Source organism: Enterovibrio nigricans DSM 22720 (assembly GCF_900167155.1).
Classification (GTDB): domain Bacteria; phylum Pseudomonadota; class Gammaproteobacteria; order Enterobacterales; family Vibrionaceae; genus Enterovibrio; species Enterovibrio nigricans.
In genome coordinates, this window is the sequence record NZ_FUXU01000026.1 from 1 (window position 1) to 53,085 (window position 53,085).

Sequence of the window (53,085 nt, forward strand, 5' to 3'; positions counted from 1 at the left end):
AGAAGGGGCTGCATTCTGGGAACAAGGACACCCTCGCAATTTAGCAGTAGGTTGTCAAAAGCTCTACGGCTCCAACAAGAAGTGGAAAAAGCGGTATGGCTATCACAAGCGCTCACTATCAGAGACAGCAATGTACCGAGTAAAACAGCTGCTAGGTGGGAAATTAAGCCTAAGAAATTACAATGCTCAGGTTGGCGAGACTTACGCTATGATCAAAGCGCTGAACAAGCTTACAGGACTGGGTATGCCTGAAACTCAGTATATTGCTTAAGAACCGAACAACTTTAGGCTGCCATGTCTTCCAACCGAATTAAGCAACAAAGCCTCAAAACACCTACAAGTTCTAAAAGACCATAGCTCACCAGTAACGCCAAAAATACCGCGCCAATTGGAACAATCAAACCGACTGACACAGCCAGCTTATTGTATAAAAAAGGGAGCATGTCTTTGCTATGGAGAAGTTCTGGCCCCCAACCAAATACTACCAGAACCCCAAAAACCAGCCCAAGCACTTTGAAAAAACTGAATATTTTACTCGTTAAATTTGCCTTCCAAGAGCCATCGTAGAATGGGAAAACGGCACCAGCAGCAATTATTGCAAGTGCGTACCACTGCGCGCCGGGCCCCAGCATCGATTTAACAAGAAACACCGTGTGATCTAGTGGAATGGTGGTTTTCCCACTGATGGTTATAGGAATAAAAAAGAAAAATATCCCTATCGAACTGAGTAGTACTAAACGAAAGACCGCGACTAAATCTGACATGTCCCGCGCTGAATTGCTTCTGAAAAAAGCCATGATAACTCCTATACAATTTATCAATTTTGCATATACAAATATAACAAGGAGTGCCGCGCTCGCCATTCGGGTTAACATATCAATAACATGACATATTAATACTGGAGCGTAAATCTTATATTAGACAACCAAAATATAAGCCCTAAACGTTTATCTTTTTGAATTTTAGAAACATAAAAAAATTTACGCTCAATATTCGCTCAAAAACAAAAACTATCACCACCAATGGGATTACTTTATTCGATTGTTTTTAAAGAATTACTTCCAAATGATCACGTCATAACCCACACATTGCATTCGAAACAAATGATTCAAAAGTGAGCTTCTACTGGTTTATCTAGGTAAATCCAGTTGCCAGATTTTCTCTTCTTCACTTAGATGTATTTGTATATACATAAAGAGAAAGGAAGTGAAACTATGGAAAATAATCGCTTGGATACGTCACGTTCTATCACAGCCGCTACAGGAACCAAGCTAATCGGAAAGTCATGGCTAACTGAGGCCGCAATGAGGATGCTGATGAACAACCTTCATCCTGATGTTGCTGAACACCCTCAATCTCTAATTGTTTATGGGGGAATTGGCAGGGCTGCAAGGAATTGGCACTGCTACGACAAAATTATTGAGGTGCTTGAAAGGCTTGAAGATGACCAAACTCTATTGATCCAATCAGGGAAACCTGTCGCGATTATGCCCACTCATAAAGACGCTCCAAGAATGCTCATCGCTAATTCCAACCTAGTTCCAAGCTGGGCAAATTGGGAACACTTCAATGAGTTAGACCGGAAAGGATTAATGATGTATGGACAGATGACCGCGGGAAGTGCCATGTATATTGGGTCTCAAGGTATTGTACAAGGAACTTATGAAACCTTTGCAGCCATAGCCAAGCGTCATTTTAACGGTGATGCAACGGGAAAATGGATTCTTACTGGCGGCCTCGGGGGGATGGGAGATGCACAACCGTTGGCTGCGACAATGAACGCATTCTCTATGCTCGCCGTAGAGTGTGATGAAACGCGAATTGATTATCGAATTAGAACCGGTTACCTCGATAGAAAGGCGACCACTTTAAAACAAGCCATGGAAATGCTCATGCTTGCCAAACTAACAGGCAAACCTATTTCAATTGGCTTACTCGGCAATGCTGCGGAAATATTCCCTGAGTTAGCACGCAAATATATCGTGCCAGACGTAGTAACAGACCAAACTTCAGCGCACGATCCGCTAAATGGCTATCTGCCCGCAAACTGGACGATGGAATATGCCGCAGAGCAACGCTTGAAAGATCAATCTTCGGTGATAGGCGCAGCCAAGGCGTCCATGGGTGAGCAAGTCAAAGCAATGTTAGCTCTTCAGAAACTAGGCGCGATCACTGTCGACTACGGTAACAACATCCGCCAGATGGCTCTAGAAGTCGGCGTCAAAGATGCTTTTAATTTTCCAGGCTTTGTCCCTGCATATATTCGCCCGCTATTTTGTGAAGGTATCGGACCATTCCGCTGGATAGCCCTTTCAGGAGATCCAGAAGACATTTACAAAACTGACCAAAAAGTGAAGGAATTAATCCCAGATAATGTTCATCTACATAATTGGATAGACATGGCTCAAAAGCAAATTCAGTTTCAGGGCCTTCCTGCTAGGATTTGTTGGGTCGGTTTGAAAAATCGAGCCATACTTGGGCTTGCCTTCAATGAAATGGTTAGGAATGGTGAACTAAGTGCGCCGATTGTCATTGGTCGCGACCATCTAGACTCTGGCTCTGTTTCTAGCCCGAATCGTGAAACAGAAGCAATGCTGGATGGTTCCGATGCTGTTTCTGATTGGCCACTACTGAATGCACTTCTGAATACTGCATCAGGTGCTACTTGGGTTTCAATTCACCATGGTGGAGGCGTAGGAATGGGATTTTCTCAACACGCAGGAGTTGCAATCGTTTGTGACGGAACTGTTGATGCAGATGCCCGATTACGGCGAGTACTCCACAATGACCCAGCGTGTGGTGTAATGCGTCATGCCGATGCTGGTTATGACATTGCGAAAAGCTGTGCCAAAGAACAAAACTTAGATCTGCCACTACTCGATCTACCAAATGTACCGAACGAGTAGCCCTCCAATTTAAGAGAAACACAAAGCTGAAAAACAAAAAAAGTCCGCAATTACGCGGACTTAGTATTGGGCTTATACGGACTAATGCAGAACATTTCCAGCTGGAAAATTATTCCCACTCGATAGTCGCTGGCGGCTTACCAGAGATATCGTAAACCACACGGCTGATGCCGTTAACTTCGTTAATGATACGGTTTGATACCTTACCCAAGAAATCATATGGCAGGTGCGCCCAATGCGCTGTCATGAAGTCGATGGTTTCTACCGCACGCAGAGAAACAACCCAATCGTACTTACGACCATCGCCCATTACGCCAACAGAACGTACTGGCAGGAACACGGTGAACGCTTGAGACACTTTGTTGTACAGGTCAGCTTTATGCAGTTCTTCGATGAAGATAGCATCTGCACGACGCAGCAAATCACAGTACTCTTTCTTAACTTCGCCAAGAACACGTACGCCCAGACCAGGACCTGGGAATGGGTGACGGTACAGCATGTTGTACGGCAGACCCAATTCCAGACCAATCTTACGCACTTCGTCTTTGAACAGCTCTTTCAGCGGCTCAACCAAGCCCATCGCCATTTTTTCTGGCAGGCCACCTACGTTGTGGTGAGATTTGATGACATGCGCTTTGCCCGTCTTAGACGCCGCTGATTCGATAACGTCAGGATAGATAGTACCTTGCGCCAACCATTTCGCGTTCGTCAGCTTCTTCGATTCTTCATCAAAGATATCAACAAACACGTGACCAATGATCTTACGCTTGGTTTCAGGATCTGCTTCGCCTTCAAGTGCTTTAAGGAAACGGTCTTCCGCATCAACCTTAATGATGTTTAGGCCAAATTGGTCACCAAACATGTCCATCACTTGTTGACCTTCATTCAAACGAAGTAGGCCGTTATCAACAAATACACACGTTAGCTTGTCACCGATTGCACGGTGCGCGAGCATCGCCACTACAGAAGAATCAACACCACCAGACAGGCCAAGAATCACTTCGTCGTCGCCCACTTGCTCTTTAATACGAGCAACCGCGTCTTCGATGATTGACTCTGCGGTCCATAGACGCTCACAACCACATACGTTCAGTACGAAGTTTTCGAGCATCTTAAGGCCATTTTTAGTGTGCGTTACTTCTGGGTGGAACTGCACGCCGTAGTATTTTTTCTCTTCGTTTGCCATCGCAGCGTAAGGACAGGTGTCTGTTTGCGCGATTTTCACGAAGTCAGATGGGATTTCGACAACTTTGTCACCGTGGCTCATCCAAACATCTTGAGTGGCTTCAAGTCCAGCAAACAATGCTGATTCACCAGTCACTTGTACTGCTGCATAACCAAATTCGCGTTCGTCAGAACCCGCTACTTTACCACCAAGTTGCTCTGCCATGGTTTGCATGCCGTAACATACACCAAATACTGGCACGCCAGAGTCAAATACATATTGAGGAGCACGTGGAGAGTTGGCTTCAGTCACACTCTCAGGGCCACCAGACAGGATAATGCCATCTGGATTGAATTCACGAATATCCGCTTCATCTACATCCCAGCTCCATAGCTCACAGTACACACCGATTTCACGTACGCGGCGTGCGACTAGTTGAGTGTATTGAGAACCGAAGTCCAAAATTAGAATGCGTTGGTCATGGATGTTTTTAGTCATTTTGAGCAGTCTTATCGTTAACGCCAGCTAAGCTATATCGCTTGAGAATACCCAAACTGTATGGGTGTTCTGTCCTACGCTGTGGTTATGGGTTATGAAAACGAGGCGAGTTTACTCGCCTCTTATCAGTGCTTCAAGAAAAAAAGCAAACGTTTACGTCAGGGGGGTTCTCTGCGAGAAATTAGCCGCGACGGTAGTTTGGTGCTTCTTTGGTGATCTGCACATCATGCACATGAGATTCCGCCATTCCCGCACCTGAAATAACAACAAATTCAGCTTTGGTGCGCATCTCTTCGATCGTCGCAGAGCCAGTCAGACCCATGCTTGAACGCAGACCACCCATTTGCTGGTGAACGATCTCTTTCAAGTGACCTTTGTATGCAATACGACCTTCGATACCTTCAGGTACCAGCTTGTCTGCTGCATTATCAGATTGGAAGTAGCGATCAGAAGAACCTTGAGACATTGCGCCCAGTGAGCCCATACCACGGTAAGACTTATATGAACGACCGTTATATAGGATCACTTCACCTGGTGCTTCTTCTGTACCCGCAAACATAGAGCCAACCATGACGCATGATGCGCCAGCAGCGATTGCTTTACAGATATCACCCGAGAAGCGGATGCCGCCATCGGCAATAACAGGAATGCCGTACGCATTTGCCACTTCAACAGCATCAGCAATCGCGGTGATTTGAGGAACGCCCACACCAGTAACGATACGAGTCGTACAGATAGAGCCAGGACCAATACCCACTTTAACGGCACTCACACCCGCTTCAATCAGGGCTTTCGCACCTGCGCCAGTTGCTACGTTGCCACCAATAATGTCGAGATCAGGGTACGCTTCACGTGTTTCGCGAATACGGTTTAGTACGCCTTCAGAGTGACCATGAGAAGAGTCGATAAGCAGAACGTCTACACCAGCTTCAACCAGTGCTTTTACGCGCTCTTCATTACCCGCACCTGCACCAACCGCCGCGCCTACACGCAGACGACCTTGCTCATCTTTACATGCGTTTGGTTTGGTTTCGGCTTTGTGGAAATCTTTTGCAGTAATCATGCCCGTCAGTTGGAAATCATCATTCACAACCAGAACTTTCTCAACGCGAGCTTGGTGCATTTTCTCTTGCACTTCTTCGCGGCAGGCGCCTTCTTTCACACACGCCAGACGCTCTTTAGGCGTCATCACCGCAGAGACTTTCTTAGACAGGTCAATCACAAAACGAACGTCACGGCCGGTAATGATACCCACTAGCTCGTTGCTTTCGGTTACAACAGGGAAGCCTGCAAAACCGTGCTTTTTGGTCAGTTCAACAACATCTGCGATTGTCGCATCTGGGTGAACAGTTACAGGGTGTGTAACAACGCCAGCTTCAAAGATCTTCACCTGGTGAACCATCTCTGCTTGCTGTTCAATAGACATGTTTTTGTGGATGAAGCCGATGCCGCCTTCTTGCGCCAGTGCGATAGCCAAACGCGCTTCAGTCACTGTGTCCATCGACGCAGAAATCATGGGGATGTTCAGGGAAATTGATTTTGTTAGTTGAGTACGTAAGTCAGCAGTGTTCGGGAGAACTGTAGAGTGTGCTGGAACCAGCAATACATCATCAAAAGTCAGGGCTTCTTTAGCTATTCTTAACATTGCAATATCTCACGCAAAAATAAAATACGGGGGTTCAAAATATTGCAGCCGGATTATACTGACCGCGCAAACGTTTGGCTACAGATTTTTACGAAAACGTTTGGTATAAAATTTTACGCGCTTTACCATTAATTCATTGTCTTGAAATCCAAGGTTTATTTCACATGACTGTCTCCAACGAAAACATCTACACCGTCTCCAGACTGAATGCAGAGGTACGCCTTCTGCTAGAAAACGAAATGGGGATTGTTTGGCTGGTTGGCGAGATTTCAAACCTCACCGTCCCCGTGTCAGGTCACTGGTATTTCACTCTCAAAGATCGTCAGGCTCAGGTTAAATGCGCTATGTTTCGCGGAAATAACCGTCGTGTGACATTTAAGCCTGCAAACGGGAATCAAGTGCTCGTCAGAGCAAGATTGTCGCTGTATGAACCACGTGGTGATTACCAAATCATCGTCGAAAGTATGCAACCTGAAGGTGATGGATTGCTTCAACAGCAGTTCGAAAAACTGAAAATGCAGCTTTCTGCCGAAGGATTATTCGCCGCCGCAATCAAGAAGTCCCTTCCTGAACAACCCAAACGCGTTGGTATCATCACCTCAAGTACTGGCGCAGCCCTGCATGACATCCTGCATGTTTTAAAACGCCGAGACCCAAGCCTTCCTGTGGTCATCTACCCCACTCAGGTGCAAGGCAAAGACGCCGCCATTCAGATTGCACAAGCGATTGGCCGCGCCAACAGCCGCAATGAGTGTGATGTACTGATTGTTGGACGTGGCGGCGGCTCTCTGGAAGATTTGTGGTGTTTTAATGAAGAAATTGTTGCCCGCACGATTGCCGCAAGCTCCATTCCAATAGTCAGTGCCGTTGGTCATGAAGTGGATGTCACGATTGCTGATTTTGTTGCCGACGTTCGTGCACCAACGCCTTCTGCTGCGGCAGAACTCGTAAGCAGAGATACTTCACTGCGAGCACAACAACTACTGCAACGGACAGACAGACTCACCCATCGATTTGACGCACAGCTTGTGTCTTACCGTGACAAACTAACACGCTTACAGCACCGCTTAGCGATTCAGCATCCTCAAGCGCGGTTGCAGCAGCAAGCCCAACAGTTTGATGATTTGGAATACCGACTGAATCTGGCCATGCGCACTACCTTGCAACGAGAAGCGCAACGTATAGACCATCTGAGCCAAAGATTGGAACGCTATTCCCCATCGACCCGTATTCGAAGCGACAAAGTACAATTGGCGTATACCAAGGGCAAACTCATTGATGCTATGAAGCACCTGCTACGTCAGCAGCAGCATGCGCTAGCGTTGAAGATGGAAACATTGGATGCGGTTAGCCCTCTGGCTACATTGGCGCGAGGTTATTCAATTACTCGTGATGCACGAGGAGCAGTGATCCGATCTGGCGAAACGGTAAAAGAAGGCGATCTGATCTCCACAACAGTTGCAGACAGCGAGATCCGATCTCGCGTTATCTAAATAACATGCAGATCCATGATAACGGTGTCTTTATGACACCGTTTTTCGTTCCTCAAAGACTGTGTTCACGCCGGAACGCGATTTTAGCTCGTTACAGCTATGGCAAAAATAATTCGTCGCTCCGCATGCTTGTAAACGCTCTACTTGCGCATCACAGACTAAACAAAAACCTTGTTTAATGAAGGTTTTATCACAAGCATGGCAATCATAATTGCCATTATTCCAACTCAATGCTTCCCCACATTCAGGGCATGTATTTTCCATTTCCATCACTCCAGACAAATCTATCTCTCCGCTTTCTTGCAAAGATATGCGTTGAGATCTTTTCTTGGCTATTCTAACGGTAATAACATCAAAAAATGAACAGCCTCTTGCTGGATCCTACAATGATCGTCAGATCGCAGCTTTATAGGGATCCGATCAGCGATCTACCCCCAAAAGAATATTTATCAATACAACTCCCGAAAGCATAAGTTACATGTTCTGCATATGGATTTTTAAAAGGATAATATATTAAACACCAAATACTAAATCCAATATATCGATATTAAATAAATATAAGGTGCATTGTTAGCCGCGCAATAAATGTTCTTTGTGGCCTAGAACGATATTTCCTGCCAAATCGATGATTTTATGTGATGAGGATCAACTTAATTGTGTAAACTGAAACTCTGATCTGTCATGAATCTATACAGATCAGCGGGGCGCAATACATTGATCTGGCAGAATTACGGTAGAAATCGAACGAATGTATCCGGAAGAATGGCATTTTGTATAAATTACATGAGGTGAATTTCAATTGACCAAGCAGAACTAAACACTGCTCTTGTCCATTGCTTTCAGACATAAAAAAACCGACCTTAAGGTCGGTTTTTTAGATTTAAGCGTTACTTCTTACGTGTTTTCACCATATCCATCAGACGCTTACGCTGACGCGCCTGAGAAATGGTCAAATTATCTTTCTTACCTTCAAACGGGTTCTCACTGTTCTGGAACTGAATACGAATTGGCGTACCCATGATTTTCAGCGATTTACGGTAGTAGTTCATCAGATAACGCTTGTACGAATCAGGCAACTCTCTCACCAAGTTTCCGTGAATCACGAAAATAGGTGGGTTATAACCTCCCGCGTGCGCATACTTCAGCTTCACACGACGGCCACGGATCATCGGTGGCTGGTGATCGTCTTGAGCCATGCTCATAATACGCGTCAGCATCGACGTGCTGATACGTTTCGTCGCAGACTCGTAAGCTTCCTGAATCGACTCAAACAGATGACCAACACCTGTACCATGAAGTGCTGAAATAAAGTGAATGCGAGCAAAGTCTACGAAGCCTAGACGACGGTCCAGTTCAGATTTCACACGATCTTTCACTTCTGAGTCCAAACCATCCCACTTGTTCACGGCGATAACGATAGAACGACCCGCGTTCAACGCAAAGCCCAACAGGCTCAAGTCTTGATCAGAGATGTTTTCGCGTGCATCAATCACCAACAGAACAACGTTTGAATCTTCAATCGCTTTCAGTGTTTGGATAACGGAGAATTTTTCGACTTTCTCGTTTACACGCTTACGACGACGTACGCCCGCGGTATCAATGATGACGTACTCACGACCATCACGTTCCATTGGAATGTAAATTGAATCGCGTGTCGTACCTGGCATGTCGTAAACAACAACACGGTCTTCACCCAAAATACGGTTCGTTAACGTCGATTTACCCACATTTGGACGACCAATGATACCGAACTTGATAGGCAGGTTACGCAGACGCTCCAATGCTGATTCAGCATCTTCTTCGGTCAAGTCTTTGTCTTCACCGTCTTCATCTTGCTCGCCAGTCAGATCAACCAGACCTTCAAGGGTCTCGTCGCCTTCTTCCTCAGACAATTCTTCCGCTAACGGTTTCAATGCACGATCAATCAGAGACAGAACACCACGGCCATGTGCAGCAGCAATTTGGTACATCTCTTCCATGCCCAACTGCCAGAATTCAGCACTTGCTGCATCCGCATCAATACCGTCTACCTTGTTCACCACAAGGAAGGTTTTCTTTTCACGGGTACGAAGGTGCTTTGCAATCGCTTCATCAGCAACTGTCAGACCTGCACGCCCATCAACCATGAACAGTACAACATCAGCTTCTTCGATTGCAGTCAGTGACTGCTCTGCCATTTTGGTCTCAACGCCTTCTTCGGTACCATCGATACCACCGGTGTCTACCACGATAAACTCGTGCTCACCCAGCATTGCTTTTCCGTATTTACGATCCCTGGTCAAACCCGGAAAATCGGCAACGAGCGCATCGCGCGTCCTTGTTAGCCGGTTAAAGAGTGTCGACTTCCCCACATTCGGACGCCCGACAAGGGCTACTACAGGAATCATACTGACCTCTTAAAATCTCTTGTTTATGAATAACAGCGGCTCCTGATCCGTGAAGATCAGGAGCCGGACAATATATAAACGCTTGATATTATAGCGTTTGTTTTTTAGCGATTGTTCCGTCACGCGCGATGACTACATATCCGTCATCCACTTTTACAGGCGCAACAGCAATACCACTATCATCAAATTGTTGTTGAGCAACAAAATCGCCAGTTTTTGGATCTAACCAATGTAGGTAGCCTTCTGCATCACCTACCACCACATAACCCGATATCGCAACGGGTGCGGTCAACTGACGATATTCCAAATCGCGGTTCTGCCACAATTCAGTGCCGCTTCGCGCGTCAACTGCCACGACATGATCTTTGTCGGTGATCAGGAACAAATAGCTACCTGCAACCAAAAAATCCGTCGATGAGCTGTAAGCCCGTTTCCAAGCAGGACGACCAGAACGCAAGTCTATAGCAACAAGCTGGCCATTATAACCAACCGCGTACAACAGAGAACCTGAAATTACCGGTGATGCATCAACATCCACCAAACGGTCAATTTCGGTTGCGCCTTTCGGGCTTGCGATAGGCTGCTGCCAAATAATGTTGCCGTTTTCCAAGAAAGCTGCACCAAGTCGGCCGTTTGCCATTCCCCAGAAAACACCACCAGAAATGGCGACAGGAGAACTGTCTCCACGCAGTGTTAGGTTTGGTACATCACTGGCATTTTTCCAGCGCTGTTCCCCTGTCTCTGCATCATAAGCAGAAAGCTCACCACGACCCGTGTTGACGACGACCACACCTTCATCAGCCAATGGCTTCGCAAGTACTTCGCCGTTAACGTTTGCTGTCCACGCGGTTTCACCGGTTTCTTCATTCAGAGCAATCAACTGACCTGTTTCAGTACCAATGTATAACTTGCCGTAAGACGCTGTGATACCACCGGACAATAAAACTGGCTTGTCGTCTTCGAGATTAATTTCCCAAATCGTCTTACCTGTTTCAACATCCATGGCTTTTACAATGCCGTCTCTATCGGCAGCAAAGACCTTATCGTAAGCATAAACGGGTGTCAGATTACTAAAGTAGCCGTCAACACCGTCACCAACCTGAGTACTCCACACTGTAGTTGGTGTGAACTCACTTACGACTTGAGGTACAGGAGCCATCTGGATGGAATTTTCCTCACCCGCACAACCGATCAGCAATGATCCCAGCACGGCTACTGCACCAATACGTTTCCATCCCTTGCGCATTTAACTCTCTCGACTTTATTGAAACAGATTGTCTAATTTCATCTGAACAACAGGGTTTGTCGCCGCTGCCAATGATGCCGCATACGCTGAGCGCGCTTCTGCTACATCGTTTTTGCTCAGAAGAATGTCACCACGAAGTTCTTCAACCTGCGCTTTCCAGCTCTCGTCTGCTACCGCATTCAGCTCTTTCAATGCCGCGTCATTGTTGCCTTGCTCGGCTTCAATACGTGCAATACGAACTGTCGCGATTGACTTCAGAGTGCTGTCTTTTGACGCCTGAACTGCGCGTAGCTGTTCCAGCGCTTTTGGTAGCTCTCCAGCATCAACAAAAGATTTTGCCAATTGCAGTTCAAGTAACGTTGCATAAGCACTGTCGTTTGATTTTATAAACGCCAGTGCTTTTTCTTCCGCCTGCGCATCACCGGCAGCCAATGCAGTCACCACTTGGGTATATGCATCTGATGCCTGTTCACGGCTGGTTTCCTGCTCAGCCTGGTAATAGCGCCATCCGTAAAGACCGCCTAAACCAATTACTGCGCCGAGGACAACGGCTTTGCCGTTCTCCCGCCACCACGTCTTAATCGCTTCGACTTGTTGTTCTTCTGTGGTGTAGACGTCCACGTTTCGTCCTCTTTAAACTAATTGAGCCAATTTTTCGGCTGCATCATCCTGAGAAATGGTCAGCTGTTCGCCACCCTTTAAATCTTTGTAGGTCACTTGATTGTTCGCGACTTCATCTTCGCCCAATACCAGTGCTACTGCCGCGCCAACTTTGTCAGCACGCTTAAATTGTTTCTTAAAGTTACCGCCACCAAAGTGCGTCATCACACGCAGGCCAGGTACTTGTTCACGCAGGCTCTCAGCCAATTGCATGCCCGCAACCAAGGTGCCTTCGCCCATGGTTACCATGTAAACATCAACCGCTGGACGGGTTTCATTTAGCTCAAGGGTTTCCATCAGCAGAACCAAACGCTCAAGCCCCATGGCAAAACCAACCGCTGGCGTGGCTTTACCGCCCAATTGTTCTACCAGACCGTCATAGCGACCGCCGCCACAAACAGTGCCTTGAGAACCCAAGCTTTCCGTTACCCACTCAAACACAGTACGGTTGTAGTAGTCCAAACCGCGCACCAATTTTTCGTTCAACGAATATTGGATGCCTGCCGCGTCCAACAGTTCACAAACACCTGCAAAATGTTGTTTTGACTCTTCATCCAAGTACTCAGAAAGCTTAGGCGCGTCAACCAATACCGCTTGGATTTCTGAGACTTTGGTGTCCAGAACACGTAGCGGGTTGGTGTGCATACGGCGTTTGCAATCTTCGTCCAGTACGTCTTCGTGCTGTAGGAGGAAAGCAACCAATGCCTCACGGTAATTTGCACGTGCTTCCAGTGAACCGATTGAATTCAATTCTAAGCGAACGTGCTCGTTGATGCCCAACTGACGCCATAGGCGAGCGGTCATCATGATCAATTCTGCGTCAACGTCTGGACCATTTAGGCCAAACACTTCCACACCACATTGGTGGAACTGACGATAGCGACCTTTCTGAGGGCGCTCGTGGCGGAACATTGGACCCATGTACCACAGGCGCTGTTCTTGATTGTACAGCAGACCGTTTTCGATACCGGCGCGCACACAGCCCGCAGTACCTTCAGGACGCAAACTCAGGCTGTCGCCATTGCGATCTTGAAAGGTGTACATCTCTTTTTCTACCACGTCGGTCACTTCACCGATCGCACGACAGAACAGATTTGTCATCTCAACGATTGGCATACGCACTTCGCTGTAGCCATACGCACTGATTACGTCTTTAACGGTACCTTCCACTTTTTGCCACAGTGGAGATTGTGTTGGGAGGCAATCGTTCATGCCTCGAATTGCTTGAATAGTTTTCGCCACGTTAACTCTCGTAACCGATCTGTTGTTCTAAGTAAACGGCTTGCGCTTACTCTTGAGTATTGACGTCAATGCGGTTGTTCTCATCCAGCATTGCCGCCTTCGCCCGGATCTTCGCTTCCAGCTGATCGATCAGGTTGTCGTTATCAAAACGTTCTTTTTGGCGCTTGCCATCGTCGTAATATGCGCTGCGCTTATTGCCACCAGCGACACCAATATGAGACACCTCTGCTTCGCCCGGGCCATTCACCACACAACCGATAATAGAGACATCCATTGGCAACACAACATCTTCCAGACGCTGCTCCAACGCATTGACAGTACCAATCACATCAAACTCCTGACGGGAGCATGTTGGACAGGCAATAAAATTCACGCCACGCGACCGAATCCGCAAAGATTTGAGAATATCAAAGCCGACTTTGATTTCTTCTACTGGATCCGCAGCAAGCGAAATACGAAGCGTATCACCGATACCTTCGCTCAGCAGCATACCAAGACCGACCGCAGATTTCACCGAACCTGCACGTGCACCGCCTGCTTCGGTAATACCCAGATGCAACGGCTGGTCAATGCGCTTCGCCAATTGGCGATAAGATTCAACCGCTAGGAAAACATCCGACGCTTTTACACTCACTTTGAATTGATCAAAATTAAGGCGGTCAAGAATGTCGACATGACGCATTGCTGATTCTACGAGCGCAGCTGGCGTTGGTTCACCGTATTTTTCTTGAATGTCACGCTCCAGCGAACCGCCATTCACACCAATACGGATAGGAATATTTTTATCACGAGCAGCATCCACGACTGAACGAATGCGCTGCTCATTACCAATATTACCAGGGTTGATACGCAAACAATCTACACCATACTCTGCCACTTTCAGCGCGATACGGTAGTCGAAATGAATATCAGCCACCAAAGGCATATTGGTCTGTTCACGGATGAGTTTGAATGCTTCCGCCGCTTCCATGGTTGGGACAGAAACACGAACGATATCTGCGCCCACTTTTTCCAACGCCCTGATTTGCGCCACTGTCGCTTCTACGTCAGTGGTTCGGGTGTTGGTCATCGATTGCACGGCAATTGGCGCGCCGTCACCGACAGGCACGTTGCCCACATAAATGCGCGTTGAAGGACGACGAATAATAGGAGATTCGGTATGCATTAGGTGTACTCTGACTTACTTCGGAAGGCTCAAACGTGCTACCCGTCCTGATGGGTATCCACTCAAATCAACTTTTTCGCCGTTATAGGCGAGTTCAACCGCCGCTGGCGCACCCAAAACAAGTTTAAATGGGGCTTTACCGGTCAGCTCAACGGATTCACCCGCTGATTTTATCCCTGTAAGCAGACGTTTACCACTCGCATCACGCACATCCACCCAACAATCGCCCTCAAAGGTCAAAACTAGTGCAGGAGAATTGGTTGGCGTCTCTATGGGTTGCGCGGGTGCGTCAATCACCACTTCTGTTGGTGTTTCAGCGTCAGTCACAACCAACTCGGGCTTCGGCGCTTCCTCATTAACCACAGGCTCGACATTATTGCCCGTGTCTGTCGTTATTTGTGTATCAATAGAAGGTGCTGTAGTGTCCTGCGGCTCAATCACTTCTGTTGTGACAACCGCGTCAACTGGATCTGCCTCAATGGCCGCTTCTGTTACCAGAAGGTTGTTGCTATCAGGCAAGGTCAATAAGTCTTCATTTTCCTGATTCTGCCACCACCAGAACGTCGTAATACTGACGACGACGGCCAAAATGATCCACGTCAGACCCATCACGCGACTGTCATGTTTCTCGCGATGTGCTCTGCCGGAAAAACTTTGCATTTTTTGTGCATTTTCGTCGATTTCTGGAGACGGCTTAAAGTCCCCAAGCAAACTGTCTGCATCTACGCCAACTAACTTGGCATAGGAACGGATATATCCACGTGTAAAGGTCGCAATTTGCTGTCCATCACAACAGTTTGCTTCCAATTCTTGAATGACAGAAACGCGAAGTCTAAGTCTATCTGCTACATCTTGCGCAGACAGTCCCATCTGTTCTCTGGCTTGCTTCAACACTGTACCAGGATGAGATGTCTCAACACCGTCAAGCTGTTCTTCGTTTAGTTCAGTATTCATTCGCTAAGTACTGTCTGTATTCGTTAGATTCGGGAAATTTTTTCTCTAGTATACGTGCGTATCGTACAGCCTCTGAGGGCTGTTGTGCCAATGTTTCTAATTTGACCATGGCTAGCAAACTGCTGGGTTGATACCCGTACCGTTTATGAAAATGAAACAGCCTTAGTTTTGCTTGCACCAGTTCGCCCTCTTCTATTTCTAATTGCGCAAGGCGCAACGAAGAAACTGGGCGGTTGGGCTCATGGTCTATGGCTTTTTGAAACAATTGTTTAGCATCAAGGTTATCGTCAGCTTTCAAGGCACACAAAGCGGCATTTTCATAGCTGTCAGCCAATTTGTAGTAATTGGGTTGCGCTATGGCATCCTCAAAAGCCTCTTGAGCTTCGTCGAATCGAGCTTGCTTACAAAGAAAGACGCCGTAATTGTTATGCGCATCACCATTTTTTGGCGAATAACGTAGTGCAGCCTTGTACTGCGCTTCGGCTTGTTCAAACTCACCTACCTCTTGAAGGTAGTGAGCAAAGGTAATCAATGCACGATCGTACCTTGGCGCAAATTGCACTGCCATTTCAAGGTTTTCGCGCGCGCGGAGCCAATTACCGTCTTTTAGGTATGCAAGTCCAAGTGATATACGCGATTCGGCAGCTTGAATATTATCAAAATTCGCCTGCGTTTTCTCATCTGTTACTGTGACGCAACCTGCTAATAATCCCATCAATAACAGACTTATCAGCGTCCTTGCCATTTCCCATTCCTTTCAGTCTATAAGGTCAGACTGATTTTACTGGAATTTGTTCCTCAGTATTCTGTCTGCCTTGCGTTCGTTTTGTACGGTCAATCACATCTCCAACAAGCTGTCCGCATGCTGCATCGATGTCATCACCACGAGTCTTACGAATAATCACCGTGTAATCGTATTGCATCAACGTTTTCTGGAAACGGTCTATACGAGAATTACTTGGTTTCTTATATGGTGACCCAGGATATGGGTTGAAAGGAATAAGGTTTATCTTCGCAGGCGTGTCTTTTAACAGCTCTGCGAGTTGGCGCGCATGCTCCATATCATCGTTGACGTGATCGAGAAGAATATACTCAACGGTAACACGGCCACGGTTAGCATTTGACGAGTCAATGTAACGACGCACTGAGGACAAAAATGTCTCAATATTGTAGCGATCGTTAATTGGCATGATTTGGCTACGCAACTCATCCGTCGGTGCATGCAGAGAAATCGCCAACGCCACATCAATCTTGCCTGCCATTTGATCCAGACCCGATACAACGCCCGACGTCGATACAGTGACACGGCGCTTAGATAGACCGTATGCCAGATCATCCAGCATCAAGTTCAACGCTGGGATCAGGTTTTTCATATTCAGCAGTGGCTCACCCATGCCCATCATTACCACATTGGTAATTGGGCGGCGGCCAGTGTCTTTTTCAATGCCAATTTCTTTCGCAGCACGCCAAACCTGACCAATGATCTCAGACACTTTCAGGTTGCGGTTGAAACCTTGTTGCGCGGTTGAACAGAATTTACATTCCAGCGCACAGCCAACTTGTGATGACACGCAAAGGGTCGCGCGATCTTCATCCGGTATATAAACGGTCTCTACGTCTTGGTTGCCAACACGCATCGCCCATTTGATTGTTCCGTCTTTTGAATACTGCGCAGCACTCACTTCCGGCGCGCGAATTTCACATTTTGCTTTCAGTTTTTCACGAAGCTGTTTGTTGATGTTGTTCATCTGATCGAAATCATCAACACCAAAATGGTACATCCACTTCATGATCTGATCCGCGCGGAACGCTTTTTCGCCAAGTTCTTCAGCGAAAAACGCACGTAGCGCTTGTCGATCGAAATCCAGCAGATTGATTTTTTCTGTTGTCATCAGATTGCCTCGTGAACAATAAATCAGTAATAGCACCAATCAGGCATCGTATGCCGACAGGTTTAGGCCGTTCGCCTTAAATCAAGGCGCGAAATTGTACAGGCTTTGTGATCGGGATTCCACCTGTTACCTCAGAGGTTTTATAGCCCTTGAATACAAAAAAACAAAAAGGAGAGCACATGCTCTCCTTTTTTACTCATTAAATGAACAGATTACTCACTGCGTGGACATATTTCACTGTCGGCGAAAAAATAAGCAATTTCTCGCTCAGCAGAAGCAGGACTGTCTGAGCCATGCACCGAGTTAAAACGCATGCTCACCGCATAGTCTGCTCGGATGGTGCCACAAGCCGCTTCTTCTGGGTTAGTTTTCCCCATCAACTCACGATAACGACCAATCGCATCCTCGCCTTCCAAAACTTGCACCATCACGGGACCTGAGGTCATAAATGCTACTAAGTCATCAAAAAATGGCTTTCCTTCATGCTCAGCATAAAAGCCTTGGGCTTTTTCTTTATCCAAATGCAGCATTTTTGCAGCAATGATACGCAGTCCGGCTTGCTCAATGCGATGGTAAATCTCACCAATCAGATTACGTTGAACGGCGTCTGGCTTCACAATTGAAAAGGTGCGCTCAATAGTCATGTCGTATTCCTTTTTTATTTCCAAGCAACAGGTCTCGTGCCTGTTATCGTCATTTTAAGCGTAACAGACACGAAACTCAGACCCCATAGCAATATTGCAAAAGCGTTAACCATGTTGTTAATTCGCTTGTAAATTGTGAGTTTAACGTGTGGATTCGTCTGTCAACAAACGGGCCAGTGTCTTCACACCCATACCGGTTGCACCAACCGCCCATTTATCACTTGGCGCTTTACGGTAAGCACCAGAGCAATCTAAGTGCACCCAACCGTTTGTATAGTCGTCTACGAAGTAAGACAGGAAGGCTGCAGCAGTACTTGCACCCGGTGAGTACTGGCCTGAGCCTACATTTGCTAAATCTGCAAAATTTGACGGCAACATTTGACGATGGAACTCCGCCAATGGCAGTTGCCACAGACCTTCATTTTCGGCGTCAGCCGCACTCAAACAACGTTGCGCCAATGCCTGATCGAAACTAAACAACGCGTGGTAATCGTTCCCCAACGCCATTTTGGCTGCGCCTGTCAATGTTGCACAGTCGATGGTCAGTGTCGGTTTAAAGTCATTCGCATAGAGCAAGCCATCCGCCAACACCAAACGGCCTTCGGCATCTGAATTCAGCACTTCCACCGTCACGCCATTTTTATAGGTGATGATGTCGCCCAACTTATAAGCATTGCTGGAAATCATGTTTTCTGCGCAACACAGTATCAGTTTTACGCGCTTGTTCAGGCCTTGGGCTACGGCCAAACCCAAACCACCGGTTGCCATTGCCGCACCACCCATATCCGCCTTCATGGAATCCATAAAGTTTGATTGCTTGATGCTGTAACCGCCTGAATCGAATGTAATGCCTTTACCAATGATGCACGCAAACACCTCGGCGTTTTCATCCCCTGTTGGATTGTAATCCAATTGCAGCATGGCCGGTTTACGTGCAGAACCACGGCCTACAGTATGCACACCAACCCAGCCTTGCTCCAACAAGTCAGCGCCAGAAACGATTTTGTAGGAAACATGCTCAGGATTCGGTGCTTGAGATTTGATGAATTCGCCAGCACGCACAGCCAATTGCTGAGGGCCAACTTCTTCTGCGGTTTCGTTGATGATCTGACAGACCCAGTCAGTTGCCGCGATACGGTCTTTGAGCGCTTTGTGATCGGCGGTTTCAAGCTCAGGGGCTTCAAAATCAAAGATGGGCTTGGGGCCTCGAAGGCCTTGATAAAACGCCCACGCAGTTTCTAAATCCCAATTGCTACCATCCAGTTTTACCTTACGGACGCCTTGCATGTCCAAACGGCGGGCAGCTTGTTGCACCGGTGTGATTTTGTCATCACCAGATGCGTGAACGGTTGCACCTTGATGGCCAAATGAAATAACGGCATTGCTGCCCCACACATTAGCAGCAGCTTCGTGTGATAGCGCAATGAGCATTTTGTCGGTCATGCTGAACTCCTTTTTCAACACACTCTGCGATGCCCCGCAGAGCGTCAAATTCTTTTAGGCTGATTTTTGTTATAGCGTACGTGGTGATTATGACGTTTCAGTCACCAGATTGTCTTGATTTTTAGACAATCAAGCGCAATATATTTTTTGCCACTAAAACAAAGCGGGCATTTAGCCCGCTATATATCAAGCATTGTGATTCGCTTAAGTATCGAATCCAATTTGCCTGCATCACTGTCGCAAGACAAGCAATTTAATCCATTTCATCCATCCAACAAAGGATGATTGCTTCAAGGATTTTTTCATTGGAATGATTCGGATCGTCAGAGAAGTCTTCCAGCGCCATCACCCAACGATGCAGATCAGTAAAGCGCACCGTTTTCGGATCGATGTCTGGGAATTTATCTACCAGTTCAATTGCAATATCGCGCGAGTCTACCCATTTCAGGCTCATTGCTATCTCCAAATCTACTTTGCTTGTTTCTTACCAAATTAGTGGTTTTCTGCTGCGTGATTCAGCGTATAACGCGGAATTTCTACAACCAGATCTTCTTTCGCTACTTTCGCCTGGCAGCCCAAGCGGGACTCAGGCTCCAAACCCCATGCTTTATCCAGCATGTCATCTTCCAACTCGTCACTCTCATCCATCGAGTCAAAGCCCTCGCGAATAATCACATGACATGTAGTACAAGCACATGATTTTTCGCAGGCGTGCTCGATAGCAATGCCGTTGCGCAGTGCAACGTCCAATACTGTATCGCCAGTTTCTGCTTCCAGAACCGCGCCTTCAGGACACAAGTCTTGGTGTGGCAGAACAACAATCTTTGGCATGTTTAAACCTCGTCAATTGAATGGCCAGCCAGTGCTTCGCGAATGGATTTGTCCATACGGCGAGAAGCAAAATCCTGGCTCGCTTTATCTGTATCTTTAATGCCTTGCTCAATCGCGGCTGCATCATCCCCATTTCGAAGCGCAATCAATGCTTCAATTGCTTTCACTAGGGCTTTTTGTTCTTCGTCAGACAGCAATGTTTCACCGTCTGCTTGCAACGCTACCAATAATCCTTCAATCACGCGATCTGCTTCAACGCGTTGTTCAGCCAGGTATCGCAAATCTTTATCTTCTTGCGCATGGGTAAACGACGACTTGATCATATCGACGATTTCCATGTCACTCAGACCGTAAGACGGTTTCACCTGAATCGACGCCTGAATTTCGGTACTCTTCTCCATCGCCGTGACGGAAAGCAAACCGTCAGCATCCACTTGATAAGTAACGCGAATGTGCGCCGCACCCGCCGTCATAGGAGGAATGCCTTTCAGGGTGAAATCAGCCAATGAACGGCAGTCATCAACCATCTCACGCTCACCTTGTACTACGTGCACTTTCATGCCCGTTTGACCATCTTTGAACGTCGTGAATTCTTGCGCGCGAGCAACAGGGATGGTGGTATTACGAGGAATGATCTTCTCAACCAAACCGCCCATGGTTTCAATGCCCAGAGACAGTGGGATAACATCGAGCAGCAGCATTTCGCCGTCAGGTTTGTTACCAACCAAAATGTCAGCTTGCGTTGCTGCGCCTATGGCAACGACTTTATCTGGATCAATATTGGTCAGTGGTGTACGACCAAAGAACTCGCCAACCTGTTCGCGAACTAAAGGAACACGGGTAGACCCACCAACCATAACTACTTCAAGCACGTCGTTAGCCCCAACGCCTGCGTCTTTCAGAGCGCGGCGGCATGACAGCAGCGTTTTCTTCACCAGCGAACCAATCAAATCATCAAATTGATTGCGTGTCAGTGACCCCTTCCAACCCAGCACATTTAGCTCAGTAACTTCATCAGTACTCAGTGCGACTTTTGCCGCGGTTGCTGCGTTAAGAAGACGACGACGATCATCGCCAGAAAGCGTATCAAAACCAGCGTGTTCTGCAATCCAATCGGCAATCAGGTGATCAAAATCATCTCCACCGAGCGCTGAATCACCGCCCGTTGCCAATACTTCAAATACGCCTTTAGACAAACGCAGAATTGAAATATCGAAGGTACCACCACCCAAATCGTAAACCGCAATCACGCCTTCCTGACCTGAATCCAGTCCATAAGCAATCGCCGCTGCCGTTGGCTCATTCAATAAACGAAGAACGTTCATTCCGACTAGTTTCGCAGCGTCTTTTGTTCCCGCACGTTGTGCATCTTCAAAATATGCAGGCACTGTGATCACGACGCCTTCAAGCTCGCCGCCAAGCGATTCAACCGCACGAGTATTTACCGCACGAAGGATGTCTGCTGACACCTCAATTGGGTTTTTCTTACCAGCACGAGTATGAATAAGAGGAAGGCCATTCTCGGAAGAGAATAATTCGTAAGGAAGGTGGGGATAGCGAGCTTGTACGTCCTTCAAAGAACGTCCCATCATTCGCTTGACTGATACAACGGTATTCGCACTGTCAGTCTCAGACAATGCTTGTGCATCGTAACCGACTTTCACGTCATTCACGCCGTAGTGAACCACTGACGGGATTAATGCGCGTCCATTCAAGTCGTTAAGCGTTGTTGCTGTTCCGCTGCGAACAGCAGCCACCAGAGTATTGGTTGTACCAAGGTCAATACCTACCGCACGCTTTAGCTCATGCGGCGCCGCACTTTGACCGGGTTCTGCAATTTGTAACAGTGCCATGTTGGTTCCTGTAGCCTGATCAACCGCCGCAACGTGAATTAGCCGAGCAGCCGATCTTCGATTCGTTCGATTTCTTGTTTGAGTTTGACTAAGAACTTGAGCTTTCGCACCGTTGTCGCTGCGACAGACCACTGCATGTCATCGAGTTGTGTTTTTAGCTCGTCTAACAGTGACTTAAGAATGTTCGACACTTGGTGTTCAAAGTCAAACAACTTCTCTTCCGGCTCATTGCTGTCAGCAATGTCTTCTAGCTCTTCGCGCAGCTCCATCTGCTGCATCAAAAACACAGGATTTTGCATGGTTTGCTGTTCGTCGCGCAGCTCAATCCCATTAAGGGAAAGCATATATTCAGCACGGCGAACGGGCTCGTTCAAGGTCTGATACGCGTCGTTGATTTGCGCCGCTTTTTGAACAGCAAGCAGCTTATCTTGTTCAGAGGCTGTTGCAAATTTGTCCGGATGAAAGCGTCGTTGGAGTTCGCGATATTGCGAAGAAAGAGAGCTACCATCCAGTTCAAACTGACATGATAGCCCGAATAGTTCGAAATGATTCATTTCATCTCACGAGTTAAACGTTAAAGCTCTCGCCACAACCACACTCGCTGTTTACGTTAGGGTTATTGAACTTGAAGCCTTCATTTAGACCTTCTTTGGTAAAGTCTAACTCCGTACCTTCGAGGTATAACATGCTTTTGCTGTCGACGATAATTTTCACACCATCGTGGTCAAAAACCTGGTCTTCCTCTTGAAGTTCATCAACAAATTCCAGCACATAGGCCATGCCTGAACAACCTGACGTACGAACACCTAAACGCAATCCAATGCCTTTTCCACGGCTTTCTAGAAAAGAACGAACGCGTGATGCCGCCGCGTCTGTCATAGTAATGACCATATGTACAACAACCCTTTTATTACGTATTAAGCTTCGTGTTTTTTCTTGTAATCGCTAACTGCTGCTTTGATCGCGTCTTCCGCAAGGATAGAGCAGTGAACTTTAACTGGTGGCAGTTCCAATTCTTCCGCGATTTCAGCATTTTTGATAGCCGCTGCTTCGTCCAGAGATTTGCCTTTTACCCACTCAGTAACCAGTGAGCTTGAAGCAATCGCTGAACCACAGCCGTATGTTTTAAACTTCGCGTCTTCGATGATACCCTGCTCATTTACTTTGATTTGCAGTTTCATCACGTCACCACAAGCAGGTGCACCCACCATGCCACTACCAACACTCGGATCATCTTTGTCGAATGCACCAACGTTACGTGGGTTTTCGTAGTGGTCGATTACTTTTTCACTGTAAGCCATGATTAATTCCTCGAATTCCTAACTACTGCTTAGTGGTGTGCCCACTCAACAGTGTTCAAATCAATACCTTCTTTGTACATGTCCCACAGTGGTGACATCTCACGCAGCTTAATCACTGCTTTGCGTACTTGCTCAACAGCATGGTCCACTTCCTCTTCAGTAGTGAAGCGACCGAAAGAGAAACGAATCGAGCTGTGTGCTAGTTCGTCGTTTAAGCCAAGCGCGCGTAAAACATAAGAAGGTTCAAGGCTAGCTGAAGTACATGCTGAACCCGAGGAAACAGCCAGATCTTTCAGCGCCATAAGAAGAGACTCACCTTCAACAAAGGCAAAGCTCACATTAAGGTTGGATGCCACACGCTGGTCAAAGTCACCATTGACGTAAACCGCCTCAAGATCTTTCACACCGTCATAGAAACGGTTACGAAGCGACAATGAGTGTGCCATGTCTTTTTCAAGTTCTTCTTTGGCAATACGGAAGGCTTCGCCCATACCCACGATTTGGTGAGTTGGCAACGTACCTGAACGGAAACCACGCTCGTGACCACCACCGTGCATTTGCGCTTCGAGGCGAATACGTGGCTTACGGCGAACAAACAAAGCACCAATGCCTTTCGGGCCGTACACTTTGTGTGCGCTCATTGAAATCAGATCAACTTTGATTTCTTGCGTGTCTAGCGGCAATTTACCGATAGATTGCGCAGCGTCTACGTGGAGCACCACTTTGCGCTCGCGACACAATTCACCAATCGCGGTGATATCTTGGATCACGCCGATTTCGTTATTCACGTGCATAATTGAAACGAGAATGGTGTCTTCGCGAATAGCGTCTGCCAATTTGTTCAGGTCGATGATACCGTTTGATTCAGGCTCAAGGTAAGTGACTTCGTAGCCTTCACGCTCAAGCTGACGACAAGGATCCAGCACCGCTTTATGCTCGGTTTTACAGGTAATAATGTGCTTACCTTTCTTACCGTAGAAGTGCGCAACGCCCTTGATAGCTAAGTTATCTGATTCTGTCGCACCCGATGTGAATACGATTTCACGCGGGTCAGCGTTCAAATAATTGGCGATATTCTCACGTGCCGTGTCTACTGCTTCTTCAGCTTGCCAACCGTAACGGTGCGAACGAGATGCAGGGTTACCAAAACAACCGTCAATGGTTAGGCACTGCATCATTTTCTCAGCCACACGCGGATCTACTGGGCATGTTGCTGAATAGTCAAAATAAATTGGCAATTTCATTTGTGTCTCCAAGTACTCCGGCACTGCTATTTACTACGAGCGAAAATTCACACCTATGGTTGCTGGTGCTTCGCTGCCACTGGAGTTTAAACCATGTCTAACAAAAGTGGACGACTCTAGATTAGAGTCTTGACAATCTGCGACTTGCTTAACTTCATTGTCTTGCATGAGTTCGCCGAGTGTAATGTCATTTAAAAAGCCGCTAATACGCGCGCTTAAATCACGCCAAAGCGTGTGTGTCAGGCAGCGTGAACCACCTTGGCAATCACCTTTGCCTTGACACTTGGTTGCGTCTACGGATTCATCAACCGCAGCGATAACCATACCGACTGCGATCTCGTTCGCGGCAACGCCTAAGCGATAACCACCGCCAGGGCCACGTACGCTGGATACCAGACCTGCTTTACGCAGACGCGAAAAAAGTTGTTCCAAATATGACAGAGAAATGCCTTGGCGCTCTGAAATATCTGCAAGAGGCACTGGCCCCAATTCGGAGTGAAGCGCGACATCCAGCATCGCTGTAACGGCGTATCTGCCTTTCGAAGTCAGTCTCATAACATCCTACCTGTGAGCGAGTAATGGAATGAGTCTGACATACCCGACTATTTTGGTCAAGTATTTAACCTACTAAATTAGTCGGGTTTTTAACCCTTTAAAAATAAAGGCTATTTGTCGCTATCTTTACGTAACTTCTCTACAGAAGAGAGAACGCCACGAAGAATGTTCAGCTCCTGGCTTTCAGGGCGCGCACGATTAAAGAGTCGACGCAGCTTGGTCATTACCATGCCAGGGTGAGCCTTATTGATAAAGCCGGTTTCACTCAATACATCTTCAAGGTGCGTGTAAAAACGCTCAAGATCTTCCGCTAGCGGATAAGGCTGCTCTTTGACCTCACCTTTATACGCCTGGCTATCCAGCCATGCCATGCGCGTTTCATAACACAAGGTTTGTACTGCCATCGCCAAGTTTAGCGAGCTGTATTCAGGGTTAGCAGGAATAGCCACATGGAAATGGCACGCCTGAAGCTCATCATTCGATAATCCTGTGCGCTCTCGTCCAAAAACGAACGCCACAGGGTGCGATGCTGCTTCTTCTACCGCTTTGATGCCACTTTCGCGAGAGTCCAACATCGGCCATTCCAATGTACGGCTACGCGCACTGGTGCCAATGACAAGGCCACAGTCAGCAACAGCTTCCTCAACGGTGCCTACTATACGTGCATTATTAGCAATATCGCTTGCGCCAGCCGCCAGAGCGATAGCCTGACCGTCAACCTCACATTCTGGAGCTACCAGAATCATGTTTTTCAGCCCCATCACTTTCATCGCGCGAGCTGCTGAACCGATATTGCCTGAATGCGTGGTGCCAACGAGCACAATTCGAATATTATCTAACATTTAACGTTCACTGAATTTCTTCGATTACAAAAAGCCGCGGGATTCTACCACAACAGGAAAATATATGTGGTGTTTTGCTTTAGAGACTGCAACACATGAACAAAAAATACCCACTTCCCTTTTGCCGCAGCTCTGATATACTCGCCGCCGCTTTCCGTTCTTTAACATCCGTTGGGAAATTTGTATGCATCCTATGCTAAACATTGCCATTCGCGCTGCGCGAAAGGCTGGCGACTTTATCGCTAAATCTGCTGAAAACCCTGATAACGTAGAAGCGTCTTCAAAAGGCACTAACGACTTCGTTACCAATGTCGACACTTCTGCAGAGCACATCATTATCGATGTAATCAAGAAATCTTACCCTGAGCATTGTATCGTTTCTGAAGAAGCGGGCCACATCGCGGGTAAAGACACTGATTACCAATGGATCATCGACCCACTGGATGGCACAACCAACTTTGTAAAATCATTCCCACACTTCTCTGTGTCTATCGCTTTGCGTATTAAAGGCCGCACTGAGATTGCGTGTGTTTATGATCCAATCCGTAACGAACTCTTCTCTGCTCAACGTGGTGCTGGTGCACAGTTGAACAGCAAGCGTATTCGCGTAGGTGAAGCAAAAGACTTGTCAGGCACAATCCTGGCAACTGGCTTCCCATTCAAAGCGAAACAGCATTCTGAAGGCTTCATGAAAGTTGTTAGCGCACTCTTCGTAGACTGCGCAGACTTCCGTCGTACCGGCTCTGCTGCGCTGGATCTGTGTTACGTTGCAGCTGGCCGTGTTGACGGTTTCTTCGAATTGGGCCTGAAGCCTTGGGATATCGCTGCAGGTGAGCTGATTGCACGTGAATCAGGTGCTATTTGTACTGACTTTGCTGGCGGTACTGACTACGTTCAGTCTGGCAACATCGTGACAGCTAACCCGAAAGTATTGAAGAATATTTTGGCTAAGATTCGCGACAACGCGAACGAAGCAATGAAAAAATAAGATTCTTCGACATTGAAAAAGGCGTCCTGCGGGACGCCTTTTTTATTTCAGGAAACAAGTACTTTCTCTGAGTTAAAAAAACGGAGCCGTATGGCTCCGTTTTCATATCAAGCTATTCGCCATTAAGGCGCCGCATCAAACTCTTCGCCTTCTTTCTCTACTGGCGGCGGTGGCAGCAAGTGCTCACGGGTCAGACCCAGAGACAGTGCCAAAGCAGACGCCACATAGATTGAAGAATATGTACCAACGGTAATACCAATCAACAATGCCGCCGCAAAGCCATGGATCATCGCACCGCCTTGAAGGAACAGTGCCACCACCACGAACAACGTGGTACCCGAGGTAATGATGGTACGGCTCAACGTTTGCGAGATAGACTCGTTCATGATGTCAGCCGAGTCGCCTTTACGCATTTTGCGAAAGTTTTCACGAACACGGTCAAAAACAACAATGGTATCGTTGAGCGAGTAACCCACCACGGTCAGCAATGCTGCGACGATAGTCAGGTCTACTTCAATTTGCATGAAAGAGAAGATGCCCAAGGTGATGATCACATCGTGCGCAAGCGATGCCACGGCACCGGTGGCCAAACGCCATTCAAAACGCACCGACACGTAAAGCAAAATACAAAGCAATGACGCGATGATCGCCAGACCACCGGCCTCAGTCAGTTCTTCACCTACGTTCGGGCCCACAAACTCAATACGGCGCATCTCTACCGCTTGGCCTGTACCTACTTTGATTGCATCTAGGATTTGCGTGCCTAGCAACTCACCTTGCATATCTTCACGCGGACGTAGGCGAACCATAACATCACGAGAGGTACCAAAGTTTTGTACAATCGCATCACCAAATCCTTTGGCAGACAGTGCCTCACGGATTTTTGGCAAATCAGCAGGCTGTTCAAAACCCACTTCTATCAGCGTGCCGCCTGTGAAATCCAAGCCCCAATTCAACCACTTGGTTGAAAGGGTAAAGATTGAAGCCGCAATCATCAAAGCAGAGAAGATATACGCAGGCTTGCTCAAGCGCATAAAGTCGAAATAGAAATTCGGCTTTAAAAGTTGAAACATTTTAATGCCTCCTTAAATCGACAGTTTATCTACGCGCTTACCGCCGTAGACCAAGTTAACCAAGCAGCGCGTACCGATAATCGCCGTAAACATAGACGTCAGAATACCGATAGACAGCGTGACTGCGAACCCTTTCACCGGACCTGTACCCACAGCAAATAAGATAAATGCGGTGATCAGTGTGGTGATGTTCGCATCGGCGATGGTACTGAATGCGTTCGCGTAGCCCTGATGAATCGCCTGTTGAGGGTTGCGCCCTTCGAGGATCTCATCACGAATACGTTCAAATATCAGTACGTTCGCATCGATAGCCATACCAACGGTCAGAACGATACCTGCAATACCTGGTAACGTCATCGTCGCGCCAGGAATCATCGACATCACACCGATAATAAGCACAACGTTCGCCAGCAAAGCCACGTTAGCAAACAGGCCAAATCGACGATAATAAACAGCGGTGAACAGCATGACCGCAATCAAGCCGTACAAACAAGCTTTGACGCCCATATCGATGTTTTGCTGACCCATTGAAGGACCGATTGTACGCTCTTCAACAATGGAGATTGGCGCAATCAACGCACCCGCACGCAGCAACAGTGCAAGATTGTGCGCTTCCGCTTGAGAATCAATACCGGTGATACGGAAGTTACGTCCCAACGCCGTTTGGATGGTCGCTTGGTTGATCACTTCTTCACGCTTGGCCAGAATAACCTTGCCGCTCGCATCGCGCTTACCGCTGTCTTTGTACTCGGTAAAGACGGTCGCCATCAGCTTGCCAACATTGTTCTTACTGAACGCGGCCATTTTGCCACCGCCTTCGCTATCCAGAGAAATGTTAACTTGAGGACGGCTGTACTCATCAAAGCTAGAGCTTGCATCCGTGATATGAGAACCACCCAAAATCACACGCTTTTTCACCACAACCGGGCGACCATCTCGGGTTTGCTTCACTTCGCTACCCGGTGGAACACGTCCCGCTGCCGCTGCGGCTAAATCAGCGCTGTCATCCACTTCGCGGAACTCTAGCGTCGCGGTTGCACCCAAGATTTCTTTCGCACGCGCAGTGTCTTGAACACCTGGTAACTCGACCACGATGCGGCTTGCACCTTGGCGTTGAACCAGTGGCTCTGCAACACCCAGCTCATTCACACGGTTACGCAAAATAGTGATGTTTTGTTCTACCGCGTAATTGCGAATTTCCTGAAGACGTTGCTCGGTGAACTTAGCAGAAACAGCAAAACGGGCACTGTCGGTGGTAAACACCATATCTGGGTGCAGTTTCGCCAGTTCAGACTCAGCATTATCCATGTCTTCTTCATTGCGGAAAGTCACATCGATGCTGTCATCTGCACCCACGCGTAGGCCGCGATAGCGGATCTTCGCTTCACGCAATTCGGTACGGAACGTATCTTCTTGCTGACTGAGAAGCTTTTCCATCGCGGCATCCATGTCAACTTCCATCAGGAAGTGCACGCCACCACGAAGGTCAAGACCCAACTTCATTGGGGTTGCACCAATCGCTTCTAGCCAACTTGGTGTTGCAGGTGCGAGGTTAAGTGCAACGACATAGCCTTCATCTTTGTACGCTTCGTTAAGCAAGTCACGGGCAGCGATCTGTTGATCGGTGTTTTTAAAACGAACCAATACGGTGCCGTTTTCCAGCGCAAGAGATTGAAAAGGAATGTTGTCTGTATCGAGGGTGTTTTTGACGGAGTCCAGAGTCGAAAGATCAACCGAGGCGCCACGCGCCCCGGAGATTTGAACCGCTGGATCTTCACCGTAGATATTGGGAAGTGCATAGACCGCGCCGATGATTAACACCAGCACCACCATAATGTACTTCCACAAAGGATAACGGTTTAGCACTGCTATGATCCTTTATGGTGATGGGGTTACAGCGACTGAATCGTGCCTTTTGGCAGAACAGCAGTCACAAAGTCCTTTTTAATGGTCACTTCACTGTTCGCACCCAGTGCGATAACGATGAAGTCATTGTCGTCCGAAATTTTAGAGATTTTGCCAACCAAACCGCCGCTGGTCAGAACCTCATCACCTTTACCCATCGATGCCATCAGGTTTTTGTGCTCTTTAACACGCTTTGCCTGCGGACGGTAAATCATGAAGTAGAAAATAACGGCAAATAGGCCAAGCATGATAAATAGCTGCATACCGCCACCTTGTGGTGCGCCTTCTGCTGCTGCATGAGCTTGTGAAATAAACATTCAGTTACGTCCTCGTATTAATTTGAACATTTTTACTGGTTTCTTTTTGTCGGCAGTTTCCCGCCGACAATTGGAAACCTTAATCTTTTTTCAGCGGTGGCACGTCGCGGCCACGGCGTTCATAGAACTCTTGAACGAAGGTTTCTAATCTACCTTCGTCGATAGCGTTACGCAAACTCTCCATCAGACGCTGATAGTAGCGCAGGTTATGGATTGTGTTTAGGCGGGCGCCAAGAATTTCATTACAACGATCAAGGTGATGCAAATACGCCTTGCTGTAGTTACGGCAAGTGTAACAGTCACACTCCGGATCCAGTGCAGTTGTATCGGTTTTATGCTTCGCATTGCGGATCTTGATCACACCGCCAGTCACAAACAGGTGTCCATTTCGTGCATTTCGGGTCGGCATAACGCAATCGAACATGTCGATACCGCGACGAACACCCTCAACCAAGTCTTCAGGTTTACCTACACCCATCAGGTAACGAGGCTTATCTTCCGGCAGTTTTGGACAGGTATGCTCAAGAACACGGTGCATGTCTTCTTTAGGCTCACCCACGGCCAAACCGCCTACCGCGTAACCATCAAAACCGATGTTGGTCAGGCCTTCAACAGACACATCTCGCAGGTCTTCGTAAACCGAACCCTGCACGATACCGAACAGTGCATTCTTGTTGCCCATCTTGTCAAAATGGTTACGGCTACGCTGCGCCCAACGCAGGCTCATTTCCATCGATTTTTTCGCTTCATCGTGCGTCGCCGGGTATGGCGTACACTCGTCAAAAATCATCACGATGTCAGAACCCAGGTCGTATTGAATTTCCATCGACTTTTCAGCGTCCATGAAAATCTTGTCTCCGTTTACTGGGTTACGGAAATGCACGCCCTCTTCAGTGATTTTGCGCATTTTACCCAAGCTAAATACCTGGAAACCGCCCGAATCCGTCAGGATAGGACCTTGCCAATGCATAAAATCGTGCAAATCACCGTGTGCACGCATTACGTCTTGACCTGGACGCAGCCACAGGTGGAAGGTGTTGCCCAACAGGATTTGTGCTCCTGTCTCAGCCACTTCTTCCGGCGTCATCCCTTTTACAGTGCCGTAAGTGCCAACAGGCATAAAAGCAGGGGTTTCCACCGTACCGCGTTCAAAAGTCAGACGACCACGACGCGCACGGCCTTCTTTTTTAATCAGTTCGTATTTCACGATACCTCCGACATGCCAGAGAAACAGTCTGGCGTTGATGTGCCTTTGCACAGAGACAAAACTGGCTGTCAGCATAATCGCGGACAGCCAGTAAAAAATTGCTTTCTATCGTTTGGCTTTCCAAACGAGATTTCGCCAAGCCCTGATTATACCTCAGTCTTGCGCGTTACAAACATCGCATCGCCATAACTGAAGAAACGATAGGCATTTTCGATCGCTTCTTTGTAAGCATTCATGACATTGTCATAGCCAGCAAAAGATGACACCAGCATGATCAGCGTCGACTCCGGCAGGTGGAAGTTCGTCACCAGCGCATCCACCAGCTGCCATTCGTAGCCTGGGTAGATAAAGATCTGCGTATCATCGAAGAATGGCTTGAGCTCAGTACCTTGTTGTTTCGCATGTTGCGCTGCACTTTCCAGAGATCGTACCGACGTCGTACCGACCGCAATCACTCGGTTACCACGCGCTTTCGCCGCCAGAACCGCATCCACCACCTCTTGTGGTACTTCTGCATATTCTGCGTGCATCACATGGTCGTTAATGTCATCCACACGTACGGATTGGAACGTACCTGCGCCAACGTGCAAAGTCACAAATGCCGTTTCCACGCCTTTTTCTTTCAGCGTTGCCAGAATGCCTTCGTCAAAATGCAGACCCGCTGTCGGAGCAGCGACTGCACCCGGCTTTTTGTTGTACACCGTTTGGTAGCGTTCTTTGTCCGAATCTTCGTCGGGGCGATCAATGTATGGCGGCAGAGGCATGTGGCCAACTTGATTTAGAATATCAAGCACAGCTTGCTCGTCGCTGAAGTGGATCTCAAACAATGCATCGTGGCGAGCCACCATTTCTGCTTCGAACTCGTCGTTTTCACCCAAGAACAGTTGTGTACCCGGCTTCGGCGGCTTTGATGCACGTACATGCGCCAGAATTGACTTGTCATCCAACATACGCTCAACCAGCACTTCAATCTTGCCGCCCGAGGCTTTTCGACCATAGACACGAGCAGGAATAACACGTGTGTTGTTAAACACCATCAGATCACCTGGCTGAACCAGATCCAAAATATCGGTGAAATTTTTATGGTGCAGTTCGCCCGTATTGCCCGTCAATTGCAGCAGACGGCTAGCGGTACGATTAGGTTGCGGATAACGCGCGATCAGCGCATCCGGAAGGTCGAAGTCAAAGTCGGATACTTGCATTGAAAAAGCCCCATTCTAAAGCAGCCCGCTAGTATAGGCTGCTGTGCTGCAATATCAAGCAAGAAGGTATACCCAACCCACCCGAAGGTGAGGAATTCAAGTCGATTGGGTATTTACGCCTGCATAATATGCACAACAAATGGGCCAAGAATTATGAAAAGCGTTTTCTTTTCTGGAAGAAGAGTAAGCTAAACAAGAAGATGACAAACCATCCGCCCATAGCGCTACCACCACCGTCACCCACCAGTGCACCGCCATTGCCGGCGGTTTCATCGTCACCACCACCTTCGCTCATTTTTTGAGAAATCCAAGATAAGTAATGGCTCACTTCTGCAAAGCCATCGGGAATGAGCGTGCTAGCACACGCATCACTCCAACCAAAACTCACCACACCGATCAAACGGATGCCTCCGTCAGCATCGCTGGCATGTAAAGGGTCTTGCCACGTTAACGGCCCGCCTGAATCTCCCGTACACGTCCCTTTTATCTCGTCATTGATGGCACAGATCGTCATATCCGCACGTGTCTGAGAATAATTACTACCATCGCTATTCCATATACAAACCGAATCTGCAACGCCCGTCATGGCCGTTCCTTTCAAATTAAAGGTCGCATTTTGACGGTCTTGCGTCGTTGTGCCCCAGCCTGTGACATAGAGGTTGTCTTGCACGTCGAGCGCCGCCTCTACATCAAACGCGATTTGATTATTTTCATCAACCAGTTGAATTGCTTGTGACGAGCTAGGGAGGGTGCCAGAAATCTTCAATAGCGCGATATCATTTACCAGCGTGTCATCATCATAATCTTCATGAATAAATCTCGCAGTGACCTCATGCGGTGAGCCCGCAGGCCAATACGCGCTGCCCGCATATACGGTGTATGTATATGAATCATAATCATAAAGGCAATGCGCTGCCGTCAATATATAGTTATCAGCAATGATAGTGCCACCACACGCCAATGAACTCGCGCCATTAGTACCTTGCACGTAGACCTGCCATGGTGCATTGTCGATAGATACATCCGAGCCGCCCACAATCCGAGGTTGTTTATCTTCCGCATACGCAATGCTCGTACCTAATGCACATAAGGCAAACACAGCTCTCCCTAGCCATTGTATTTTTGTCATCCCTGCAACCTTAGCCCTAACTTACTGAAAGTATACAAATTGACGATACCGCATGTGGAAATGAAGAGATAGGGAGGGACAAAAAGGAAGTCAAGGGACTACTCGTTATTCAGCGCAATTCTCACTACGTTGGTGTAATTTCGCGTTTCTATCGTGAAATCTAAGAGATCACATTGCGGACACTGAGCAAGTTATCAGACAGCATAGCGCCGTCTGACAACGTGGGATAGAAAGGCGAATACAAACAGAAACAGTGTTACGCTTCCACCGCCGCCACCCGAACTGGCGGTCGAGGGTGCAGTGGTAGTCGTTGTTAGTGTTGGGCATGAACCGGCCTGACAACCTGAAATCCAGTTCAGATAATTTGAAACCTGCGTGTATACATCCGGATATGCATCTGACGCACACTGATAACTGACACCAAAGCTCACTAACCCAACCAAGGTTGCGCCGCCATCAGCATCTCCCGCTCGCGATGGGTCATACCAAATTAAAGGTCCTCCTGAATCCCCATTACAGGCTCCTTTTCCAGTTTCTTGCGCGCAAAAGAACTTGCTTTGATAGTCTGAAATCGCGTTTACCGTCGAGCCCCATGATGTGGCACAAGATGCATCAGAGATTGTAGAAAGCGTGGCTTTTTGTAGCGTATTGGTTCCTGTCGTACGGTTCGCATCGATAAACCCCCACCCTGTAAGCAGTAAGTCTTTCGCTGCACTGTCTGCCGTCGCATCGACAGCAAGCTGCACCGCATTATTCGGGAGTTGTACAGCAGAGGCATTGGCATGCACGTTCGACGACAGCTTTAAAAGCCCAATGTCATTTTCAAGTGTGCTTTTGTTATAGGCACTATTGGCATACACCGCATCAACGGAGGAGAGAAAGTTGGAGAAGCCAGCACCGAACGTTTCTGCTGTACCTGTATATACCGTGACAGAACTGGCGGCTGCTAAACTAAAGTCTTCATTGTCTCCTGCAGTATCTAAACAGTGTGCGGCAGTTAAAACCCAAGTGCTCGCAATCACCACCCCACCACAATAACTGTTACCGATACGAACAAACGCCTGCCACGGCGCATCCGAAATGACCGCGTCACTTCCACCAACGACATTTGGAGATTTTTCTACCGCTAACAGAGGTAACGACCACAGTGCCACAACGAGCATCATCAGGTTTCGCATAGTGCACCTGCCAATTCCATTTAAATGAAACCCAGTTCCGATCAGCCCCTTCGATAAACACAAAAAAAGTTTTGAAGCATTGCTGTCAGAAAGTATGAATGCCATCACCCAAATCACACCACATTTTCGCTACATTTATTTCATAATCCCATATATTCAATGGAATTAGGAGGTCATATGCTTGCTGTGATTGATATGATGACACCAGCACCGCTTACGCTGTCTATTAAGCATACGATAAATGACGCAAAGTGCCTGATGGATTCAAAACGCATCCGTCACATTCCCATTGCGTCGGACAATAATCGTCTTGAAGGTTTGGTGACCCAACGCGATATTTTGGCTGCACAGAGCTCAAGTCTTGAAAAATCACTCAGCGATAACGACCCCATGCAGGCCACGCTCGATCGATTTATTGACCGCACGCTCTTTACTGTTACGCCAGCCGCAGGCCTTAAAGCCGCTGCACTTTATATGCAAAAGCACAAAATTGGCTGCCTTCCGGTGGTACAACACGATAAGCTGGTTGGCATCATTACAGACTCTGACTTTGTTGCGATTGCCATCACTTTGATTGAATTGCAAGAAGAGGCCGAACCGCCGGAGCTTGAAGACAGCGACGACGCCGCGTAACAAAGCAGTAAGTGAGGTGGATTGAATTTCCTCGCACACCTGCATATTGCAACGCGTTGCCAAAGCCAATTGATGGGGAATCTATTGGCGGATTTTGTTCGGGGCAAACCCGACGGCCGATTCAGCCAAGAAACGGTGGAAGGTGTTTACCTGCACCGATTTGTCGACGGTTATATTGACTCACTTGATACTGTAAAAGCATGCCGAGAACTTTTCCCAAAGCCCTTATATCGTTACAGCGCGATAGCACTTGATATCTTTTGGGATCACGCACTTGCCACGCAGTGGAGTCTATTTCATCCATCAGGATTTGAGCCCTTCTTGCGTGATGCGGAACATCAATGTCGCGCCGCCATTTCACGAGAGCCTTTCCCTCTTCCTGAGCACTTTCTTCATCTACATAACAAAATGTGGAAAGAACAATGGCTTCCCTCCTACCAAGACATTCATACATTGCCTTTTGTGCTAAAACGTATGTCAGCACGGAGTCCTCGAATGGGGCCATTGGCTGAAACAGCACACGTGCTCATCGAACACAGGGAAACGTTACTTGCTCAATTTCCCTCTATATACAGTGATGTCTTACACGCAGCTTCCACATTTAAGGCGCAACAAAAAGAAAAGCGACCCTAGGGTCGCTTTTAAAAGTTCGCAGTGGCGGATTCTTGGGCTTCCTGTTTCTTGGATTGCCTATGCGATTAGAACTGATCTTCTTCTGTTGAGCCTGTCAGTGCAGTCACCGATGACGCGCCACCTTGAATGGTGTTGGTCATCTTATCAAAGTAACCCGTGCCCACTTCTTGTTGGTGCGCGACGAAGGTATACCCTTTATCTGCAGCTGCAAACTCAGGACGCTGTACTTTCTCTACATAGTGGCGCATGCCTTCGCCTTGCGCGTATGCATGCGCCAGTTCGAACATGTTGAACCACATGTTATGGATACCTGCTAGCGTAATGAACTGGTACTTGTAGCCCATGTCAGAGAGCTCTTGCTGGAACCGCGCAATGGTATCTGCGTCCAGATTCTTCTCCCAGTTGAAAGAAGGCGAGCAGTTATACGCCAGCAATTGATCTGGATGCTCAGCCAAAATCGCTTCCGCGAATTGACGCGCTTCGTCCAGATCCGGTTTTGCAGTTTCACACCATACCAAGTCCGCATAAGGAGCATAAGCCAGGCCACGCGCAATCGCTTGATCGATACCCGCGCGCACTTTATAGAAACCTTCTGCCGTGCGATCGCCTTCGATGAAGTCTTTATCGTACGGGTCGCAATCAGACGTCAGCAGGTCGGCAGCGTTTGCATCTGTACGTGCAATCACCAGCGTGGTGGTGCCAGCCACGTCAGCCGCTAAACGTGCAGCAACCAGTTTTTGTACTGCTTCTTGGGTTGGAACCAGGACTTTACCGCCCATGTGGCCACATTTTTTCACTGAAGCCAGTTGGTCTTCGAAATGCACGCCCGCAGCACCCGCTTCAATCATGTGTTTCATCAGCTCATAAGCATTCAACACACCGCCAAAGCCCGCTTCGGCATCCGCCACGATTGGAAGAAAGTAATCCGTACCCGTTTCTGGTGTATCGCCTTTCGACCATTGAATTTGATCCGCACGGCGGAAAGCATTGTTGATACGTTTTACTACGACAGGGACAGAATCAACTGGGTACAGTGATTGGTCTGGGTACATGCTGGACGCGGTGTTGTTATCCGCCGCCACCTGCCAACCGGACAGATAAATCGCTTCAATACCCGCTTTCGCTTGTTGCACGGCCTGACCGCCAGTCAACGCACCTAAGCAGTTCACGTAACCTTTTTTCGCTGACCCATTGACGAGATCCCACAACTTCTCTGCGCCACGCTGAGCGATGGTTTGTTCCGGTACAAAAGAGCCACGAAGTTCTACAACCTCTTCTGCAGTGTAAGTGCGCTTAACATTCTTCCAACGTGGGTTTTCTTCCCAGTCTTTATTTAGCGCGTCGATTTGCTGTTGTCTCGTCAGTGTCATTGTGCTTCCCTCTCTCAATGTGCAAAGTTAGTCGTTTTTACATTCACTCAATCGTTAATCCAGTAGCTCATACCCCGACAACGTCAGGAAATCGGCAAGCTCATCACTGGTGGTCAGTTGCTCCATCAAACTGGCCGCCTGAACATACTTGCCGCGGTTAAACACGTCTTCACCCAGCTCTTCTTGCAGCACCGTCATTTCTTCTGCCAAACACGTGCGGAAGAAATCAGCCGTCACCGTTTTACCGTTGCTTAGTGCTTTCTCGTGTTTAATCCATTGCCAAATAGAAGCGCGGGAGATCTCCGCCGTCGCCGCATCTTCCATCAAGCCATAGATAGGCACACATCCGTTCCCTGAAATCCATGCTTCGATGTATTGCACCGCAACACGAATGTTGTGACGCATCCCATCTTCTGTGCGGTCCCCTTCGCAAGGCGCCGTCAGCTCTTTAGATGTGATAGGTGCATCTTGTTCACGGGTAACATCTAACTGGTTTTTTCTGTCTCCCAATGCCGCGTCAAACACCGCTTTTGCCGTGTCAGCAAGACCGGGGTGCGCAACCCAAGTCCCGTCGTGCCCGTTATTCGCTTCAAGGGATTTATCCGTGGTGATTTTGTCCAGTACCCACGCATTTTTTTCTGGGTCTTTCGACGGAATAAAGGCCGCCATACCGCCCATCGCCATCGCACCACGGCGGTGACAGGTTCTCACCAATAAACGTGAGTAGGCATTCAAGAACGGTTTTTCCATCGTCACGACCTGACGGTCAGGTAATACACGATCAGGGTGGTTACGGAACGTTTTGATATAGCTAAAAATGTAATCCCACCGGCCGCAGTTCAACGCAACAATGTGATCTTTCAGGCTATAAAGAATTTCATCCATCTCAAACACAGCGGGCAGGGTTTCAATCAAGACAGTAGCTTTAATGGTGCCGCGAGACAGCTCAAACTCGTCCTCGGCAAAACAGAACACATCGTTCCACCACGCTGCTTCTTGGTGAGCCTGCAATTTCGGCAGGTAGAAGTAAGGGCCAGAGCCATTTTCAAGTAACGCTTTGTGGTTTCGGAAGAAATACAGCCCGAAATCAAACAACGCGCCAGGAATCGGCTTCCCGTCTAATAGCACGTGCTTTTCTTTTAGGTGCAGGCCACGCACACGGCAAATTAATACTGAAGGGTCATCACCCAACGCATAATGCTTACCCGTCGATGGGTTGTTATAGGTAATAGTACGACTGATAGCATCTGTCAGGTTCCGTTGGCCTTGCAAAACAGGGCCCCAAACCGGCGAAAACGAATCTTCAAAGTCCGCCATGAACACTTTAACGTTCGCATTGAGTGCATTAATCACCATTTTACGCTCAGGCGGTCCGGTGATTTCCAGCCGACGATCTTGTAAGTCTTCCGGAATGCCGCGAATGGCCCACGCCTCTTCTCTGATGGATGCGGTTTCCGGCAGAAAATCTGGGATACTGCCAGCATCAAACTGTGCCTGACGCGCAGCTCGGGCATCTAAGAGCTCAGGGACGCGATGTGAAAAACGAGTCGCGAGCTTATGGAGAAATGCAAGAGCTTCATCCGTCAAGACATCCGATTCTTGACCCGTGATGGGTGGGTTGAACGATAATTGCGATGAAGTTTGTTGTGCTTGCAAATCCATATCCTTCCTCCATTTTCATTTGTAACCAAATCACAACACTAGCGCTATTCCTTAGCGCAAGACATTGGTTTTAATTTGCACCGAACTCCTCAATAAATTTGCGTATTTATTGAAGAAGGTCAACACCTACCAAGGTATTACAGTTAATTAACAATCGACCATAACACTTAAAAAAACAACAAGATAAATAAATAAATATAGAGTTTTAACTCAAAACACTAAATTAAAACAATATGCAGATTCTTATTCCGTTTATCATCAGATCATCCCAATGTTGTATTTTTGTAATGACTTACGTAATTAAATTACTTTATCTGCATTTTTAGAAACAAAGAAAATGCCACGTTTTAAACGTAGCAGCAGAACGCCGTACCTGCATAAACTCCTTCTATAACAAAAAGTTAACAATAAGGGTGATTTTCAAGATGTACATGAAATGATCGTAACCGCTTAATAATTAGCTAAAAATATGTCGGCATTCCTACAGAAGTTAGTTTCAAGACTGCAGAACACTTTCTTTATCGTATTTAGAGCTTTCATCCAATCGAGAGCAGATAGGCAGAGTATTGTGTTTAATTTCCTCTCAATTACTCACAACCGTAAGCTTTGCTGAAATTTGTGCGGCTATTTCATCGTTTTGAGACGGATAGAAGGGAAATGCCGTCCGGTATCAAGAGGGAAAACCGGACAGCCAATAACATATCTGAGGAGGTTAAAGCAGGGATTCTACCAATTCAGCAAGTGCATCAAATGTGGGTTTTCGGCTAGACGTCGGTCGCCAGACCAAGCCAATCTCACGATACGCTTCCTGACCGGGTGGCTCAAGGATAGCTAGATTCAGGTTTTCAATAAGGCCGTGCTTGATGGCCATTTGTGGAATAAATGTCGTCCCTAGCCCATTAGCCACCATCTGGACCAAGGTGTGTAAGCTGGTGGCCGAAAATGGGTTGATCTTTGCCGTGGATGTCAGGTTACAAGCAGAGACTGCGTGATCGGTCAGGCAATGTTCTCGTTCTAATAGAAAGACCGACTCATCCGGCAAGTCCGAGTAGCTCAACGGTGAATGCACCTGCGACGCCTGAAATTTGCTCATCACCATTTTAAAAGCATCACGCCCCACTGCCCGGCTCGCCATGTTACCGATGTCGACAGGCAGCGCGAGGATCAGTACATCCATTTCCCCACTTTTTAGGGCTGTCAGTAAATTGGCCGTGGTGTCTTCACGCAACAAGAGGTCAAGTTCCGGATATTGCTTATTCACTGCCTGTACCAAATCGCACAGTAAGAAAGGCGCAATAGTAGGTATGCAGCCCACCCGCAGCTTACCCTGCATAGGGCGTTCACTGACTTGTGTCAGTTCCATTAAATCTTGGCTTTTTGCTAGAATTTCGCGACTGCGAGACACCACATCTTCACCAATTGCAGAAAATACCAACGTTTTGTTATCGCGCTCAATAAGCTGAGATCCAATCAAATCTTCTAGGTTTTGGATCCCGGAACTTAGTGTAGACTGGCTAACGAAGCATTGTTTTGCAGCCTCGCCAAAGTGGCGCGTCTCGTACAATGTCACCAAATAATGAAGCTGTTTGAGAGAAGGGAACTTTGTCATCGATTTTTCCGATTACATTAATCTATTAAATCCACTTTTTTCAATTTAGCAGTTCTATTATAGTTTGTCCCGTTCATAGATGAATCGAGGCGTTATCGCCTGATACACAAACATTTTTAGGAGCTGAGAAATGGTACTAGTAGGCCGTCAAGCACCAGACTTTACTGCAGCAGCAGTACTGGGCAATGGTGAAATCGTAGATAACTTCAATCTGAAAGCGTTCACCAAAGGTAAGAAAGCGGTTCTGTTTTTCTACCCGCTGGATTTCACCTTCGTATGTCCTTCTGAGCTGATCGCTTTTGACAAGCGTCATGCTGACTTCCAAGCGAAAGGCGTAGAAGTAATCGGTGTTTCTATCGACTCTCAGTTCTCTCACAACGCATGGCGTAACACTGCTGTTGAAGACGGCGGTATCGGCCAAGTTAAATACCCACTGGTTGCAGACGTTAAGCACGAAATCTGTAAAGCTTACGATGTAGAGCACCCAGAAGCGGGCGTTGCGTTCCGTGGTTCTTTCTTGATCGACGAAGACGGTCTGGTTCACCACCAAGTTGTTAACGACCTGCCATTGGGCCGTAACATCGACGAAATGCTGCGCATGGTTGACGCACTGAACTTCCACCAGAAAAACGGTGAAGTTTGCCCAGCACAGTGGGAAGAAGGTAAAGCGGGTATGGACGCATCGCCTAAAGGTGTTGCAGCGTACCTGTCTGAGCACACTGAAGACCTGTAATTGGTCTGACTGCTTCTCAACGGCAGTCCCTAACGCGTAAGCGTAAAGCCAAAAAGTCAGCTAAAAAAATATGAGGCCCGGACCACCGGGCCCTTTTCGTATCTGGCGTTTGCCAACCAAGATCTCCACCCCTGCAAATCTTCCCGCTTTCTACTTTCTACAGCCAGCCTTCACGAAAAACCGCACGTAACACACCGGATGGACACTCACTACCGACGCCCGCATTCATACACTGCAATTGCCCTACAAACTCAGCTCTTCAAACGATAAAAGAACACAGTCCACGGTGAGTGAGTGTGGCTGTCATAGATAAACGCTGGAGAGCAAATAGGCGCGATTTAATACCACATCGAGGTTGATGAAATCAGCATGAAAGATACAGGGGCAGAAGGCGTTGATATGGGTTGCTTGGTGCTTGGAAAGAGTGGAGCAATAGGGAATGCGAAGATAGAAGATAGAAGATAGAAGATAGAAGATAGAAGATAGAAGATAGAAGATAGAAGATAGAAATTTTGCCTTCAAAAAGTGAATTTCTCACCTTCCAGATAGCAAAAAAAGGCCGCGGATTGCTCCGCGGCCCTTTTTACGACAATTACAGCTTGATTACGTTAGCTGCTTGAGGGCCTTTTTGGCCTTGCTCAACGTCGAAAGAAACCTTTTGGCCTTCAGCAAGAGTTTTGAAACCTTCTGAAGCGATTGCACGGAAATGTACGAATACGTCTGCGCCGCCGTTGTCTTGAGAAATGAAACCAAAACCTTTTTCTTCGTTAAACCATTTTACGATGCCAGTAGACTTAGACATTTTATGCCCCTTATATATAAATTCGATGAAAAGTCGCTTATTGCGAGTATTGCACTGAATGTTGAATTATTGAATGTGACGATTAAGCGAAGGGGACACAGAGGTCATCGTATTAACGAAGGAAATCTGCGGTCTTACTTTAACTTTATGTTGCATTAATAACTCTGCAAACCAGAGCGAGGCTTATAATAAAGGAACAGCAGCCAATGTAAAGCGTTATCTTGCGTTTAATTTAAGTAAATTTGCTGATTGCTTATTTTTTAACCACTTAGCGTGTTCTGTGAAGACGCATGCAACTTTTACCAAACTTTTACACCACCCCGCTTCTATTTTAACCATATCTCATTGATGATGAGCGAAAATCCATAGCGAGGAACGCGTAATGTCTGTATTGGTCGAAGTTTGTATCGATAGCCTTGAATCCCTTCCTATAGCTCAAACCGCTGGTGCCGGACGCATAGAGCTGTGCAGCTCACTGGCAACGGGTGGCCTTACCGCCAGCGCAGGCTATATGAAACACGCCGCACGCATCAGCAATATTCCGGTTTATGGCATCATTCGTCCACGAGAAGGCGACTTTCTGTATTCCAGTGATGATATCGAGATCATGCTGGCCGATATTCACATGGCACGTTCAGCCGGCCTTAACGGTGTGGTGATCGGGGCGTTGAATGCAGACGGCACACTTGCACAAGATGCCCTCAGTGACATGATTAAAGCCGCTGGCGATTTGGGCATTACTTTCCACCGCGCCATCGACCATTGTGCCACCCCGTTCGATGCCCTCGAATTTCTGATGGCGAATGGCGTAGAACGCATTTTGACATCAGGTCTGGCGAAAAATGCCGAGATGGGTATCGACATGCTAAAAGAGATGGTGACCTTCACCCACAACCGACTCAGTATCATGCCAGGTGCGGGCGTATCACCCGATAATGCCAAACGCATCATCGACGCTACTGGCGCACATGAAATTCACCTTTCCGGTAAAACCACCCGTCAATCACTGATGCACTACCGCAACGAAAAAGCGACCATGGGCAACAGTGACAGCGACTTTGACATTACCGTTACCAACCCCGATATCATCGCACGCACAATCGCCGCAGTTCGTTAACTAAAAGCCGCGGTTTATAGCAAGCTTCGAAAAAACATCACTTGCGAAAATATCGATACGCGAACATAAAAAAGGGCAGCCACATTGGCTGCCCTTCTTCTACAGTTAATTCCTGCTCTTACTGTTTAACCCTACTCTGCTTTACGCTGAGGGTTCACTTTCCCGCCCGTTACTGGGTCAGATTTGCCTTCCGCTTTCATGCGTTCAGCACGGCGGCGGCGAATTTCTTTCGGATCGGCCACCAAAGGGCGATAAATTTCAATGCGATCGCCATCATGTACAAATGCATCCAGCTTCACCAATCGGCTGAATACACCCACCTTATTGCTTTTCAAATCAATGTCTGGATACGCTTCCAGCACCCCAGAATGGCGGATGATGTCTTCCACATGCATATCTGGTGTCACAATCGCCTTAAACACACGTTGCTCAGTAGGCAGCGCGTACACCACTTCTACATGCAGCAGCTTTTCATCGCTCATAGACGTCTCTCGCCCTTTGGGTAAACGCTTTTACCATGTTCAGGGTCAGCTCGTTAAACACCTTACCGAACGCCATCTCCACCAGACTGTTTTTAAATTCAAAGTCCAGATTCAATTCGATTTTACAGGCATCCGTATCTAGGGAAGTAAAATTCCAACCACCGACCAGCTTACGGAACGGGCCATCAACCAGCTCCATTTTGATCGCCTCACCGCTTACCAACTCATTACGTGTGGTAAAGGTTTTGCGAATGCCCGCTTTTGCCACATCCACAGACGCAGTCATGGCACTGTCGCTTGCTTCTAACACGCGCGAACCGGCGCAGCCAGGCAAGAACGACGGATAAGATTCAACATCATTCACAAGCTTAAACATTTGCTCTGCACTAAACGGCACGAGGGCAGAACGGGTAATACGTGGCATAGCATCTCCTCATAGGTCGATGCCGACATCATATCACTGGACTGAATTTAGGCAAAAAAACCCATAAAAAGTATATCGCCAGAGAGAATCACTGCCGTATAATGGGGCCATTATGGTAAAGAAAAATTCAAAGAATAAAGCGGGCAGCAATACAATTGCGCAGAACCGCCAAGCTCGCCACGAATACTTCATCGAAGACGATGTTGAAGTAGGGCTTGAGCTACAAGGATGGGAAGTGAAAGCCCTCCGTGCAGGCAAGGTGAACATCAGTGAGAGCTATGTGTTCTTCCGCGATGGCGAAGCCTTTATGTCCGGAGCGACAATCACGCCACTTAACGTTGCTTCTACTCACGTAGTTGCCGACCCAACACGTGTGCGAAAACTGCTGCTTAAGCGTCGTGAACTCGACTCTTTGATTGGCAAAGTGAACCGCGAAGGTTACACTGTTATCGCATTGTCCATGTACTGGAAACAGTCATGGGCTAAACTTAAGATTGGTCTGGCGAAAGGTAAAAAGCTTCATGACAAGCGCGATGCATCAAAAGATCGCGATTGGCAGCGCGACAAAGCACGTATCATGAAGGCTGCAGTCAGATAATCGTTGACGCAGCAGAGCTTTATGCTAGTATCTGCGACATAATTCCGGGGCTGATTCAGGATTCGACAGGATCAAGAAGGCTCGTGGAGCATGCCGAGGGGCGGTTTGCCTCGTAAAAAGCCGCAAAAAAATAGTCGCAAACGACGAAAACTACGCACTAGCAGCTTAATAACCTGCTGAGAGCCTGCCCTCCCTAGCCTCCGCCTGTAGGACGGGGAATCAGGGCAGTCAAACCCAAACAGGATCGCGTGGATGCTTTGACTCGATAGCTGAAGCGCTAAAGATAATTCGGGTATGTCTTTTTGTAGCGTGTCTATTCGCAGCACACTGACGAGATTAAAGATAGACTAAGCATGTAGCGCCATTAGTTAGACTGATTTTGGACGCGGGTTCAACTCCCGCCAGCTCCACCAAATACGCGTATCGGGACATCTCAGGATGTCCCGTTTTCTTTTCTAAAGCCTTGTAATACCTAGCATTGAGCGTCTCACACTATCTCATCGTGATTCACTTAATCTCTCTTCTTTAGTAACATCCTTTGCAACACCACAGAATTTAGTCACATTCTGTTGTTACATCGCAAAGGAAAATAAAATGGCTAGACAAATCAAGCCCTTATCTACAACTCAAGTTAGTAAAGCAAAACCAGCAGAAAAAGAATATTCACTGGCTGATGGTAACGGTCTGTACCTACGAATTAAACCCAATGGCTCAAAATTATGGCTATTCAATTACATCCACCCCATAACTAAAAAACGTAAAAACGTTGGCTTAGGTATCTTTCCTGATATCACCCTTGCATCGGCTAGAGAAAAAACAAGAGAGATGCGTACCTTGGTTGCTGAAGGTATCGATCCAAAGACATATAGAGATAATCAACGCATCAATGCTCAGATCGCTCAAGCATCAACATTAAAAGCAGTTGCTGAAGAATGGTTTGAAGTAAAAAGTCATAAAGTATCTGCAAATTATGCAGATGATATTTGGCGCTCTCTTGAACTTCATGTTTTTCCAAATCTTGGTAATTTTCCGATCCATGAACTCACCTGTCCTATCGTAATTCAGGTCTTAAGACCGATTGAAGCAAAAGGCACTCTTGAAACTGTCCAACGTGTTTGTCAACGTTTGAATGAAATAATGGATTACGCAACTAACTGCGGAAAACTCCAATCAAACCCACTATCAAAAATTAGACAAGTTTTTAAAAAGCCAGAAGTAGAGCACATGCTCACGATAAAACCTGAAGACTTAAACCTATTAATGCAAAAAATGTCTTTAGCAAACATTAAGCACATCACTCGCTGTGCGTTTGAATTTCAACTGCATACCCTAACTCGCCCAGTTGAGTGCGCTCGTGCAGAGTGGTCAGAAATAGACTTTGTCAAACGACTTTGGGTCATCAGTCGCACGAAAATGAAAATGAAGCGAGACCATAAAATACCGCTCTCATACGCTTCTATTCAGCTTTTAGAATTCATGAAGCCAATTTCGTTCGGCCAAAAGTACGTATTCCCTAGTGGAAAATCGACAGGCGAACATATGAATAGCCAAAGTGTGAATGCTGCTCTTAAACGCGCGGGGATGTCTGGAAAGCTCGTAAGCCACGGTATGCGATCAATTGGTAGCACCGCGCTGAACGAACATGGCTTCAATAAAGATGCGATTGAACTCTGCTTAGCTCATGTCGATTCAAACACAATCAGAGATATCTACAATAACGCAGAATACCTTGATGAACGACGAAAAATCATGACGTGGTGGAGTGACTTCATCCTTGAAGCCTCAAAAAACACTAACACCATTGCAAAACCTGAACAACATTGAGCTGCCTGATTTTGAGGGCATTTAGATTACAGACTAAGTGCTCTCCTAGCTCACCGCATAACAAGGAGCAAACGATTAATAAACAAGCATATCAAGATAATTACACCAGACCAGGAAGGAACATTAATATCGAATGCTATCAGCCAGATATCTCCACCACTCCTCTACGAGTTCTTGACTATTTGCTGAATGCTGGCGGCAACAGGAAGTCAAATAGCACTACTTGAGTGATAAAGATCACACTTAATCAGCAAATTAAATAATTTAATATTGACGAACGACGGGATCTCAATTAAAACATACCTCGTTCAATAAATACTTTTCTTAATGGAGAACAGACACTTACTGGCTTAATCGCCTTCTGCCACAAGGGCAGTCTACTGAGAGTAATTATTTATTATTTTTTTGATTTAGCATTAACTAACCCGCTTAATATCGCTCTGATAGGTATTACAGCAACAACATCAAGTTCACTTAGGTGCATCAATGTATTGCATCGGTGACTCCTGACGCAGCAAGTTATCTGATCTTTCAGATGGCATATCCCATAACATTTAGGGATGCGCAGAACTAGTTAGTGCGGATCGTCTCGTAGAAGGTAATGTCTGTTATGAACCACACTCAAATTCAAATCAAAATCGAACGTAAAGCTGACGTACTAAAGCGCATCCCTTTCTCTCGTGCAACCTTGCACCGCAAAATCAATGACGGCACTTTTCCACCTTCTATTCCTTTAGGCGCAAATTCTGTGGGTTTTCTCGCTCATGAAATCGACACATTTCTTGCAGCCATCGTTGTAGGTCAAGATCTACAACAAGTAGTCGCAACTCTAGTGGAACAACGTCAAGCGCTCTTCGACAACAGTTTCTTATCACTAGCTGCTTAACTAAGCAATTCGCACAAAATCAATTAAACCAATTGTTTATTGTATGCTTTAGCATGCTAGCAAAAGTGCAGAATTTCTTAGTTATATATATTATCTAGAGAATTTTGCACCTTTGCGTTGACCACGGAATAAGAATAAATGAACGTCATCGCACAATCTCAAACCGCAGAGCACACACTCATCCAATCATCAGACAAAGCCGTAAAGTCTGTTTCGATTCTGATCTCACCATTCATTGAATATGTGGCAACAGAACGCCGAGTCGTTGCATTAAGCAACGACAGTATCAATGCGGGTGAAGTAATTGGCTATTATAAAGATGCTGGCTTTGACATTTTGCTTGTTGTTGACTCGAAAATGCTGCCTGAGCTAACAGCAAAAGTGATGGCATATAACTATCAAAATGCTCGTGTACCAGTCTTAGATATCAAAACAGGCACAATCCACCCGTTAAATGACTTTTATAGTATCGTGAGCTACCTTAGCTTATGCTGCTCATTAACTTCTTGTCCTGATGTTATCACATCGCTAGCAACTCAATTACTTCGCACGATGCCACTGATCAACAGCACTATTGATTCATGTTTAGCGACCCATGCCGTAAACGCAATTAACAAACTACAGCAGCCCGTTTTACGTCATGCTCTCAATGAACAACTTAGTCATTGTCGCACTCAGGTTAAAAAATTTATGTGTCCAACCGTTCAAACCGATCTCTTAACGGTAAAAAGCCTAGATACACCCGAGTGCGCCAAGCTAATCAATAACACGCGTACCCTCGCAATTAAGTCAGCGACTGGAACAGGGAAAACCAAACATGTCTTTGGCCCTGTGGCGCAAACAGCAAAGAAGCAGAATAAAAAGGTGACTTACCTGTCATACCTCACAGCTTTAGTTGAACAATACTGCACTGACAACCTAGCAACTAGTTACAACGATGAGCTATCAAAGTTAGAAGAAGCCTCTGCGATCGGAGTCGTAGTCAACAGCATCTGGAAGACGCACATTTTTACTTTTCTAAAGCAGACTGACATTCTTATCATTGATGAGTTTGAAAAAGTGTTGAGTGCGATCGTTTGCTCTAAAGATAGCGAAAAACTACCTAGACAGCTTGTCTTCGAGTGCTTGTCTGAGATTATCCGCAATGTTCCGCAACTGATTGTGGGCGATGCTGACATATCAAACATCGGTTTGAGTTATATCAAGGGGTTGCGAGGTGAAGTGACGCTTCTAAACTGCACTGCAAACCCTTACGCCAACATCAAAGCCGTTATTACTGACAAAAACCAATACATATCTAATCTCCACCTACATAAGCAGTTTAATCAAGATAAAATCTTCTTGTTTGACTCTCTAAAAACTCTACGCAACGTCACCAAGTCGTTAGGGTATGAAAATGAAAACAAGCTTGATTGCGAAAAATCAGCACTTGCTGACGGTGTACTAGTGATTCATGGTGATAACAAAGATATGCCAAAACAGAGCGCTTTTTTAGCTAATCCAAATGATGAAATTAGCAAGTACAAGGCCATTATGGCATCCCCTTGCCTAGGTTCTGGTTTTTCTATTACAACGCATTTTTCCGATAAAGTTGTCGTATTCTGCGATAAAACACTAGCACCGCTAGAACTAGTAAACTTTGCAAGACGCTTTCGCACAGCAAAAACGATTTGGTTTGCGATTGATGCCTTTGCGGATTTCTCAGCACCTAAAACTCACAAAATCAAATATGACTCAAGATTTCACTATCAAGCGACAGATGCACTCCATATTGAGTTCTTAAACTCAAAGCACATGTTCTTTTCTTCATTCGCTTTGCACATGCACATAACACTGGAAGAACTAGGGTTTACTACGGCATCAGCCCCCTCTTCTCTTATGGATCAATGTTTAGCTAAAAAGTGTGTAAACGAACAACAAAAGACATACAGAACATTGCTCATTGAGGCGATTGTAAACGCACCGAATTTATCGAGCGAACAAGCCGTCAATCTACGCGAATCAAACGCTCGTACATCATCCGACAATGCGGCTTTAACCAAACGCCGAATCAGAACAGATTACCAGCTCCTTGCCGTGGAACAAGATGATGTTCTTTTTCATTATGAGTTTATGAAACACAGAGATATCTTTGATGCATTTCCTTTTGTTAAACGCCATAAAGTTAAGCAAAATACACAGCCAAAACATCAAGATACTGCGAACTTTATCTTTCAAACCATTTTGAAAGAACATGGTTTCTGCGAAATCGAAAAGAGCCTGTCTATTCATAAAGATGACGTTCGTATCATAGTTGAGCACTGCTACAACCAAAGAACACATTTGAATTGGGTTTTAGATGAAGCACTGCACATCACGAAACCTTTGCACAAAGAAGCCAAATTAAATAAAGCAACATCGTACCTGAAAAAATTGCTCTCCTCGCTCGGCTTTGAAATGGCAAGGTTCAGCGGCAACACCAATAAAGCACGCGTAACCCTTCACAAGCATGCTGCGACATATGCAGAAATGGATGCCAACTACTATATCCCAGTGGACATCGCAGCTTAAATCTCTATCCCTGCTACCTATAGCTACTGCTTATACAGTTACAACCTAAGCAAAGGTGGCAGGGTATAAGCTCCTAAACGCACGTTTCCGTGCGAGTCTCAAATATCATGACCTTTGTCTCTCAATTGCTCTATGTTGCGCTATAATGCCCGCAAATTTTGTTCTTTGCCGACTAACCAACAAGGCAAGCCGTGAACGCTAAAGAGATCCAGATGACAAACAATACCACCACTGTCGAAACAGCAGACAAGATCAGCTTAGAAGAGCTTAAGACATGGCTTTGGGGCAGCGCAAACATCATGCGCGGCACTGTAGACAGCTCAGACTTCAAAAACTATATCTTTGGTCTTATTTTCCTTAAGCGCCTTTCTGATGTGTTTGACGAGCGCGTACAAGCCGTGATGGATGAAGAAGATTGCAGTGCTGACGTAGCAATGGAAATTATCCTAGAAGATAACCCAGAGCAATTCGTGCCAGTGGATGCGCGTTGGGCAAATTTCACCAAGAAATCGGAAAACGTTGGCGAATCTATCGATGAAGCGTTTGCCAAAATTGAAGAACAAAACCCAACCTTAGAAAAAGTGCTAACAGCGATCCAATTCGGTGACAAAGAAAAGCTCAGCAACGAGCTTCTCATGCGCCTGCTTCGCCACTTCAACCAACATAAACTGGGCAACAAGAACCTTTACAAGGCTGACTTGCTTGGTGATGCTTACGAATACCTGATTGGTAAATTCGCCGATGATGCTGGCAAAAAAGGTGGCGAGTTCTATACCCCGCACGAAGTAGTAGAGCTGATCGTAAAACTGATTGACCCACAACCAGGGCATGAAATCTATGACCTTACATGAGGATGTGGCGGCATGCTGGTTGAGTCAGCGCGTCATATCAAAGAGAACTACGCCAACGGTACAGTGATGGGGAAACCAAACTGTAAGTTATACGGTCAAGAGAAAAATCTAGGTACGTGGGCTATTGCCAAGCTGAACATGTTCTTGCATAACCTTGATGGGGACATCAAGCGTGGTGATACCTTGGTTAACCCATTACACAAAAGTGGCGAAGGCTTACAAACCTTTGACCGAGTAATCGCAAACCCTCCGTTTTCAATCAAAGAATGGTGGGAACCACTAGAAGTAAACAAAAAGACCAAGATCGATAAAAACGGTAAAGAAACCGAAATCGCGCCAAAATACTCGACTGAACTAAAAGACAAATTTGGTCGTTTTGGTCTAGGCATTGCTCCACGTACCAAAGCGGATCTGGCTTTTGTTCAGCATATGATTGCATCAACCAAAGACGATGGTCGCATCGGTGTGGTTGTGCCCCACGGAGTGCTTTTTCGTGAAGGTGATGAGGGAAAAATCCGTAAAGGCATGCTAGTTGGCAAAGATGATTTTAAAGGCGACTTGATTGAGGGTGTGGTTGGTTTGCCGCCAGCACTTTTCTTCAACACGGGTATCGCGGCGGCAGTGTTGATTATCAACAAAAACAAGCCTACGGCGTTAAAGAACAAGGTTATCTTCGTTGATGCTTCTGCTGAGTTTGGTGAAGGCAAAGCGATGAACTTCCTACGTGAAGCCGATATCAAACGTATTACGACTGAATACAATAAGGCGAAGCAAACACTTGTAGACGCAGGGGAGCAAACAGAAGATAAGTTTTCAGAGCTATTGGATTCCGTCGCTATTGATAAATACCTACGAGTGGTCGATATCGAAGAGATTAAGCAGAATGACTTTAACCTCAATATAAGCCGTTATATTGATACCTCTGAGGAAGAGGAAGCTATTGATCTATCGTTAGTTTTAGATCGCTTAAAAACAATAGAGTCTGAGATTACAGAATGTGAAGTAAAGTTATCTCATCATCTTAAATACTTGGGATTAGAGGTCACTAACAATGACTAATGCCGTTGTAGATTGGGCATCTGTAGAGCTAGGTACATTAGTCTCAATCAAGTGCCCAAAATTCGATCCAAAATCTCAAAGTGATGAAAGAAAGTGTATAGAGCTAGAACATATTGAGCAACAGTCTGGTCGAATAATTGGGTGCTCCAATACTTTAGAAAGCACTAGCACTAAGAATGTAATTTCTAAAGGTGACGTGTTGTTTGGCAAATTACGTCCTTATTTAAAAAAGTTTGCACTAGCACCATTCAATGGTGTGTGCAGCTCTGAAATCTGGGTACTGTCTCCAAATAAGCTTATAGAAAAAACCTTCTTATATTATCTGGTTCAAACTGATTCTTTTCTAGATCAAGCAAATAAGTCATGTGGCACAAAAATGCCTCGTGCAGATTGGAAGGTAGTCTCAAAATATGAGTTTCCTTTGCCTTCTTTGACAGAACAACAAAAAATCGCAGAAGTCCTATCAACTGTTGATAAGAAGATTGACCTCATTGACCAAAAGATAGCTGAAACCGAAAAGCTCAAAACTGGACTGATGCAAAAGCTATTTTCAGAAGGCGTAGGTGTTCAAGATTCAAATGGTAACTGGCAACCTCATAATGAGTTTCAAGCTAACCGACTGCCAATTGGCTGGAAAGTAAATACACTTGGCTCAATAGCGAGTATTACAAGTGGTGGCACCCCATCTCGTAAAAAAAGCAACTACTGGGAAGATGGCGACATACCCTGGGTCACAACTAGCGAAGTGAACTTCAATCGCATAACCCATTCAGCACAAAGCATAACACAGGAGGGGCTGGATAATTCTGCTGCAAAATTAGGCTTTGTTGCTTAAATCGATGGAACTAAATCTAGAAGCTACGATCTGATCGGCTACACCCATCAAT

Annotated in this window: 48 protein-coding genes, 1 other RNA gene and 2 pseudogenes; 15 read left to right on the top strand and 36 right to left on the bottom strand. The window is 46.7% G+C overall.

Features of this window, described 5'->3' with window-relative positions; genetic code table 11:
* A pseudogene (locus tag B5D35_RS11070) lies at positions 1–271 on the top strand (IS5/IS1182 family transposase); the annotation flags it as partial.
* A gap of 13 nt (positions 272–284) precedes the next feature.
* Here B5D35_RS11070 and B5D35_RS11075 read toward each other — a convergent pair.
* Positions 285–797, bottom strand: a complete 513-nt coding sequence (locus tag B5D35_RS11075) for a hypothetical protein (RefSeq protein WP_078752642.1) — start codon at positions 795–797, stop codon at positions 285–287.
* A gap of 417 nt (positions 798–1,214) precedes the next feature.
* Between B5D35_RS11075 and hutU the strand changes: the two genes are divergently transcribed.
* Positions 1,215–2,906 (top strand): urocanate hydratase, encoded by a 1,692-nt coding sequence (gene hutU, locus B5D35_RS11080; protein WP_078752643.1) that lies wholly within the window; start codon positions 1,215–1,217, stop codon positions 2,904–2,906.
* Positions 2,907–3,015: 109 nt separating this feature from the next.
* On the opposite strand, the gene guaA is transcribed toward hutU, so the two are convergent.
* Both guaA and guaB read right to left on the bottom strand, forming a co-directional pair.
* Positions 3,016–4,569, bottom strand: a complete 1,554-nt coding sequence (gene guaA / locus B5D35_RS11085) for a glutamine-hydrolyzing GMP synthase (protein ID WP_078752644.1) — start codon at positions 4,567–4,569, stop codon at positions 3,016–3,018.
* Between the two features lie 181 nt (positions 4,570–4,750).
* Complete coding sequence (gene guaB, locus B5D35_RS11090) at positions 4,751–6,214, bottom strand: IMP dehydrogenase (RefSeq protein ID WP_078752645.1); 1,464 nt, start codon at positions 6,212–6,214, stop codon at positions 4,751–4,753.
* A gap of 164 nt (positions 6,215–6,378) precedes the next feature.
* Between guaB and xseA the strand changes: the two genes are divergently transcribed.
* Positions 6,379–7,707 (top strand): exodeoxyribonuclease VII large subunit, encoded by a 1,329-nt coding sequence (gene xseA, locus B5D35_RS11095; RefSeq protein WP_078752646.1) that lies wholly within the window; start codon positions 6,379–6,381, stop codon positions 7,705–7,707.
* A 30-nt stretch (positions 7,708–7,737) separates the two neighbouring features.
* Here xseA and B5D35_RS11100 read toward each other — a convergent pair whose 3' ends face one another.
* The 20 genes from B5D35_RS11100 to trmJ all read right to left on the bottom strand — a co-directional run bounded on the left by B5D35_RS11100 (position 7,738) and on the right by trmJ (position 25,966).
* Positions 7,738–7,971, bottom strand: a complete 234-nt coding sequence (locus tag B5D35_RS11100; RefSeq protein WP_078752647.1) for a zinc ribbon domain-containing protein — start codon at positions 7,969–7,971, stop codon at positions 7,738–7,740.
* A 623-nt stretch (positions 7,972–8,594) separates the two neighbouring features.
* Positions 8,595–10,094: a ribosome biogenesis GTPase Der gene (gene der / locus B5D35_RS11105; RefSeq protein ID WP_078752648.1), complete on the bottom strand. Its 1,500-nt coding sequence runs from the start codon at positions 10,092–10,094 to the stop codon at positions 8,595–8,597.
* 88 nt (positions 10,095–10,182) lie between these two features.
* Positions 10,183–11,340 (bottom strand): outer membrane protein assembly factor BamB, encoded by a 1,158-nt coding sequence (bamB, locus tag B5D35_RS11110; protein WP_078752649.1) that lies wholly within the window; start codon positions 11,338–11,340, stop codon positions 10,183–10,185.
* A gap of 15 nt (positions 11,341–11,355) precedes the next feature.
* Positions 11,356–11,961, bottom strand: a complete 606-nt coding sequence (locus B5D35_RS11115; protein ID WP_078752650.1) for a YfgM family protein — start codon at positions 11,959–11,961, stop codon at positions 11,356–11,358.
* Between the two features lie 12 nt (positions 11,962–11,973).
* Positions 11,974–13,242, bottom strand: coding sequence for a histidine--tRNA ligase (hisS, locus tag B5D35_RS11120; RefSeq protein WP_078752651.1), 1,269 nt, complete (start codon positions 13,240–13,242; stop codon positions 11,974–11,976).
* Between the two features lie 46 nt (positions 13,243–13,288).
* Positions 13,289–14,407 (bottom strand): flavodoxin-dependent (E)-4-hydroxy-3-methylbut-2-enyl-diphosphate synthase, encoded by a 1,119-nt coding sequence (gene ispG / locus B5D35_RS11125; RefSeq protein ID WP_078752652.1) that lies wholly within the window; start codon positions 14,405–14,407, stop codon positions 13,289–13,291.
* 15 nt (positions 14,408–14,422) lie between these two features.
* Positions 14,423–15,361 (bottom strand): cytoskeleton protein RodZ, encoded by a 939-nt coding sequence (gene rodZ, locus B5D35_RS11130; RefSeq protein WP_078752653.1) that lies wholly within the window; start codon positions 15,359–15,361, stop codon positions 14,423–14,425.
* A complete protein-coding gene (gene pilW, locus B5D35_RS11135; protein WP_078752654.1) occupies positions 15,351–16,106 on the bottom strand; it encodes a type IV pilus biogenesis/stability protein PilW in 756 nt (251 codons plus the stop codon). Before pilW ends, rodZ begins: the two co-directional genes overlap by 11 nt.
* A gap of 25 nt (positions 16,107–16,131) precedes the next feature.
* Positions 16,132–17,253, bottom strand: coding sequence for a dual-specificity RNA methyltransferase RlmN (rlmN, locus tag B5D35_RS11140; protein WP_078752655.1), 1,122 nt, complete (start codon positions 17,251–17,253; stop codon positions 16,132–16,134).
* 212 nt (positions 17,254–17,465) lie between these two features.
* On the bottom strand, positions 17,466–17,897 hold the full coding sequence (ndk, locus tag B5D35_RS11145; protein ID WP_078752656.1) for a nucleoside-diphosphate kinase: 432 nt from the start codon (positions 17,895–17,897) through the stop codon (positions 17,466–17,468).
* A gap of 141 nt (positions 17,898–18,038) precedes the next feature.
* On the bottom strand, positions 18,039–19,340 hold the full coding sequence (gene pepB, locus B5D35_RS11150; RefSeq protein ID WP_078752657.1) for an aminopeptidase PepB: 1,302 nt from the start codon (positions 19,338–19,340) through the stop codon (positions 18,039–18,041).
* A 253-nt stretch (positions 19,341–19,593) separates the two neighbouring features.
* The gene (gene iscX / locus B5D35_RS11155; RefSeq protein WP_078752658.1) at positions 19,594–19,794 is read right to left on the bottom strand and encodes a Fe-S cluster assembly protein IscX; all 201 of its coding nucleotides are present in this window, start codon (positions 19,792–19,794) and stop codon (positions 19,594–19,596) included.
* 38 nt (positions 19,795–19,832) lie between these two features.
* Positions 19,833–20,171: an ISC system 2Fe-2S type ferredoxin gene (fdx, locus tag B5D35_RS11160; RefSeq protein ID WP_078752659.1), complete on the bottom strand. Its 339-nt coding sequence runs from the start codon at positions 20,169–20,171 to the stop codon at positions 19,833–19,835.
* A 2-nt stretch (positions 20,172–20,173) separates the two neighbouring features.
* Positions 20,174–22,024: a Fe-S protein assembly chaperone HscA gene (hscA, locus tag B5D35_RS11165; protein ID WP_078752660.1), complete on the bottom strand. Its 1,851-nt coding sequence runs from the start codon at positions 22,022–22,024 to the stop codon at positions 20,174–20,176.
* A 38-nt stretch (positions 22,025–22,062) separates the two neighbouring features.
* Positions 22,063–22,578: a co-chaperone HscB gene (gene hscB, locus B5D35_RS11170; RefSeq protein ID WP_078752661.1), complete on the bottom strand. Its 516-nt coding sequence runs from the start codon at positions 22,576–22,578 to the stop codon at positions 22,063–22,065.
* Between the two features lie 13 nt (positions 22,579–22,591).
* Positions 22,592–22,915 (bottom strand): iron-sulfur cluster assembly protein IscA, encoded by a 324-nt coding sequence (gene iscA / locus B5D35_RS11175; RefSeq protein WP_078752662.1) that lies wholly within the window; start codon positions 22,913–22,915, stop codon positions 22,592–22,594.
* 26 nt (positions 22,916–22,941) lie between these two features.
* Complete coding sequence (gene iscU, locus B5D35_RS11180) at positions 22,942–23,325, bottom strand: Fe-S cluster assembly scaffold IscU (protein WP_078752663.1); 384 nt, start codon at positions 23,323–23,325, stop codon at positions 22,942–22,944.
* A 29-nt stretch (positions 23,326–23,354) separates the two neighbouring features.
* Complete coding sequence (locus tag B5D35_RS11185; RefSeq protein WP_078752664.1) at positions 23,355–24,569, bottom strand: IscS subfamily cysteine desulfurase; 1,215 nt, start codon at positions 24,567–24,569, stop codon at positions 23,355–23,357.
* Between the two features lie 33 nt (positions 24,570–24,602).
* Entirely contained in the window at positions 24,603–25,124 is a 522-nt protein-coding gene (gene iscR / locus B5D35_RS11190; RefSeq protein ID WP_078752665.1) for a Fe-S cluster assembly transcriptional regulator IscR, read from the bottom strand.
* Positions 25,125–25,234: 110 nt separating this feature from the next.
* Positions 25,235–25,966: a tRNA (cytosine(32)/uridine(32)-2'-O)-methyltransferase TrmJ gene (gene trmJ / locus B5D35_RS11195; protein WP_078752666.1), complete on the bottom strand. Its 732-nt coding sequence runs from the start codon at positions 25,964–25,966 to the stop codon at positions 25,235–25,237.
* A gap of 184 nt (positions 25,967–26,150) precedes the next feature.
* Between trmJ and suhB the strand changes: the two genes are divergently transcribed.
* On the top strand, positions 26,151–26,954 hold the full coding sequence (gene suhB, locus B5D35_RS11200) for an inositol-1-monophosphatase (protein WP_078752667.1): 804 nt from the start codon (positions 26,151–26,153) through the stop codon (positions 26,952–26,954).
* Positions 26,955–27,076: 122 nt separating this feature from the next.
* Here suhB and secF read toward each other — a convergent pair whose 3' ends face one another.
* The 7 genes from secF to B5D35_RS11235 form a co-directional block, all read right to left on the bottom strand.
* Positions 27,077–28,027 carry a protein translocase subunit SecF gene (secF, locus tag B5D35_RS11205; RefSeq protein ID WP_078752668.1) on the bottom strand — a complete coding sequence of 317 codons (951 nt, stop codon included), beginning with the start codon at positions 28,025–28,027 and terminating at the stop codon, positions 27,077–27,079.
* A gap of 12 nt (positions 28,028–28,039) precedes the next feature.
* Positions 28,040–29,893 carry a protein translocase subunit SecD gene (secD, locus tag B5D35_RS11210; protein ID WP_078752669.1) on the bottom strand — a complete coding sequence of 618 codons (1,854 nt, stop codon included), beginning with the start codon at positions 29,891–29,893 and terminating at the stop codon, positions 28,040–28,042.
* 26 nt (positions 29,894–29,919) lie between these two features.
* A complete protein-coding gene (gene yajC, locus B5D35_RS11215; protein WP_078752670.1) occupies positions 29,920–30,249 on the bottom strand; it encodes a preprotein translocase subunit YajC in 330 nt (109 codons plus the stop codon).
* Between the two features lie 79 nt (positions 30,250–30,328).
* Positions 30,329–31,456 carry a tRNA guanosine(34) transglycosylase Tgt gene (gene tgt, locus B5D35_RS11220; protein WP_078752687.1) on the bottom strand — a complete coding sequence of 376 codons (1,128 nt, stop codon included), beginning with the start codon at positions 31,454–31,456 and terminating at the stop codon, positions 30,329–30,331.
* Between the two features lie 146 nt (positions 31,457–31,602).
* On the bottom strand, positions 31,603–32,658 hold the full coding sequence (gene queA / locus B5D35_RS11225; protein ID WP_078752671.1) for a tRNA preQ1(34) S-adenosylmethionine ribosyltransferase-isomerase QueA: 1,056 nt from the start codon (positions 32,656–32,658) through the stop codon (positions 31,603–31,605).
* 151 nt (positions 32,659–32,809) lie between these two features.
* On the bottom strand, positions 32,810–33,787 hold the full coding sequence (locus tag B5D35_RS11230; RefSeq protein ID WP_078752672.1) for a S1 family peptidase: 978 nt from the start codon (positions 33,785–33,787) through the stop codon (positions 32,810–32,812).
* Between the two features lie 194 nt (positions 33,788–33,981).
* A complete protein-coding gene (locus tag B5D35_RS11235) occupies positions 33,982–34,965 on the bottom strand; it encodes a S1 family serine peptidase (protein WP_139367753.1) in 984 nt (327 codons plus the stop codon).
* Positions 34,966–35,142: 177 nt separating this feature from the next.
* On the opposite strand from B5D35_RS11235, the gene B5D35_RS11240 reads away from it, so the two are divergent.
* Positions 35,143–35,598, top strand: coding sequence for a CBS domain-containing protein (locus B5D35_RS11240; RefSeq protein ID WP_078752673.1), 456 nt, complete (start codon positions 35,143–35,145; stop codon positions 35,596–35,598).
* Between the two features lie 21 nt (positions 35,599–35,619).
* Positions 35,620–36,231 (top strand): acyl carrier protein phosphodiesterase, encoded by a 612-nt coding sequence (locus B5D35_RS11245; RefSeq protein WP_078752674.1) that lies wholly within the window; start codon positions 35,620–35,622, stop codon positions 36,229–36,231.
* 65 nt (positions 36,232–36,296) lie between these two features.
* Here B5D35_RS11245 and aceA read toward each other — a convergent pair whose 3' ends face one another.
* The 3 genes from aceA to B5D35_RS11260 form a co-directional block, all read right to left on the bottom strand.
* On the bottom strand, positions 36,297–37,601 hold the full coding sequence (gene aceA / locus B5D35_RS11250) for an isocitrate lyase (protein ID WP_078752675.1): 1,305 nt from the start codon (positions 37,599–37,601) through the stop codon (positions 36,297–36,299).
* Between the two features lie 54 nt (positions 37,602–37,655).
* Positions 37,656–39,263 (bottom strand): malate synthase A, encoded by a 1,608-nt coding sequence (aceB, locus tag B5D35_RS11255; protein WP_078752676.1) that lies wholly within the window; start codon positions 39,261–39,263, stop codon positions 37,656–37,658.
* Positions 39,264–39,975: 712 nt separating this feature from the next.
* The gene (locus B5D35_RS11260; protein WP_078752677.1) at positions 39,976–40,872 is read right to left on the bottom strand and encodes a hydrogen peroxide-inducible genes activator; all 897 of its coding nucleotides are present in this window, start codon (positions 40,870–40,872) and stop codon (positions 39,976–39,978) included.
* 130 nt (positions 40,873–41,002) lie between these two features.
* On the opposite strand from B5D35_RS11260, the gene B5D35_RS11265 reads away from it, so the two are divergent.
* On the top strand, positions 41,003–41,605 hold the full coding sequence (locus B5D35_RS11265; protein ID WP_078752678.1) for a peroxiredoxin C: 603 nt from the start codon (positions 41,003–41,005) through the stop codon (positions 41,603–41,605).
* 592 nt (positions 41,606–42,197) lie between these two features.
* Here B5D35_RS11265 and cspE read toward each other — a convergent pair.
* Positions 42,198–42,407 (bottom strand): transcription antiterminator/RNA stability regulator CspE, encoded by a 210-nt coding sequence (cspE, locus tag B5D35_RS11270; RefSeq protein ID WP_067420003.1) that lies wholly within the window; start codon positions 42,405–42,407, stop codon positions 42,198–42,200.
* 382 nt (positions 42,408–42,789) lie between these two features.
* Between cspE and B5D35_RS11275 the strand changes: the two genes are divergently transcribed.
* The gene (locus B5D35_RS11275) at positions 42,790–43,524 is read left to right on the top strand and encodes a copper homeostasis protein CutC (protein WP_078752679.1); all 735 of its coding nucleotides are present in this window, start codon (positions 42,790–42,792) and stop codon (positions 43,522–43,524) included.
* 131 nt (positions 43,525–43,655) lie between these two features.
* Here B5D35_RS11275 and B5D35_RS11280 read toward each other — a convergent pair whose 3' ends face one another.
* Positions 43,656–44,006, bottom strand: a complete 351-nt coding sequence (locus B5D35_RS11280; RefSeq protein WP_078752680.1) for an RnfH family protein — start codon at positions 44,004–44,006, stop codon at positions 43,656–43,658.
* Complete coding sequence (locus tag B5D35_RS11285; protein ID WP_078752681.1) at positions 43,996–44,430, bottom strand: SRPBCC family protein; 435 nt, start codon at positions 44,428–44,430, stop codon at positions 43,996–43,998. The genes B5D35_RS11280 and B5D35_RS11285 overlap by 11 nt, the downstream gene beginning before the upstream one ends.
* Before the next feature lie 112 nt (positions 44,431–44,542).
* On the opposite strand from B5D35_RS11285, the gene smpB reads away from it, so the two are divergent.
* The 7 genes and pseudogenes from smpB (at position 44,543) to B5D35_RS11320 (ending at position 53,033) form a co-directional block, all read left to right on the top strand.
* Positions 44,543–45,028, top strand: coding sequence for an SsrA-binding protein SmpB (gene smpB / locus B5D35_RS11290; RefSeq protein ID WP_078752682.1), 486 nt, complete (start codon positions 44,543–44,545; stop codon positions 45,026–45,028).
* A 46-nt stretch (positions 45,029–45,074) separates the two neighbouring features.
* Positions 45,075–45,441: a transfer-messenger RNA gene (gene ssrA, locus B5D35_RS11295) on the top strand.
* Between the two features lie 181 nt (positions 45,442–45,622).
* The gene (locus tag B5D35_RS11300; RefSeq protein WP_078752683.1) at positions 45,623–46,852 is read left to right on the top strand and encodes an integrase domain-containing protein; all 1,230 of its coding nucleotides are present in this window, start codon (positions 45,623–45,625) and stop codon (positions 46,850–46,852) included.
* Between the two features lie 610 nt (positions 46,853–47,462).
* Positions 47,463–47,738: a helix-turn-helix transcriptional regulator gene (locus B5D35_RS11305; RefSeq protein WP_241753149.1), complete on the top strand. Its 276-nt coding sequence runs from the start codon at positions 47,463–47,465 to the stop codon at positions 47,736–47,738.
* Between the two features lie 138 nt (positions 47,739–47,876).
* Positions 47,877–50,288: a hypothetical protein gene (locus tag B5D35_RS11310; RefSeq protein ID WP_078752685.1), complete on the top strand. Its 2,412-nt coding sequence runs from the start codon at positions 47,877–47,879 to the stop codon at positions 50,286–50,288.
* Between the two features lie 299 nt (positions 50,289–50,587).
* Positions 50,588–52,198: pseudogene (locus B5D35_RS11315) on the top strand (type I restriction-modification system subunit M).
* Positions 52,191–53,033, top strand: a complete 843-nt coding sequence (locus B5D35_RS11320) for a restriction endonuclease subunit S (RefSeq protein ID WP_078752686.1) — start codon at positions 52,191–52,193, stop codon at positions 53,031–53,033. The pseudogene B5D35_RS11315 and the gene B5D35_RS11320 overlap by 8 nt, the downstream one beginning before the upstream one ends.
* Positions 53,034–53,085 lie beyond the last annotated feature (52 nt).

Coding starts and splice junctions, on each gene's coding strand:
- B5D35_RS11075 (WP_078752642.1), bottom strand. CDS start 797: ATGGCTTTTTTCAGAAGCAATTCAGCGCGGGACATGTCAGATTTAGTC.
- hutU (WP_078752643.1), top strand. CDS start 1,215: ATGGAAAATAATCGCTTGGATACGTCACGTTCTATCACAGCCGCTACA.
- guaA (WP_078752644.1), bottom strand. CDS start 4,569: ATGACTAAAAACATCCATGACCAACGCATTCTAATTTTGGACTTCGGT.
- guaB (WP_078752645.1), bottom strand. CDS start 6,214: ATGTTAAGAATAGCTAAAGAAGCCCTGACTTTTGATGATGTATTGCTG.
- xseA (WP_078752646.1), top strand. CDS start 6,379: ATGACTGTCTCCAACGAAAACATCTACACCGTCTCCAGACTGAATGCA.
- B5D35_RS11100 (WP_078752647.1), bottom strand. CDS start 7,971: ATGGAAAATACATGCCCTGAATGTGGGGAAGCATTGAGTTGGAATAAT.
- der (WP_078752648.1), bottom strand. CDS start 10,094: ATGATTCCTGTAGTAGCCCTTGTCGGGCGTCCGAATGTGGGGAAGTCG.
- bamB (WP_078752649.1), bottom strand. CDS start 11,340: ATGCGCAAGGGATGGAAACGTATTGGTGCAGTAGCCGTGCTGGGATCA.
- ispG (WP_078752652.1), bottom strand. CDS start 14,407: ATGCATACCGAATCTCCTATTATTCGTCGTCCTTCAACGCGCATTTAT.
- rodZ (WP_078752653.1), bottom strand. CDS start 15,361: ATGAATACTGAACTAAACGAAGAACAGCTTGACGGTGTTGAGACATCT.
- pilW (WP_078752654.1), bottom strand. CDS start 16,106: ATGGCAAGGACGCTGATAAGTCTGTTATTGATGGGATTATTAGCAGGT.
- rlmN (WP_078752655.1), bottom strand. CDS start 17,253: ATGACAACAGAAAAAATCAATCTGCTGGATTTCGATCGACAAGCGCTA.
- ndk (WP_078752656.1), bottom strand. CDS start 17,897: ATGACTATTGAGCGCACCTTTTCAATTGTGAAGCCAGACGCCGTTCAA.
- pepB (WP_078752657.1), bottom strand. CDS start 19,340: ATGACCGACAAAATGCTCATTGCGCTATCACACGAAGCTGCTGCTAAT.
- iscX (WP_078752658.1), bottom strand. CDS start 19,794: ATGAGCCTGAAATGGGTAGACTCGCGCGATATTGCAATTGAACTGGTA.
- fdx (WP_078752659.1), bottom strand. CDS start 20,171: ATGCCAAAGATTGTTGTTCTGCCACACCAAGACTTGTGTCCTGAAGGC.
- hscA (WP_078752660.1), bottom strand. CDS start 22,024: ATGGCACTGTTACAAATTGCAGAACCCGGTCAAAGTGCGGCGCCGCAT.
- hscB (WP_078752661.1), bottom strand. CDS start 22,578: ATGAATCATTTCGAACTATTCGGGCTATCATGTCAGTTTGAACTGGAT.
- iscA (WP_078752662.1), bottom strand. CDS start 22,915: ATGGTCATTACTATGACAGACGCGGCGGCATCACGCGTTCGTTCTTTT.
- iscU (WP_078752663.1), bottom strand. CDS start 23,325: ATGGCTTACAGTGAAAAAGTAATCGACCACTACGAAAACCCACGTAAC.
- B5D35_RS11185 (WP_078752664.1), bottom strand. CDS start 24,569: ATGAAATTGCCAATTTATTTTGACTATTCAGCAACATGCCCAGTAGAT.
- iscR (WP_078752665.1), bottom strand. CDS start 25,124: ATGAGACTGACTTCGAAAGGCAGATACGCCGTTACAGCGATGCTGGAT.
- trmJ (WP_078752666.1), bottom strand. CDS start 25,966: ATGTTAGATAATATTCGAATTGTGCTCGTTGGCACCACGCATTCAGGC.
- suhB (WP_078752667.1), top strand. CDS start 26,151: ATGCATCCTATGCTAAACATTGCCATTCGCGCTGCGCGAAAGGCTGGC.
- secF (WP_078752668.1), bottom strand. CDS start 28,027: ATGTTTCAACTTTTAAAGCCGAATTTCTATTTCGACTTTATGCGCTTG.
- yajC (WP_078752670.1), bottom strand. CDS start 30,249: ATGTTTATTTCACAAGCTCATGCAGCAGCAGAAGGCGCACCACAAGGT.
- queA (WP_078752671.1), bottom strand. CDS start 32,658: ATGCAAGTATCCGACTTTGACTTCGACCTTCCGGATGCGCTGATCGCG.
- B5D35_RS11230 (WP_078752672.1), bottom strand. CDS start 33,787: ATGACAAAAATACAATGGCTAGGGAGAGCTGTGTTTGCCTTATGTGCA.
- B5D35_RS11235 (WP_139367753.1), bottom strand. CDS start 34,965: ATGCGAAACCTGATGATGCTCGTTGTGGCACTGTGGTCGTTACCTCTG.
- B5D35_RS11240 (WP_078752673.1), top strand. CDS start 35,143: ATGCTTGCTGTGATTGATATGATGACACCAGCACCGCTTACGCTGTCT.
- aceA (WP_078752675.1), bottom strand. CDS start 37,601: ATGACACTGACGAGACAACAGCAAATCGACGCGCTAAATAAAGACTGG.
- aceB (WP_078752676.1), bottom strand. CDS start 39,263: ATGGATTTGCAAGCACAACAAACTTCATCGCAATTATCGTTCAACCCA.
- B5D35_RS11260 (WP_078752677.1), bottom strand. CDS start 40,872: ATGACAAAGTTCCCTTCTCTCAAACAGCTTCATTATTTGGTGACATTG.
- B5D35_RS11265 (WP_078752678.1), top strand. CDS start 41,003: ATGGTACTAGTAGGCCGTCAAGCACCAGACTTTACTGCAGCAGCAGTA.
- cspE (WP_067420003.1), bottom strand. CDS start 42,407: ATGTCTAAGTCTACTGGCATCGTAAAATGGTTTAACGAAGAAAAAGGT.
- B5D35_RS11275 (WP_078752679.1), top strand. CDS start 42,790: ATGTCTGTATTGGTCGAAGTTTGTATCGATAGCCTTGAATCCCTTCCT.
- B5D35_RS11280 (WP_078752680.1), bottom strand. CDS start 44,006: ATGAGCGATGAAAAGCTGCTGCATGTAGAAGTGGTGTACGCGCTGCCT.
- B5D35_RS11285 (WP_078752681.1), bottom strand. CDS start 44,430: ATGCCACGTATTACCCGTTCTGCCCTCGTGCCGTTTAGTGCAGAGCAA.
- smpB (WP_078752682.1), top strand. CDS start 44,543: ATGGTAAAGAAAAATTCAAAGAATAAAGCGGGCAGCAATACAATTGCG.
- B5D35_RS11300 (WP_078752683.1), top strand. CDS start 45,623: ATGGCTAGACAAATCAAGCCCTTATCTACAACTCAAGTTAGTAAAGCA.
- B5D35_RS11305 (WP_241753149.1), top strand. CDS start 47,463: ATGAACCACACTCAAATTCAAATCAAAATCGAACGTAAAGCTGACGTA.
- B5D35_RS11310 (WP_078752685.1), top strand. CDS start 47,877: ATGAACGTCATCGCACAATCTCAAACCGCAGAGCACACACTCATCCAA.
- B5D35_RS11320 (WP_078752686.1), top strand. CDS start 52,191: ATGACTAATGCCGTTGTAGATTGGGCATCTGTAGAGCTAGGTACATTA.